General features: G+C 44.8%; 53 protein-coding genes (1 of these 53 running past the window's edge). 24 read left to right on the forward strand and 29 right to left on the reverse strand.

Annotated elements, in window-relative coordinates; genetic code table 11:
- Both ATB76_RS27585 and ATB76_RS24205 read left to right on the forward strand, forming a co-directional pair.
- A partial coding sequence (locus tag ATB76_RS27585; protein ID WP_276306963.1) for a flagellin occupies positions 1–167 on the forward strand: 167 nt, incomplete at its 5' end.
- Between the two features lie 114 nt (positions 168–281).
- Positions 282–1406 (forward strand): flagellin, encoded by a 1125-nt coding sequence (locus ATB76_RS24205; RefSeq protein WP_061036225.1) that lies wholly within the window; start codon positions 282–284, stop codon positions 1404–1406.
- A gap of 100 nt (positions 1407–1506) precedes the next feature.
- Here the strand turns inward: ATB76_RS24205 and crr are convergent, their stop codons facing one another.
- The 5 genes from crr to cysZ all read right to left on the reverse strand — a co-directional run bounded on the left by crr (position 1507) and on the right by cysZ (position 6418).
- Positions 1507–2016, reverse strand: coding sequence for a PTS glucose transporter subunit IIA (gene crr, locus ATB76_RS24210; RefSeq protein ID WP_005425608.1), 510 nt, complete (start codon positions 2014–2016; stop codon positions 1507–1509).
- Between the two features lie 105 nt (positions 2017–2121).
- A complete protein-coding gene (gene ptsI, locus ATB76_RS24215; RefSeq protein ID WP_038877525.1) occupies positions 2122–3846 on the reverse strand; it encodes a phosphoenolpyruvate-protein phosphotransferase PtsI in 1725 nt (574 codons plus the stop codon).
- A gap of 139 nt (positions 3847–3985) precedes the next feature.
- Positions 3986–4243, reverse strand: a complete 258-nt coding sequence (locus ATB76_RS24220) for an HPr family phosphocarrier protein (RefSeq protein ID WP_005436894.1) — start codon at positions 4241–4243, stop codon at positions 3986–3988.
- A gap of 298 nt (positions 4244–4541) precedes the next feature.
- The gene (gene cysK, locus ATB76_RS24225; RefSeq protein WP_038865751.1) at positions 4542–5510 is read right to left on the reverse strand and encodes a cysteine synthase A; all 969 of its coding nucleotides are present in this window, start codon (positions 5508–5510) and stop codon (positions 4542–4544) included.
- A 164-nt stretch (positions 5511–5674) separates the two neighbouring features.
- Complete coding sequence (gene cysZ, locus ATB76_RS24230) at positions 5675–6418, reverse strand: sulfate transporter CysZ (protein ID WP_038865750.1); 744 nt, start codon at positions 6416–6418, stop codon at positions 5675–5677.
- 250 nt (positions 6419–6668) lie between these two features.
- On the opposite strand from cysZ, the gene zipA reads away from it, so the two are divergent.
- The 3 genes from zipA to ATB76_RS24245 all read left to right on the forward strand — a co-directional run bounded on the left by zipA (position 6669) and on the right by ATB76_RS24245 (position 11624).
- Positions 6669–7604: a cell division protein ZipA gene (zipA, locus tag ATB76_RS24235; RefSeq protein ID WP_042604268.1), complete on the forward strand. Its 936-nt coding sequence runs from the start codon at positions 6669–6671 to the stop codon at positions 7602–7604.
- A gap of 90 nt (positions 7605–7694) precedes the next feature.
- On the forward strand, positions 7695–9707 hold the full coding sequence (gene ligA, locus ATB76_RS24240; protein WP_061036226.1) for an NAD-dependent DNA ligase LigA: 2013 nt from the start codon (positions 7695–7697) through the stop codon (positions 9705–9707).
- 510 nt (positions 9708–10217) lie between these two features.
- On the forward strand, positions 10218–11624 hold the full coding sequence (locus tag ATB76_RS24245; RefSeq protein WP_038865747.1) for a porin: 1407 nt from the start codon (positions 10218–10220) through the stop codon (positions 11622–11624).
- 40 nt (positions 11625–11664) lie between these two features.
- Here ATB76_RS24245 and ATB76_RS24250 read toward each other — a convergent pair whose 3' ends face one another.
- The 7 genes from ATB76_RS24250 to bcsE all read right to left on the reverse strand — a co-directional run bounded on the left by ATB76_RS24250 (position 11665) and on the right by bcsE (position 17407).
- Complete coding sequence (locus tag ATB76_RS24250; protein ID WP_038865745.1) at positions 11665–11847, reverse strand: hypothetical protein; 183 nt, start codon at positions 11845–11847, stop codon at positions 11665–11667.
- A 121-nt stretch (positions 11848–11968) separates the two neighbouring features.
- Positions 11969–12151: a hypothetical protein gene (locus ATB76_RS28310; protein ID WP_146109579.1), complete on the reverse strand. Its 183-nt coding sequence runs from the start codon at positions 12149–12151 to the stop codon at positions 11969–11971.
- A 330-nt stretch (positions 12152–12481) separates the two neighbouring features.
- Positions 12482–12943 (reverse strand): NfeD family protein, encoded by a 462-nt coding sequence (locus ATB76_RS24255; RefSeq protein ID WP_038865743.1) that lies wholly within the window; start codon positions 12941–12943, stop codon positions 12482–12484.
- A gap of 3 nt (positions 12944–12946) precedes the next feature.
- Complete coding sequence (locus ATB76_RS24260) at positions 12947–13867, reverse strand: SPFH domain-containing protein (protein ID WP_038865742.1); 921 nt, start codon at positions 13865–13867, stop codon at positions 12947–12949.
- Between the two features lie 161 nt (positions 13868–14028).
- Positions 14029–15651, reverse strand: a complete 1623-nt coding sequence (gene bcsG / locus ATB76_RS24265) for a cellulose biosynthesis protein BcsG (protein WP_045422531.1) — start codon at positions 15649–15651, stop codon at positions 14029–14031.
- Positions 15651–15827, reverse strand: coding sequence for a hypothetical protein (locus ATB76_RS28505; RefSeq protein ID WP_173652484.1), 177 nt, complete (start codon positions 15825–15827; stop codon positions 15651–15653). The genes bcsG and ATB76_RS28505 overlap by 1 nt, the downstream gene beginning before the upstream one ends.
- Positions 15824–17407 carry a cellulose biosynthesis protein BcsE gene (bcsE, locus tag ATB76_RS24270; RefSeq protein WP_038865738.1) on the reverse strand — a complete coding sequence of 528 codons (1584 nt, stop codon included), beginning with the start codon at positions 17405–17407 and terminating at the stop codon, positions 15824–15826. The genes ATB76_RS28505 and bcsE overlap by 4 nt, the downstream gene beginning before the upstream one ends.
- A gap of 478 nt (positions 17408–17885) precedes the next feature.
- Between bcsE and ATB76_RS24275 the strand changes: the two genes are divergently transcribed.
- From ATB76_RS24275 to ATB76_RS24300, 6 genes are read left to right on the forward strand one after another with little or no spacing between them, the layout of a single operon-like run.
- Positions 17886–18083: a hypothetical protein gene (locus tag ATB76_RS24275; RefSeq protein ID WP_038865736.1), complete on the forward strand. Its 198-nt coding sequence runs from the start codon at positions 17886–17888 to the stop codon at positions 18081–18083.
- Positions 18080–18853: a cellulose biosynthesis protein BcsQ gene (bcsQ, locus tag ATB76_RS24280; protein ID WP_042602227.1), complete on the forward strand. Its 774-nt coding sequence runs from the start codon at positions 18080–18082 to the stop codon at positions 18851–18853. Before ATB76_RS24275 ends, bcsQ begins: the two co-directional genes overlap by 4 nt.
- A 3-nt stretch (positions 18854–18856) precedes the next feature.
- Positions 18857–21490, forward strand: a complete 2634-nt coding sequence (gene bcsA, locus ATB76_RS24285) for a UDP-forming cellulose synthase catalytic subunit (RefSeq protein ID WP_061036227.1) — start codon at positions 18857–18859, stop codon at positions 21488–21490.
- Positions 21480–23771 (forward strand): cellulose biosynthesis cyclic di-GMP-binding regulatory protein BcsB, encoded by a 2292-nt coding sequence (gene bcsB, locus ATB76_RS24290; RefSeq protein WP_061036228.1) that lies wholly within the window; start codon positions 21480–21482, stop codon positions 23769–23771. Before bcsA ends, bcsB begins: the two co-directional genes overlap by 11 nt.
- Positions 23768–24874 carry a cellulose synthase complex periplasmic endoglucanase BcsZ gene (gene bcsZ / locus ATB76_RS24295; protein ID WP_061036229.1) on the forward strand — a complete coding sequence of 369 codons (1107 nt, stop codon included), beginning with the start codon at positions 23768–23770 and terminating at the stop codon, positions 24872–24874. Before bcsB ends, bcsZ begins: the two co-directional genes overlap by 4 nt.
- Positions 24865–28632, forward strand: coding sequence for a cellulose synthase subunit BcsC-related outer membrane protein (locus ATB76_RS24300; RefSeq protein ID WP_061036230.1), 3768 nt, complete (start codon positions 24865–24867; stop codon positions 28630–28632). Before bcsZ ends, ATB76_RS24300 begins: the two co-directional genes overlap by 10 nt.
- Positions 28633–28736: 104 nt before the next feature.
- Here the strand turns inward: ATB76_RS24300 and ATB76_RS24305 are convergent, their stop codons facing one another.
- The 3 genes from ATB76_RS24305 to ATB76_RS24315 form a co-directional block, all read right to left on the reverse strand.
- Complete coding sequence (locus tag ATB76_RS24305) at positions 28737–29591, reverse strand: co-chaperone YbbN (protein ID WP_061036231.1); 855 nt, start codon at positions 29589–29591, stop codon at positions 28737–28739.
- Between the two features lie 455 nt (positions 29592–30046).
- Positions 30047–30874, reverse strand: coding sequence for an SDR family oxidoreductase (locus tag ATB76_RS24310; RefSeq protein WP_045409070.1), 828 nt, complete (start codon positions 30872–30874; stop codon positions 30047–30049).
- A gap of 37 nt (positions 30875–30911) precedes the next feature.
- Positions 30912–31829: a TIGR01777 family oxidoreductase gene (locus tag ATB76_RS24315; protein ID WP_042604278.1), complete on the reverse strand. Its 918-nt coding sequence runs from the start codon at positions 31827–31829 to the stop codon at positions 30912–30914.
- A gap of 258 nt (positions 31830–32087) precedes the next feature.
- Between ATB76_RS24315 and ATB76_RS24320 the strand changes: the two genes are divergently transcribed.
- The 6 genes from ATB76_RS24320 (at position 32088) to yfcE (ending at position 35343) form a co-directional block, all read left to right on the forward strand.
- Complete coding sequence (locus ATB76_RS24320; RefSeq protein ID WP_038865727.1) at positions 32088–32822, forward strand: DUF1538 domain-containing protein; 735 nt, start codon at positions 32088–32090, stop codon at positions 32820–32822.
- Positions 32819–33610, forward strand: a complete 792-nt coding sequence (locus ATB76_RS24325; protein WP_038865726.1) for a DUF1538 domain-containing protein — start codon at positions 32819–32821, stop codon at positions 33608–33610. The genes ATB76_RS24320 and ATB76_RS24325 overlap by 4 nt, the downstream gene beginning before the upstream one ends.
- Positions 33600–33950 (forward strand): P-II family nitrogen regulator, encoded by a 351-nt coding sequence (locus ATB76_RS24330; protein ID WP_005436932.1) that lies wholly within the window; start codon positions 33600–33602, stop codon positions 33948–33950. Before ATB76_RS24325 ends, ATB76_RS24330 begins: the two co-directional genes overlap by 11 nt.
- Positions 33947–34354: a CBS domain-containing protein gene (locus ATB76_RS24335; RefSeq protein ID WP_038865724.1), complete on the forward strand. Its 408-nt coding sequence runs from the start codon at positions 33947–33949 to the stop codon at positions 34352–34354. Before ATB76_RS24330 ends, ATB76_RS24335 begins: the two co-directional genes overlap by 4 nt.
- A gap of 163 nt (positions 34355–34517) precedes the next feature.
- The gene (locus ATB76_RS28695) at positions 34518–34727 is read left to right on the forward strand and encodes a hypothetical protein (protein ID WP_080774343.1); all 210 of its coding nucleotides are present in this window, start codon (positions 34518–34520) and stop codon (positions 34725–34727) included.
- Positions 34728–34797: 70 nt separating this feature from the next.
- Positions 34798–35343, forward strand: a complete 546-nt coding sequence (gene yfcE, locus ATB76_RS24340; protein WP_038877557.1) for a phosphodiesterase — start codon at positions 34798–34800, stop codon at positions 35341–35343.
- A 59-nt stretch (positions 35344–35402) separates the two neighbouring features.
- On the opposite strand, the gene ATB76_RS24345 is transcribed toward yfcE, so the two are convergent.
- Genes ATB76_RS24345 through ATB76_RS24360 form a run of 4 tightly spaced genes read right to left on the reverse strand, consistent with a single transcriptional unit; the run spans position 35403 to position 37907 of the window.
- Positions 35403–35681, reverse strand: coding sequence for a SelT/SelW/SelH family protein (locus ATB76_RS24345; RefSeq protein ID WP_005436938.1), 279 nt, complete (start codon positions 35679–35681; stop codon positions 35403–35405).
- Between the two features lie 23 nt (positions 35682–35704).
- The gene (locus tag ATB76_RS24350) at positions 35705–36460 is read right to left on the reverse strand and encodes a sulfite exporter TauE/SafE family protein (protein ID WP_042602238.1); all 756 of its coding nucleotides are present in this window, start codon (positions 36458–36460) and stop codon (positions 35705–35707) included.
- A gap of 47 nt (positions 36461–36507) precedes the next feature.
- Complete coding sequence (gene toxS, locus ATB76_RS24355) at positions 36508–37023, reverse strand: transmembrane regulator ToxS (protein WP_038865718.1); 516 nt, start codon at positions 37021–37023, stop codon at positions 36508–36510.
- A gap of 11 nt (positions 37024–37034) precedes the next feature.
- The gene (locus ATB76_RS24360) at positions 37035–37907 is read right to left on the reverse strand and encodes a transcriptional regulator (protein ID WP_061036232.1); all 873 of its coding nucleotides are present in this window, start codon (positions 37905–37907) and stop codon (positions 37035–37037) included.
- Positions 37908–38178: 271 nt separating this feature from the next.
- Between ATB76_RS24360 and htpG the strand changes: the two genes are divergently transcribed.
- The 3 genes from htpG to hemH all read left to right on the forward strand — a co-directional run bounded on the left by htpG (position 38179) and on the right by hemH (position 42150).
- Entirely contained in the window at positions 38179–40083 is a 1905-nt protein-coding gene (gene htpG / locus ATB76_RS24365; protein WP_061036233.1) for a molecular chaperone HtpG, read from the forward strand.
- Positions 40084–40401: 318 nt separating this feature from the next.
- Positions 40402–41046: an adenylate kinase gene (gene adk, locus ATB76_RS24370; protein ID WP_038865715.1), complete on the forward strand. Its 645-nt coding sequence runs from the start codon at positions 40402–40404 to the stop codon at positions 41044–41046.
- 141 nt (positions 41047–41187) lie between these two features.
- Positions 41188–42150, forward strand: a complete 963-nt coding sequence (gene hemH, locus ATB76_RS24375) for a ferrochelatase (protein WP_042602219.1) — start codon at positions 41188–41190, stop codon at positions 42148–42150.
- Between the two features lie 85 nt (positions 42151–42235).
- Here hemH and ATB76_RS24380 read toward each other — a convergent pair whose 3' ends face one another.
- Positions 42236–43624 (reverse strand): peptide MFS transporter, encoded by a 1389-nt coding sequence (locus ATB76_RS24380; protein ID WP_038865713.1) that lies wholly within the window; start codon positions 43622–43624, stop codon positions 42236–42238.
- 332 nt (positions 43625–43956) lie between these two features.
- Between ATB76_RS24380 and rfaH the strand changes: the two genes are divergently transcribed.
- Entirely contained in the window at positions 43957–44457 is a 501-nt protein-coding gene (gene rfaH, locus ATB76_RS24385) for a transcription/translation regulatory transformer protein RfaH (RefSeq protein WP_038865712.1), read from the forward strand.
- 105 nt (positions 44458–44562) lie between these two features.
- On the opposite strand, the gene asnB is transcribed toward rfaH, so the two are convergent.
- From asnB to nagA, 4 genes are all read right to left on the reverse strand, one after another.
- Positions 44563–46227: an asparagine synthase B gene (gene asnB, locus ATB76_RS24390; RefSeq protein WP_042602216.1), complete on the reverse strand. Its 1665-nt coding sequence runs from the start codon at positions 46225–46227 to the stop codon at positions 44563–44565.
- 229 nt (positions 46228–46456) lie between these two features.
- On the reverse strand, positions 46457–48046 hold the full coding sequence (locus tag ATB76_RS24395) for a cation:proton antiporter family protein (RefSeq protein WP_042602215.1): 1590 nt from the start codon (positions 48044–48046) through the stop codon (positions 46457–46459).
- 81 nt (positions 48047–48127) lie between these two features.
- Entirely contained in the window at positions 48128–49342 is a 1215-nt protein-coding gene (locus tag ATB76_RS24400; protein WP_038865709.1) for an ROK family protein, read from the reverse strand.
- 2 nt (positions 49343–49344) lie between these two features.
- Positions 49345–50481 (reverse strand): N-acetylglucosamine-6-phosphate deacetylase, encoded by a 1137-nt coding sequence (gene nagA, locus ATB76_RS24405; protein WP_038865707.1) that lies wholly within the window; start codon positions 50479–50481, stop codon positions 49345–49347.
- Positions 50482–50970: 489 nt separating this feature from the next.
- Between nagA and nagE the strand changes: the two genes are divergently transcribed.
- On the forward strand, positions 50971–52545 hold the full coding sequence (gene nagE / locus ATB76_RS24410) for an N-acetylglucosamine-specific PTS transporter subunit IIBC (RefSeq protein WP_038865705.1): 1575 nt from the start codon (positions 50971–50973) through the stop codon (positions 52543–52545).
- A 236-nt stretch (positions 52546–52781) separates the two neighbouring features.
- Complete coding sequence (glnS, locus tag ATB76_RS24415) at positions 52782–54452, forward strand: glutamine--tRNA ligase (protein ID WP_061036234.1); 1671 nt, start codon at positions 52782–52784, stop codon at positions 54450–54452.
- Between the two features lie 53 nt (positions 54453–54505).
- On the opposite strand, the gene ATB76_RS24420 is transcribed toward glnS, so the two are convergent.
- Both ATB76_RS24420 and fcrX read right to left on the reverse strand, forming a co-directional pair.
- The gene (locus tag ATB76_RS24420; protein ID WP_042602214.1) at positions 54506–55093 is read right to left on the reverse strand and encodes a type II secretion system protein; all 588 of its coding nucleotides are present in this window, start codon (positions 55091–55093) and stop codon (positions 54506–54508) included.
- 71 nt (positions 55094–55164) lie between these two features.
- On the reverse strand, positions 55165–55614 hold the full coding sequence (gene fcrX / locus ATB76_RS24425; protein ID WP_010643296.1) for a ferric iron uptake transcriptional regulator FcrX: 450 nt from the start codon (positions 55612–55614) through the stop codon (positions 55165–55167).
- A 199-nt stretch (positions 55615–55813) separates the two neighbouring features.
- On the opposite strand from fcrX, the gene ATB76_RS24430 reads away from it, so the two are divergent.
- The gene (locus ATB76_RS24430) at positions 55814–56317 is read left to right on the forward strand and encodes a DUF4442 domain-containing protein (protein ID WP_009707215.1); all 504 of its coding nucleotides are present in this window, start codon (positions 55814–55816) and stop codon (positions 56315–56317) included.
- Between the two features lie 54 nt (positions 56318–56371).
- Here the strand turns inward: ATB76_RS24430 and fldA are convergent, their stop codons facing one another.
- The 3 genes from fldA to ATB76_RS24445 form a co-directional block, all read right to left on the reverse strand.
- Complete coding sequence (gene fldA / locus ATB76_RS24435) at positions 56372–56905, reverse strand: flavodoxin FldA (RefSeq protein ID WP_005436966.1); 534 nt, start codon at positions 56903–56905, stop codon at positions 56372–56374.
- Between the two features lie 48 nt (positions 56906–56953).
- The gene (locus ATB76_RS24440) at positions 56954–57175 is read right to left on the reverse strand and encodes a DUF2788 domain-containing protein (RefSeq protein ID WP_005446406.1); all 222 of its coding nucleotides are present in this window, start codon (positions 57173–57175) and stop codon (positions 56954–56956) included.
- A 112-nt stretch (positions 57176–57287) separates the two neighbouring features.
- Positions 57288–57671, reverse strand: the 3' end of a protein-coding gene (locus ATB76_RS24445; RefSeq protein ID WP_042602213.1) for an alpha/beta fold hydrolase. 384 nt of this gene lie beyond the right edge of the window; the window shows 384 of its 768 coding nt (coding positions 385–768); the start codon falls outside the window, past its right edge — the gene reads right to left on this strand; it ends in the stop codon at positions 57288–57290.

Below are 57671 nucleotides of genomic sequence, written 5' to 3' on the forward strand. Positions count from 1 at the left end.
ATAACATCAACGAGAACGTGAACGCGTCGAAGAGCCGTATCAAAGATACCGACTTCGCAAAAGAAACGACTCAAATGACCAAGTCACAAATTCTATCGCAAGCGTCAAGCTCAATCCTTGCGCAAGCGAAACAAGCGCCAAACTCAGCGCTAAGCCTACTAGGTTAATCAACCTAATACGACGCGATACAAAAGCCAGGCTCACCCCTGGCTTTTTGCTTATTCAAATCACGCATTAGGGACACCGAATAGGACAGGTGACAAGGAGTTCGTATCGATTAGATGGTCTCTTTAAATACCAATGTCACTGCGATGATGACGCAGCGACACCTCAGTCATGCGGCTGAGCAAAACATAGAGTCACAGCGAAATCTCACTTCAGGCTATCGGATTAACTCAGCCAGTGATGATGCTGCTGGTTTGCAAATTTCCAATACTCTTAATGTCCAAACAAGAGGGCTTGATGTTGCCTTAAGAAATGCGCACGACGCGTATTCGGTGGCACAAACTGCGGAAGGGGCTTTGCATGAGAGTAGTGATATATTGCAACGCTTACGTTCTCTGGGGCTTCAAGCTGTGAACGGCAGTAATGATTCAAGTGATCGGCAAAGTATTCAATACGAGGTCGTAGCGCTGCAAGATGAGCTTGATCGTGTCGCGATCACGACGACATTTGCAGATAAGAACCTATTTGATGGATCTTATGGTTCTCAAAGCTTTCATATCGGCGCGAATGCCAACTCAATCTCTTTGACGCTGAAAAATATGCGCAGCCATATCCCAGAGATGGGCGGCCAACATTATATTGGTGATGCCGTTGATAAAGATTGGCGAGTTACGAGTGACAATCAAAGCATCTCATTTGAATATCTTGATAAAGAAGGGCGACACCAGACGGAATCTATCGAATTCAAATTGGGTGACCGCGTTGAACAAGTAGCGACTTATATCAATGCTCAGCAATCGATAGTAAGTGCCTCAGTAACAGAAAACCATGAACTGCAATTCTTTGCTTCAACCTTGAATGCACCAGAAGGTGTAGAGCTGAAGGGGCGTTTAGCGAATGGGCTTGATGTAAGTTCCGGTGAGCTCGTTACTATGGATGATATCGATATGTCGACAGTTGGTGGGGCACAGCTTTCGATTGGGGTGATTGATGCCGCTATTAAGTATGTTGATTCACACAGAAGTGAAATCGGTGGCTTTCAAAACCGTGTCAGTGGCACCATGGATAACCTGAATACGGTGAACCGTAGTGTGACGGAATCCAAAGGACGGATACGAGATACGGACTTTGCTCGTGAGTCGACGGAGATGGTGCGTTCGAAAGTACTGCAAGATGCAACAACTGCATTGTTGGCTCAGGCGAAGCAGAAACCAAGCTCGGCACTTGGGTTGCTCAGTTAAACCAGTTTTAGCGATGAAAGTTGTTTGGAAACAAAAGCTTCAGGTAATAAAAAAACGCTGCCAATGGCAGCGTTTTTTTCGTGTTAGGCTAGGTAAAAAATTACTTAGTTACACGTAGAACTGGAGTTTCACCAACAGTTACAGAACCAGAAAGCTTGTTCAGCTCTTTGATTTCGTCCATGTTAGAGATAACAACTGGAGTTAGCGTTGATTTCGCTTTCTCTTCTAGAAGAGCAAGATCGAATTCAATTACAGTGTCGCCAGCTTTAACAGTTTGACCTTCTTCAGCGATGCGCTTGAAGCCTTCGCCTTTTAGTTCAACAGTATCGATACCGAAGTGAACGAAAAGCTCAACACCGTCGTCAGACTCGATAGAGAATGCGTGGTTTGTTTCGAAGATCTTACCGATAGTACCGTTTACAGGAGCTACCATTTTGTTACCAGCAGGCTTGATAGCAATACCGTCACCAACGATTTTCTCAGCGAAAACAACATCTGGCACATCTTCGATGTTCACGATCTCACCAGAAAGTGGTGCGATGATTTCGATTGCACCTGCGTCAGCGCTGTCGTCAGATACTAGCTTCTTAAGTTTGTCAAACAGACCCATTGTGTCATGCTCCTAACGTTTTATTTAATTCTGTCGAATTATAGTATACCAATCTTACGAGATAGACGACTTTTTTTAACCGCCTATCCTATTGGAATTAGTTGATTATTGAGTTTTCTCTGCAATGAACTTTTCTACAACAGCTTCGATTTCTGCTGCTGTTGGTAGAGAAAGTGCTTCTTCAGCCATTGCTTTCACTTCTGCGAAGTTAGAGTTACGGATAACTTTCTTCACTTTAGGGATAGATATGCCACTCATAGAGAACTCGTCTAGACCCATACCTAGAAGTAGAAGTGTTGCACGCTCATCACCTGCAAGCTCACCACACATACCAGTCCATTTACCTTCAGCGTGAGAAGCGTCGATAACTTGCTTAATCACAGTAAGTACCGCTGGTGATAGTGGGTTGTAAAGATGAGAAATCATCTCGTTACCACGGTCAACCGCTAGTGTGTACTGAGTTAGGTCGTTTGTACCGATAGAGAAGAAAGCAACTTCCTTCGCTAGGTGGTGCGCGATAGCTGCTGCAGCTGGAGTCTCAACCATTACACCGATTTCGATGCTTTCGTCGAATGCATGACCTTCCGCACGAAGTTCCGCTTTGTACTCTTCGATTGCTTTCTTAAGCTCACGGATTTCTTCAACAGAGATGATCATTGGGAACATGATACGTAGCTTGCCGTGTGCAGATGCACGTAGGATACCGCGTAGCTGGTCACGTAGGATTTCACGACGATCCAAGCTGATACGTACTGCACGCCAGCCTAGGAACGGGTTCATCTCTTTTGGTAGATCCATGTATGGAAGATCTTTGTCGCCGCCGATGTCCATAGTACGGATGATCACAGACTCACCGTTCATTGCTTCCGCAACTTCTTTGTAAGCTTGGTATTGCTCTTCTTCAGTAGGAAGTGCATCACGGTCCATGAACAGGAATTCAGTACGGTACAGACCAACGCCTTCACCACCGTTACGGATGATACCGTCACAGTCTTTAACTGTACCGATGTTACCGCAAACTTCTACGCGGTGACCGTCAGTCGTTTCTGCGTGTAGGTCTTTTAGCTTCGCTAGTTCTTCTTTCTCAGCGATGAATGCCGCTTTAACTGCTTTCGCGTCTTCTAATTCAGCTTCAGATGGGTTGATAACGACTTTGTTGTTCATCGCATCAAGAATCAGCATGTCGCCGTTCTTAACTTGCTTAGTGATGTCGTTAGTACCAACGATCGCTGGAAGTTCTAGTGAACGAGCCATGATTGAAGTGTGAGAGGTACGACCGCCGATGTCACAAGCAAAACCAAGAACGTAGTCTAGGTTGATTTGTGCCGTTTCAGATGGCGTTAGGTCGTAAGCCACTAGGATAACTTCTTCATTGATGTCGCTTAGCGAAACAATGTTGATGCCTAGAGCGTTCTTAACGAAACGAGAACCGATGTCACGGATATCAGTTGCACGTTCTTTCAGGTATTCGTCGTCTAGTGACTCAAGAGCACATGCTTGCTCTTCGATAACTGAATGAATAGCGTGGTCCGCAGACATTTTGTCGTTTTTGATAAGTGCTAGGATTTCTTCTTCTAGCTCTTCGTCTTCAAGAAGCATGATGTGACCTTCAAAGATCGCTTCTTTTTCTTCGCCAAACGTTTCAAGCGCTTTTTGCTTGATAGTTTCTAGTTGAGCAGAAGATTTGTTACGAGCGTCAAAGAAACGTGCAACTTCTGCTTCTACTTGATCATCAGAAATAGTGTTTGTGTTTAGGACAATTTCATCTTCTTGAAGTAGTAGTGCTTTACCGATTGCAATACCAGGAGATGCTAGGATGCCTGAAATCATAGCCTTACCTTAAGTTGGTCAACTTTATAAAACGGGAGAATAATGGGTGCGCTAACGAATAGTATTAGCTTAGTTTTGAGCCTATTTCCAACGAAGCCATTTTGCTTTCACAAAATGGCTTCTAAAATAGGAGACCGAATTAGTGTAGTTGGTCCATTAGAGCAACTAGGTGGTCTACTGCTTGCTGAGCTTGTGGGCCTTCAGCAGAGATAGTTACTAGAGTACCTTTTACTAGGCCTAGTGTTTGCAGCTTGAATAGGCTCTTAGCGCTAGCGCTTTTACCGTTAGAAGTCACAGTGATGTCCGCGTCGAATGCTTTAGCTTCTTTAACGAACTGTGCAGCTGGACGAGTGTGAAGACCGTTTTCTGCTGTGATTTCTACTTGCTTCTCGTACATGTGATATACCCCAATAAATGTATTTTTTTGTTAGTTTGTGACTGAGTTTTAGCTTAACTGCTTTACTTCTTGTGCGCTAGCACGGGAGAGTTCAAAGCGTGTCAGAACTGATACTAGTCAAAAGTTTGGTAATTACGCAACTGTTTGCGTGCACAATTACTTAGAAAACTTTTTGGTTTAGATTCTTTATTTTGAACCTAAAAATAAAACACCCTGATATTACCAAAGGTGGGGCAGGGATCAACAAAAAAGCCCCTGACCGGGGCTTTTTTAAACGAAAAATTGATTTGACCACATATTACTGTTGGTTCTCTTTCTCAGTAAAGATACCGGCAAATAGTGCCGTACTTAGGTAGCGTTCACCTGAGCTTGGAAGTACAGTTACAATTGTTTTTCCTTCAAATTCAGGAAGTTCCGCAAGGCGGTTTGCTGCCACTACTGCTGCACCCGATGAGATGCCAGCCAGAATGCCTTCCTCTTCCATAAGGCGCTGAGCCATCTCAATTGCCTCTTCAGAAGTCACTTGCTCAACACGGTCCAAAAGCTCTAAATCTAGGTTGCCTGGGATGAAACCAGCGCCAATACCTTGGATTTTGTGTGGTGCTGGTTGGATTTCTTCACCTGCTAGTGCTTGTGCGATAACCGGTGATTCTGCTGGCTCAACAGCGACAGAAGTGATTGCTTTGCCTTTTTCACCTTTGATGTAACGGCTTGTACCAGTGATAGTACCGCCCGTACCAACACCTGCTACGAATACGTCGATTTCACCGTCTGTTGCTTCCCAAATTTCAGGACCCGTTGTCTTCTCATGAATCTCTGGGTTTGCAGGGTTGTTGAACTGTTGTAGAAGTAGGTATTTATCTGGGTTGCTTGCTACGATTTCTTCGGCTTTCGCAATCGCACCTTTCATGCCTTTTGCTGCTTCAGTTAGCTCCAGATTTGCACCGAGTGCTTTTAGCAGTTTACGACGCTCAAGACTCATTGACTCTGGCATAGTTAGCGTTAGCTTGTAACCACGAGCTGCTGCTACGAATGCAAGCGCAACACCTGTGTTACCACTGGTTGGCTCTACTAGCTCAACGCCTGGCTTGAGCGTGCCTGCTTTTTCCGCTTCCCAAATCATGTTGGCACCAATACGGCACTTAACGCTGAAGCTTGGGTTACGTGCTTCAATTTTCGCCAAAACTTTACCTTTGCTCACTTTATTCAAGCGAACAAGAGGCGTATTACCAATAGTAAGAGAGTTGTCTTCGTAGATCTTGCTCATAGTGATGTTCCTTCATTACACGATTTGTGAATATGATTAGAAGAATATGCGGTATGAAAAAAAGGGAAAAGGATTAAAAAGTTATATCTTATGAGGTTGGTCGAGAATTGAACAAAATAACAGAGGAGGCTTATTCGGCCTCCTCTGATTGATTCAAAACTGCGCTATTGCTGGTGTTTAAACTCAGCTACCCACATTGCAGTTGCACCACATACAGCAACAGGCATAACAATGAGGTTGAGAATTGGAATGGTGGTAAATACGGAAACCAAAACACCAAACCCATAAGCTTTACCTTGCTTTTGTTTCAATTTGTAACGCATGTCATTGAACGGCACTTTATGGTTATCAAATGGATAGTCGCAGTATTGGATCGCCAACATCCAGGCTGTGAAGAAGAACCATAAGAAAGGTCCAACCGTTTGACCCAGAGCAGGAATCAACAACAACAGGAATAAACCAATCGCTTTTGGCAATACATACAGCAGTTTTCGCCATTCACGAGCCATAACACGAGGTACATCTTTGACCAATGCTGCAAACCCATCGTCATTGACTTTCTGACCAGTCAGCGACTCTTCTACTTTTTCAGCAAGCAATCCGTTGAATGGTGCGGCGATAAAGTTCGCTAAGGTGCTGAAAAAATATGAAAAGGTGGCGAGAATCGTTAGGACGAGAATTGGCCACAAGAGGTAAGTCAACCAAGACAGAAACTCAGGGAGTTGCCCAATCCAGCCTTCAATCCAAGCGTCTAAGTGAGAGAAAAGATAGAAGATAGCACCACCAACTAGCAATATATTCGCCAGCAGAGGGAGAACGACAAAACGTCTGATCTCTGGAGAGAGCGCCAATTGAATTCCGTATAGGAAATAACCAAAACCGGTTCTTTGTTGAATGTTCGACTTCATATCTATTTTATTTCTTGTGAGTGAAAACTCATTGTACCTGTCGATACTTTTCTTTCAATGCCCTAACAAATGAGGTCTTGTAAAGTGGAATCGTGGCAAGAATCACAACAAAAAACAGAACTTCTTGCATTAAGTTGTTCTAAACCTGCATATAGTTTTGGTAAAGTAAACGCATCATTCAGATTTATTGCACTTGGGTTACTGCTCAAGGATGTGCGAGTAGTAAGAACAGGTAGATTGAGAGTAAATAATGCAGGAATTGCGATTCGTACTCATTGTTGTTGGCGCATTAGCCATCGCCGCATTGCTTTTTCATGGCCTATGGACAAGCAAAAAAGAAGGCAAAGCGAAGTTTGGTAACAAACCACTTGGTAAGTTGGATGTTGACCAAGAAGAAAAAGAACCTCAAGAACAAGAGCGAGATTTTGCTCCTGCTCCAGAAGATGATTTCGAGATTATCCGTAAAGATCGCAAAGAGCCAGACTTTGGGATGGAAAGCTCGTTTGACAACAAGTTCGCCTCAGACCCTCTGATTGATGATGTTCTTGATGTAAAAGAGAAAGAGCATAAAGAAGAACCTGAGATCCCTGCTTTTGTTGCAACTAAAGCGGAACAAGAGCCTGAGCCAGAAATTGTTGAGCCTGTTCAAGCGACGTTCGAAGAAGAGATTATCGAGCCAGTGTTCGAAGCACCTGAAGTTGTCGAACCAGAAATCGATGTTGCACCAGTTGTTGTAGAACAACCTGAAGAGCCAAAACCAGAACCTGAAATGCAAGTCATTGTGTTGAACGTTCACTGCGCTGGCGATGAGCCGTTCATCGGTACTAAGTTGTTCGATAGCATGCAGCAAAATGGATTGATTTACGGTGAGATGAATATCTTCCATCGTCATGTTGATTTGTCTGGTAACGGTAAAGTGCTCTTTAGTGTCGCCAACATGATGCAACCGGGCACATTAGAACATGGTGACCCTGCTGAATTCTCTACCAAAGGTATCTCGTTCTTTATGACATTACCTTGCTACGGTGAAGCAGATCAAAACTTCAACCTAATGCTGCGTATTGCACAACAAATTGCAGACGATATGGGTGGTAATGTCCTTGATGACCAACGAAACCTAATGACGCCGGACCGATTGGCATCTTATCGTCGTCAAATAGTTGAGTTTACTGCCGCTAGCGCATAATCTTAACACCAAATAAAGAGAGGGCTCCGTTAGGAGCCCTTTTTCATAGAATTCTCAACCTCATTTATTGAATACACACGGGGCTTTAATATGTCTGAACCAGTACTTCAGCGACTAGAAGAACTCAAAGAATCGTTGCATTACCACGCTGTTCGTTACTACGTGGAAGATAACCCTGAGATTCCAGATGCAGAATACGATCGTATGATGCGCGAGCTTATGGATATTGAAGCCGAACACCCAGATCTTGTTACAGTGGATTCTCCAAGCCAGCGTGTAGGTGGTCAGCCGTTATCTGAGTTCAGCCAAGTGACGCACGAAGTTCCAATGCTGTCTTTAGACAATGCTTTCGACGATGGTGAACTGGATAGCTTTCATAAGCGCGCTCAAGATCGTGTTCCTGACCAAACTATCAAGCAGTATTGCTGTGAACCTAAGTTAGATGGATTAGCTGTAAGCTTGCTGTACGAGAACGGTGTACTTGTACAAGCAGCAACGCGTGGTGATGGTGCGACAGGTGAAAATATTACTGAAAACGTACGTACTATCAGCGCAATTCCACTTAAGTTGCAAGGCAAAGACTGGCCTGCTCGTCTTGAAGTTCGTGGCGAAGTATTCATGCCGAAAACCGGTTTTGACAAACTTAACGAGACTGCTCGCAAAAAAGGCGAGAAAGTGTTTGTGAACCCACGCAATGCAGCTGCGGGAAGCCTGCGTCAATTAGATTCGCGCATTACTGCTTCACGCCCATTGAGCTTCTACGCGTACAGTGTTGGTGTTGTGGAAGGCGCAACGTTAGCATCAAGCCATTACGAGCGATTCCTTCAAATCAAATCTTGGGGTTTGCCAATGTGCCCTGAAACCAAGCGAGTCGATAGCTTGGAAGAAGTGAAAGCCTACTATCAAGATATTCTGACTCGTCGTGAAGCATTAGCTTATGAAATCGACGGTGTCGTAATAAAAGCTGATGACATTGCTATTCAAGAGCGATTGGGCTTTGTTGCTCGAGCACCTCGTTGGGCTATCGCATACAAATTTCCGGCTCAGGAAGAAATTACAACGTTAAACGAAGTCGAGTTCCAAGTGGGTCGTACCGGTGCGATTACTCCAGTTGCGAAGCTTGAGCCTGTCTTCGTTGGCGGTGTAACCGTCAGTAATGCAACCCTACACAATGCAGACGAAATTGAACGTTTAGAGGTAATGGTTGGCGATGAAGTTGTGATTCGTCGTGCTGGTGATGTTATCCCACAAGTTGTTTCGGTGATCAAAGAGCGTCGTCCTGAAACTGCGCGAGAAATTATTTTCCCTGAAGCGTGTCCTGTATGTGGCTCTCATGTTGAACGTATTGAAGGGGAAGCGGTAACACGTTGTACTGGTGGATTAGTGTGCCAAGCACAACGTAAAGAAGCACTAAAACATTTTGTTTCTCGTAAAGCCCTTGATGTTGATGGTCTTGGCGACAAAGTGATTGAACAGCTCGTTGACCGAGAAATGGTTGAGACACCAGCAGATCTGTTTAAGTTGTCGGCCGGAGTGTTGACAGTCCTAGAGCGCATGGGCCCTAAATCGGCAACCAACGTAGTTAATGCTCTTGAGAAATCAAAATTGACAACATTACCGCGTTTCTTGTACTCGCTAGGTATTCGTGAGGTAGGGGAGGCGACGGCTGCCAACCTAGCGCAACACTTCAGGTCATTGGATTTGATTCAGGCAGCGACAGAAGAACAGTTAATTGAAGTTCAAGATATTGGCGTTATTGTTGCCAAACACATCACGACCTTCTTTGGTGAAGAGAAAAACCAGGTTGTTGTACAGGATTTGTTGAATCAAGGTATTAATTGGCCTGAGATTGCCGCTCCGCAACAAGGTGTTGAGTTACCGTTAGAAGGCAAAGTTGTTGTATTGACGGGCACGCTTTCTCAGCTGGGACGTTCCGAAGCGAAAGAAGCGCTGCAGAATCTAGGTGCAAAAGTGACGGGTAGCGTTTCAAAGAAAACCGATATTCTTTTTGCTGGAGAGAATGCTGGCTCTAAGCTAGCGAAAGCTCAAGAGTTGGGTGTTGAGGTTAAAACCGAACAAGACTTGCTCAATTTGATGAAATAACTTCCATCAAAAAAGATAAAAAATAACTAAAAGCCCTAAATGACAGTCATTTGGGGCTTTTTCTTGCCAATTAAAAAGTGACAAAATTAGCGCTATTTTCCTATTGAAATCATTTCAGTGATCAAGATCTCTCCTTTAATTTTTCCTCGTATCTAGCAGTAACTCTGCGATCAACTTCAAATTGACGTTTCCGTATTAGCTATAAGTTATTGATAAATAGCATCTTTGTGTCACTCTGTAGTTTGGGTGTTAAAAATAAGATCTGGATCAACAAGTTATATGGAACTTTGGCGTTGGTCATATTTTTTTAGAAAAAAAATAAGTTCCGTTTGGATGTTTTTAGATGCGAAGTTAGTCTTAGAAGCGTGGATACACGGTGTGTATGCAGGAACTAAAAAGAACCAATTTAGAAATATTGAGGTTCACTCAGGAATTTACTTCTCTCCTTCGGCGGCCAACTTAAGGTGAGATAGAAAAATACAGCTATATCCATTTTTAGGAGTTTTTTCCATGGACAAATTTTTCAAGGTTTCAGCACTAACCGCAGCAATGTTTGGTGCAGTAGCGGTAGCTCCAGCTACGGCTTCTACTGAAAGTGCTGCTGGTGGTGAGTATGTAGAGAAAGTTAACGAGTTTATGAGCGACTCATCATTGAACGCAATGTTCGTTGTTGATACTCGTTCTCGTACACGTACTAGCGGTAAGCCTGGTGGTGAAAATGGCGATCGTTGGAGTCGTCTAAACTACTCATCTTACAATGCAATTATTGACTTCACTTCTGGCTACCATGACGGTTGGTTAGGTGCTGACGTCGCTGCTTACTACTCTGGTGACCTATACAATGATAGCTTGAAAGGCGCGGACGGCTACCTATGTAACGAAATCTCTACGTGTACTAACCTAGACTGGGGTGCAGGTGACGGTGATCAGCTTAAAGTTTACAAAGCGGCTCTGAAATTTAAGACTGGCGAAAACTTTAACGCTCGCGTCGGTATGCTACAAGCTGGTGGCAACGGTACAATCGGTAACGTTTGGAGTTTTGTACCTGGTACGTACCGTGGTTTCGAGCTAAACGCGAAACTTGGTGATTTCAACCTAAGCTACTTCGGTGCAGACCAATTCACAGCACCTTGGTTACTACATGAAGATGATTACGCGCCAGCACTATGGTCAGACACTTCATGGAGCTACCTACACTCTCTAGGCTTGAACGGTAACATCACTGACGCTCTATTCTTCCAAGTTGGTCTTGGTCAAGCGACAGGCGTTAAATACGCGAACGGTATCGATTGGGGTGCAGGTCAAGTAACTAGCTACCATGACGACACTGATAACACATCATACAAAGCTTACTTGAAGTACACAGTAAGTGACCGCACTACTCTTGCATTCGACTTCTACGGTGTTGATGATGATGTGAAATACGATGGTCTAGGTTTCCATACTGGTCTATCTCTAAACCAATCTTTCGGCAAGCTATCTTGGATGTCTGAGCTACGCTACACAGATACAGACAACCGTTCAGATTTCGTTCCACGTACTATCCATACTTACGGTATGAACAACGGTACTTGGTCACAATGGTGGGATGCACTATCTGACTGGAACAAAGCTGGTGAGCTAGCTTGGTACAACCGTCTTTCTTACAACCAAGGTAACGGTTGGAACTACTACCTAGGCTTGGGCTACGGTTCTGGTGCAGATTCTGCAGCGAGTGGCGCATCAGGTGACTGGGATTACGAGAGCGAGTACGCAGTTAACGCAACGGTTTCTTACTCTCTACAAAGTGGTTCTCTTAAAGGTACAACCGTTCGTCTACACGGTACTATCCTAGAGCGTGACGAGTTTGCTGGTGCAGCAGACGCGGACGAGACAGATCTACGTCTACAAGTTCTTATCCCATACAGCTTCCACTAATATTCAGAAGCTAAGAAAAAGGAGCCATTCGGCTCCTTTTTTATTTCACTTTTTTTCCGTCATACATTTTGCAATAGAGTGGCGGCAGCATGTGTACGTTGCCATTAGGCAGTTCACATTTTATTTCTGGTGCTAATGTTCTACCACCTGAAGCTCCATTTGCTAGCGAAGTCAAAGGCATTAATGCTGCAATCGCGATTAACAATCCAGTTACCAGTTTCATATTATTTACCTTGTAATCTAGAACGTATTTTGCTTTTTAAACTCAATTTAATTAATTGGAATATGTCTACAAACTAAAAGTAATTAGAGCAGAGAGTTTTACTCGTTTTCATGCCCTGATTTTAGTTGTCCCATGATCCACCTTGAAAGCGGCACATCTCGCTAGGAATATGGGAAATATCTCCACTTGGTAGAGTACACTCAACAATAGGCCCCAGGTTGGTGGTGCCTCCATTCCCGTTGTTATAGGCGAATGAAGAAAACGCAAATATGCTGCACGCTAAAAATAAAAAAAACTTCTTCATAGTACTTCCTCTTACTTACCTTAAAAAAATATAAGCACTTAATAGACATGCTTATGCGTTAAGTATGTATAGAGACCTAGAAAGATCAAAATTAAATTCAACAAGGTTTTATTTTTTAAAATAAATTTAGATTTTGAAAAAGTAATTATATTTCGCTATGTGTTTGAATTATTAAAATTGAAAATTTAACAATAGGTAGAAAAGAGAGGATATTGATAATATTTCTATCACTTAATTCACATAATTAATTTAAATAAGTGGATGAAATAAAAGAGGTAGTGGGATTAGGAATGGAATAGGGCGCATAGCACCCTATTATTTTGACAAACATCATCGAGAAATAGGTTTTATCTTAAGAATTATGCCATCAACAGCAATAATTTCGACTCGAGTTCCTGCTGGTAAATCGTGTTCTGACTCAGCAGACCAAGTAGTATCTGCCACTCGTAAGCGGTTCATCCCCACCGTGAAGTCTTCATCTAACGTCACGATACTGCCGACTAATTGCTTCTGTTTTTGGTTAAGATCGCGCGCACTGTCGCTCTTGCGATCTTTCGACCATTGTTTTCGCCACCATAGCCAAGTTGTCACCAAGCTGAATGCCGCAAAGGCTAACCACTGCATTTGCCAGCCGATTGGTAGCACAGATAAAATCGCACCTACGATCAATGCAGAGATGCCAAGCCATAGGAAGTAGCCTGCTGTGCCGAGTAACTCAACAGCTAACAATGCGAGGCCGAAAGCAATCCAATGCCAGAAAGTGATGCCTTCTAATAAACTAAATAAGTCCATAGGCTAGCCTTTGTCTTTGCTTTGTTGGAACATTTCAGCAATACCAGCAACAGAGCCCATTAAACCAGTTGCTTCGATTGGTAGCATGATGATTTTCCCATTTTCTGCTTGGCCAATACTCTTCAATGCGTCGGTATAGCCTTGAGCAATAAAGTAGTTCACCGCTTGAACGTCACCTTTAGCGATGGCTTCTGACACCATGTAAGTCGCTTTTGCTTCCGCTTGCGCCGCACGTTCGCGGGCTTCTGCGTGTAAGATCGCAGACTGCTTTTCACCTTCCGCTTTTAAGATCTCTGATTGTTTTTGACCTTCTGCTCGTAAGATTTCTGCTTGGCGCACACCTTCAGCTTCTAAGATCTCTGCACGTTTATTACGTTCTGCTTTCATCTGAGCATTCATTGCAGCAGTCAGATCTGCTGGTGGTTGAACGTCTTTAATCTCAATACGTGTCACTTTGACACCCCAAGGGTTAGTAGCTTGGTCAACAATAGAGAGAAGCTTGGTGTTGATCATGTCACGCTGGCTGAGCATTTCGTCCAGCTCCATTGAACCAAGTACGGTACGGATGTTGGTTAATGTGAGGTTACGAATAGCATGTTCTAGATCGTTGACTTCATAAGCCGCTTTGGCTGCGTCTATAACTTGAACAAAGCCGACTGCGTCGATGACGACATTCGCATTATCTTTAGAAATAACCTCTTGAGCTGGAATGTCGAGAACGCGTTCCATCATATTGATCTTCTGACCAATTCTATCAATAAACGGAATAATTAAGTTCAGGCCCGGTTTAAGTGTGTGGGTATAACGTCCAAAGCGTTCAACTGTCCAGTTGTTCCCTTGAGGTACAGTCTTAATCGCAGAGGCAAGAATAATAACGGCTAGAGCAACGAAAATACCGATGGTGATTAATGAGTCAATTGGCATGTGCTATTCCCTTAAGTGCATAATGTTTAATCCATTCTTACTTATTTATGCGTATTAAACAATCGTAGAAATGAGAGCTTGGATAGATAACAGGCAGAATAAAGGCCGGAATACACCAGCCTTTATTGTTGCTAAAAATTCATGCCGTTAACATGTGAATGCTATTTAGTTGGGTATTCAATCCAACTGGTACCATCTAGTGAGACGTAGTACTTACCATTTACCTCAATTACGGTTGAGCCAGAGTTTTGAGCGACCACACGGGTTTCTGGTAAGTTGCCAGCCAATTCGCTCGGGTTGAATGATTCCTTGTCATAAATGTTTTGTTCAAGAATATTCGATACCAGTTGTGATAGGGCTAAGTAGCTTGAAGGCGCTTTAACGTGCTTCGTATTGCCTTGGCGTTGAATTCCTTCACCGAAGACTTTAATCCCAACCGGTGTGTGAACGATGGTCGGCGCTGGAATTTCACGCATACCAGAGATCTGCATTCTATCACCTCGCATACCGGCGCCATGTTCTGGCACTAATGCAACAACAATATTACGGTTGGAGGCTTTTAGCTCTTGGAAGAACGAGTAAAGATCATCAAGAAGATTCTTTAGGCGTTTCTTGTAACTCACCATAGACGTTGTCGAATTGGCATTGATGATGCGGTTACCATCATGCAATGAAATGGTGTTATACAACGCAACCACTTTCTCATCATCACTTTTGATTCGTTGTTGCCACCAATCATCAAGCACCTGTTTATCACGGAAGATAGAGGAGCCATCGAACGACTTTTGGTAAGGCTTGAACCCTTCTTGAGACATCAGGTTCGTTTTTAGATCGCCATCTTTTTTGATCAGTTCTAAGAAGCTATCGAACACACCATTGTGGTTCATCAACAGATTTTCTTTGAAGCCGAGATCTTTCAGGTTATCGAACAAGTAACATTGCTTTGGAGCAGGCTCGAACAGTTTACTGTGTTCTTGCTGGCCACAACTTGCTCTCAGCAGCCTTACAACGGCTGGTCCGCTGTAGGATGTTGCCGCGCTGAAGTTATCAAACATGACATCAAATTCTTTGAACAACGGGTGATCGGCCAAACCAGCAATCTCGATGTCATCCCAAGCGACGGAACAGATACTCAAGAACAGCAAATCAAACGGAGCATCTTGTGCACTATCAGGGCTGAACGAGACACGTCGTGACGCTTCTTTCGCAAAAAAATCTGCTGTCATACTGTTTAGCGACTCATCGTTGATTTCTGTGACTTGAGGTTGTGCCGTTTCCGCCACTTCCGTAGTTGCTGGTGGCGCAGGTTGAGTTGTCTCAACGGTGACTGAATTCTGTGGCGTTTTTGGAATGCTGATGTAAATCATCGCGATGACAACGAATACAGAAACACGTAAAAACTTACTCAGAATGAAATACGCTGCGCACAAAGCAAACAACCCAAGCAATGCTTGAACAGAGATGAAGCGTCCCATGAGTTCGACAAGATAGCTAAACTCAAACTGCATCAACTGACCCGCCTGAGCCCATAATCGCTCTAGCGGAGGTAAGAAAGAGTCATAATGCAGTAGCCATGCAGCGATGATCACTGCGATAACATGTCGCAGGACATTCAATGCTTTGATTGGCACTGGTAACAGAATAAAGAGCAAGAGCGCAAAGTTTTCTAGCGGATGGAAATCGATGGTCCCTTGGAGGAAAAGGGCTACTTTGGCAATAAAATAAATGTTCCACCAACCCAATCCAATTGTGAACTGAGCAGGCTGTTTAGAGTGTGAAGTCATCACTTAAGCTTCTTGTTTTTGTTTACAGAAAGATCTTGCTCAAAGTACTGAGCGCGTTTTAAGTATCTATCGTAGAATCGCTTTATCGCGCTTACTGCATCACGCAGAAAGTAGCCTAGGATTAATCCGATGCAAAGGCTAATGCCTACGGTGAGCATAAAGTCATCAATGTTCATTCCTGCTCCTTAATGTTGATGGCTTTCTTTACTGCGAACAAAGCAGGTACCTCGCTCATCGGCTTTTTAGTTACCGCGAAAATCTGCTTCTCAGTGGTCAAGCTTGATACCTCCTCAGAGATGCTGACTTCATCCTCTAGGATGTATTTTAGTTCAGCTTCGATGTCATAATGGGTATCGAAGGTGCGCGTTGAGTGAAACAGATCTCGAGGTGGAAACTCGAAAATATTATTAAGAGCAACATCGATGTCGTTATGACGAATAGCACTGAACAAAACATAAAGTGCTTTGTTACACGCGGTGACGACATCACCATCTCGTCGGATGTGGCACAAACGAAGACATTCTTCAGGGCTCATTCCCGGCAGCAAATTCAACTTAATCAGAGCAAAGTTGACGTTAGAACGGCTCGAACTGGCGATCACATCCGTACAGTATTGACTGAAGTCTCTGTTATGCAGGTAACCTTTGCTGCCAAATTTAACGTCGTACTTTAGTAAGGCCTCTAAGCTTTGAGGTAACGCACGCGTCAGCATTTGTCCTTGTATGGCCTCTACCTGAGTCATAAAGCGCATCTGAGGCACCTGCACCGGTGAAATCAGGTTTACACCAGCACGAAGCAGAAACTTTTCGTCCGCATATCGTAAACATTGTTGTGTTTCTCTGATCACGAGCTTGAGTTGTCTGCCCGCTTTCGTGCGCAGTCGGTAGCAATCCAATGCCAACTGTTGTACTTCGCTTTGGCTTGAGCAGTTGAAAACAATGGTTGATGCTCTTGGGCTGTCTAACATCTCTAATAGCTGTTGGTTATTTTCTGCTAGGTGCATTCCTTTCGGAACTTTTGTGCTATCACCTAAGGCTTCTTTCGTAATGTAAAGTCGTTCGCTATCGGCTTTGTCTTCTGTAACGTCGTTCGTTTGCAACTTCTCATAAGGTGTCGCGAGCAAGTGGCCGTCATCATCAAAAGATAGGATGTATTCTTCTTCTGATTTCACCCCATGCTTGTTGGACCAAAAGTCGACAAAGTAACTGTATCGTGTTTCATCTAATGCGCTCATCGTCGCGAGACCGGCGAGGTATTGATTATTCGTCAACAACTTAGGCTTAAGTATCGATGTCGCCAAATGACCATAGATACATATATTGATCATGAGCGATTTTTTATGAGCGAATTCATTAATTGTTTTTAGGAATATGCCTACATCTTTGTCGCTGCAGTGAGATAAAATCGAGTCGGGAATAAACAAAATATAGTTAGAGTTCTTAATGATATTTATTTTGTGAATGTCTTTGGCGAGAATAATTGGGTTTAACTTCTTTTTATGGTTTTTATTACTTACAAAGTAGACCTTATCAAGATAACTATCAGATAAGTCATTGAATTTTTGTGATGCTTTGCGATTTAGGCCGGATAGGAAGGTTTCTTTATTGGTGAAACTTGTAAGCGAAGTGTTGTGACTTTGGTCTGATGCACTAGTTAAGAATTCAATTGTCATGTGTTTGTGAGAAAATAAATTGACGTATACCGATTTACTTGCTCGATCACTGGTAATTGCGGACAGACCGTTTATTAATGACATCAAAATAGCCTTTTAATCAGATGGTTATGTTCAATCTTGGTTGTCTTTATCGTTGTGCTGTATGTAAAACGTTACAGAAAAAAATGCCAGTGTGACAATAAAATGACGCGAAGATATTAAACGAAATTGATCAAAAATAAAATTAGATATAGCATTATCTGCCTTGATGTTTATAAGTTTAAAATTAGGCATTTGCAAATCAATATATTTAAAGTTCGCCTATAGTTTTATCTTATATGTCGTAAACGGATAATTACAACTCATCTTCATAATCTCAGTTTCTGAAGCCTAACATCGTATAGGAATTTAATAATCATGTGATCAATGACTTAGGTTGTTCACATTTTTTCTCATTCTATAAATATGTGATGCACGGGTTAGGTGCGTCAAATTTTCATCATCGTATTTGATAAAAATTTAAGCAAGATAGGAATGTCTTAGCGCTTTATCAGATCCGTGGATAACGTGGAAAGATGTCGTGACAGAGCCAGCAAAAGACATTAATTCGATCTACTCTTCATATGACTTAACTCAGCATCAATATGTTGAGACGACAGAAAACGAGTCGTATCTCAATGTGAAAAGTAAATGGTTGGTTTTTCAATCTCAATCGACCAAAGACAGTGGCGTTGGGATCAAAAACAAACAAGCAGGTATTGAAACGGAAGCGATATGAAGCGCCTTCTTTTTGTTAGCCTGAGAGGCGGATGTGGATCAACCACGGTAACCGCAAACTTGGCTCAAGCTTTAGTCAAAATTAACAAGCAGGTTCTAGCTATCGACGCAGTGCCTGAGAATCTGTTACGCCTTCATCTTGGCCTTCCTTATGAAGAGCAAGACGGTTGGGCAGCACGTGTGTTGTCTGGCGATGCTTGGGTAGAGGCCGGGTATCAAAGCCCGCAAGGCGCTCTGTTGCTACCATTTGGCGAATTGGATGCCGATCAAAAGGGGCTGTTCGCTCAATCTTATCAATTCCTTCAAGCGCTTGGTCGCTCAACGTTGCAAGTCACAGATGCAGAGCAATGGCAGTTGTTCCATGGTGATATGTCTTACCTCATGACTCCAGAAATGAACGCGTTTGTTGAGTCTATGGACATGGTGTTTGTGGTTATTAACGCTGACGCAATGAACTACGCAGCGTTACAAACGGCGCTTAGTCACTCGTCTCAAATCAGCAACCTGCTTGAGTCTGGTAAGCTGCGTTACATTCTCAATCAATATCAGCCTGAGACTGAGATTGGTCGAGATTTCATGCTGGTGTTTAAGAAGGAACTGCAAGCGTCGTTAGTGCCTGTTCTTATGCACCGTGATACGGCATTGGCTGAATGCGCAGCCAACTTGACGACCGTTCAGCATTACTCTCCGACGAGCCAAGCTGCGAAAGATTACCAATCTTTGGCATTTTGGTGCGTTTCAACGCTTGCCGCTGCAACTTCTCAGGGCTAGTGCATGCGTAGCCTTAACCTTATCTTCCAAAGCTGGATAGTCGACCAATTTCAGTCGCACAAGCAGGCGTATGAGCAAGCTTGGGAGTGCAAAACCAATTGGTTGGGCAACATTGTGCTTTCTGTTTGGTTTTCATTGAGCTTTGTTTTCCTAAAACCAGTGGTTGCTGGTGTTCCCTCTTGGAAACTGCCGCTGATCTATTTCCCACAAGTTAACTATGCCGCTCCTCGCTTATTTGACCCGATTCGATTTGTTGTCCAGAGCATTTGGCTATTGTGCTTTAAGCAAAGTGTCGCGTCTGCTTGGTCTCATCAAGTCAGTGGTGTCGTGATGCATCTTGCTGAGAAAATCCGCAATGCTTTCTACTTGCCGTTTGAGCTGGTGGCGAAAAGTGTTCGTTGGTTAGAACAAACGGCCAACCAAGTTAAAGATCCTGAAGTTCGTGAACGCATGAAAGCCAGCAAGTCTGCGATGGTATTGAACTATGCATTGCTGTTCCTCGTGGTGTTGCTCGCGTTGCTCTGCTTTACCGTGCCATTCGGTTATCAGGCACAGACTGTATTTGTGCTTTTATTGTGGGCACTTGCCATGATGGTGCGACGCATGCCGGGACGCTTTCCGACCATGTTACTCATCATTCTTTCGGTGACAGCATCTTGCCGTTATCTCTGGTGGCGTTACTCATCAACCTTAAACTGGGACGATCCTATTGCACTGATCTTAGGGGGTATTTTGCTTTTGGCAGAAACCTATTCTTGGATCGTGTTGATGCTGGGTTACTTCCAGAATATATGGCCGCTTAACCGAAAGCCGGTTTCGATGCCACAAGATCAATCGACTTGGCCAACCATCGACTTGATGATTCCGACTTACAACGAAGATCTCGATGTGGTTAAAGCGACGGTGTACGCCTCAATGGGTGTGGACTGGCCAAAAGACAAATTGAAAATTCACATTCTCGATGATGGTAAACGAGACAGCTTCCGTGACTTCGCAAAGAGTGTAGGGGTTAACTACATTCGCAGGCCAACTAACGAGCACGCCAAAGCCGGTAACATCAACTATGCGTTAAAGCAGACGGATGGTGAGTTTGTGGCGATCTTCGACTGTGACCACATTCCAACTCGAGCATTCTTCCAGCTCACCATGGGCATGTTCCTCAAAGATCCGAAGCTGGCGCTGATTCAAACTCCGCACCACTTTTTCTCTCCGGATCCGTTTGAACGTAACTTATCGAACTTCCGCAATGTGCCTAATGAAGGCAACTTGTTTTATGGGTTAATTCAAGATGGTAACGATTTATGGGACGCGACTTTCTTCTGTGGATCGTGCGCCATTTTGCGCCGTGAACCGCTTGAAGAAGTGGGTGGTATTGCAGTTGAAACCGTAACGGAAGACGCACATACGTCACTGCGCATGCACCGATTGGGCTATCGCTCTGCTTACCTTAAGCAGCCGATATCAGCGGGTTTAGCGACAGAAACCTTATCGGCACACGTAGGACAACGTATTCGCTGGGCGAGGGGCATGGCGCAGATCTTCAGGGTCGACAACCCGCTCACCGGTAAAGGGCTGAAGTTGTCGCAGCGGCTTTGTTACGTCAATGCCATGCTGCATTTCTTATCCGGTATACCGCGTATTGTGTTTTTGATTGCACCTCTGGCGTTTTTACTGCTGCACTCTTACGTCATTTACGCACCAGCATTGGCGATCATTTTGTACGTTTTGCCGCATATGATCCACGCCAGTATGACCAACTCACGCATGCAGGGTGACTATCGTTACTCCTTCTGGGGAGAAGTGTATGAAACCGTGCTTGCTTGGTACATCGCAAGACCAACCACCGTCGCTTTGTTTGCGCCTCATAAAGGGACATTCAATGTAACGGCGAAAGGGGGCTTAGTTGAAAAATCGCATTACGACTGGGTGATCTCTCGACCGTATTTGGTGCTCGTGGCACTGAATATTCTTGGTTTTGCCGTGGGTCTGTATCGAATGGGGTGGGGGCCCCAAGATGAGGTCGGCACTGTCATCGTGAACTTAGTATGGACGATGTACAACTTGCTGATCTTAGGTGCAGCGGTCGCGGTTGCGGTAGAAGCGAAACAGGTACGAAAAGATCACCGCGTAGAGGTGGCAATTCCTGTTGCGGTGAGATTGCACTCTGGGCATTTGATTCAAGCTCAGATGAAAGACTTTTCATTGGGTGGCGTCCGCATAGAAATCGATGGCGTTGACGAACAAACTTGCCAGTACTTACTCGGTCAGTCACTCGAAGTGATTCTGAATCGTGGTGGACAAGAATTCGTGTTCCCGATGACGGTTGCCTATGCTCATAAAGGCATGTTCGGTATGCAACTCAATGAATTTTCGCATCAACAACAAATCCAATACGTCCAATGTACATTTGCACGAGCAGATACATGGGCGAAATGGCAACAAGGCTATCAAGCAGATAAGCCACTATCGAGTATGCAAGCCGTTCTACAAGTCGGCTTTAATGGATACAAGCGCTTGCTACAACACTGCCCGAAATTAGTCGTGGTCAGTGTGGATGCACTTTTATTTTGTATCGAATTTATTTGGTCACTTCGACCTCGTTATGTCCCAATCAGGACCACAAGTCATGCTAAATAATAAAAAACTAACAGCGTTGACGACGGCAATCACTCTGATGTGTATGTCGGGCAGTCTCGCGGCACAAGAAGTAAAACAGCAATTGTCGGAACCCCAAGCTCAGCAACAAGACGCGGAAAATGCCACCGTCTTTAAGCGAGTTGTTCCATTTACTCAATTGGGCTACAGCGGCTCAATTGCAATTCAAGGCAGTGAAGCGAACGCTTATGTTGGCTTTGGCTCTCGCCTTGATGAGGTGGTTTCAAAAGCCACGTTGTACTTTGATATTACGCCTTCGCCAGCATTACTTGCCTTGGTTTCACACGTCAAAGTGTACTTGAACAACGAGTTGATGGGCGTGGCGTCTATCGTTGATGGACAGCAGGGTAAAAAGCTCAGTCTTTCTATGCCATTGGATACGCGTTACTTCAGTAACTACAACCAAATTCGTTTTGAGCTGATTGGTAATACTCAAAAAGACTGTGCCAACCCGAATGATTCCAGTATTTGGGCCGAGATCAGCCAAAGCAGCCGCATCGAAATGTTTGTGCAAAAAACGCAGCTAGAAAGCGATTTGAGCTTATTGCCAGCGCCTTTCTTTGATGTTCGTGACTTTAGCCAACTCAATCTGCCTGTCGTAATGGGCGATAAATATGACTTAGACGAAGTGAAAGCCGCTGGTGTTTTGAGTTCCTACTTTGGCTCTTTAGCGGCTTGGCGCGGTGCGCAGTTTCCTCTGAGTTTCGACACTTTGCCAGAGCGCAACGCCGTGGTGTTTATCACCAACGACAACAAACCTGAATTCCTAAAAGACTTCCCAGATACGGATGGCCCGCGTGTACAGGTGATTACTCACCCAACCGACCCATACGTGAAGTTATTGCTGGTGATTGGTCGTGATAGTGCTGACCTAAACACCGCAGTACGTGGCTTGGCATTGGGTAACCAGATTCTTACCGGACCCATTGCCAAGATCAACGAGGTGAAGCAAATCAAACCTCGCGTGCCTTACGATGCGCCAAATTGGGTGAGTACAGATCGCCCGGTTGCGTTGTCTGAATTGGTTGAGCAAAAGAGCATGCTGCAAGTGGAAGGCCGCACACCACCACCTATCAGCGTGAGCTTACGTTTGCCGCCAGATCTGTTTACTTGGCAGAGCCGTGGTATTCCAATGGATCTGAACTACCGTTACTCACCGCCGACGGAAGACCATTCTGGCTCCCGTCTGACGTTGAGCATTAACGACCAGTTCATCGAAGCCTTTAACTTGACCACTGCGGGTCAAGGTGGCGACTCTAACCGCGTTCGTGTGCCATTGTTGGATGACAGCATTCTGAGCAGCGACGACCGTGTCCGTATTCCTGCATTCAAAGTGGGCAGCAAAAACCAGATTGATTTTGAATTTGGCTTTGCCTCTGTCACTGATGGTTTGTGTCAGGTGACTCAACCAAGCAAGCAATATGCCGTGGTTGATGGCGACTCTACGCTCGACTTTAGCGGCTTCCCGCATTACATCGAAATGCCAAACATGCGTGCGTTCGCAACATCTGGCTTCCCGTACACACGCATGGCGGATCTGTCTGAAACTGCTGTTGTGGTGCCAAAAAACGCACCAAAAGAAGCACTGCAAACCTTCTTGAATGTGATGGGCTCTTTGGGCGGTGATTCTGGCTACCCAGGTATCCAAGTATTATTGACCGATAAGTGGGATGCACAAGCGCTAAAAGACAAAGATATCTTGAGTATTGGTGTGGTGCGTTCATTAGAAGAAGCGGCGAACGACCCAGACCAAGTGAATCTGGTGGTTGAAGCAGGCGAGCGCCAAATTCGTCTACCGAGCAAGAATGAACAGCAACTTGGTATGAACTGGATGAACCCAAGCGATGCTAACCAAGTGCCAGCTGATTATGTTTCAGTGGAAGCAAGCGGCTCCTTTGCTGCGATTTATGGTATGGAATCACCTTACACAAATAATCGCAGTTTAGTGTCTATTATGGCTGCTCATCCTGCTGATTTTGCTACGGTTGATGAAGCACTTTCGGATTCGGGCAAAGTGGAGCATATGTTTGGCTCTGTAGTGACGCTTAGAAACGATGAAGTCGCGAGCTATAACGTTGGTTCTCACTACTTTGTGGGTGAGCTGCCAGTGTGGCAATTAGTTTGGTTCCACTTCTCAAATCATCCAATCATCGTGGCATGCTTCGCTGCGCTATTGATGGTGATCGTGACTATTGTGCTTTGGCGTGTTCTGCGTCAGGTTGCTGCAAAACGTCTAGAGAAAACTGAGGAGGAAGAGGAATGAAAAAGCTGATTGCACTTATCATGCTACTGACTTCTCCTCAGCTGTGGGCAAACACGTGTGACTGGCCACAATGGGACACATTTAAGTCGGTTTACATCGAACAAGGTCGAGTCGTGGATGGCAGCGATGAACGCATGATCACCACATCGGAAGGCCAGTCCTATGCGTTGTTCTTTGCTTTGGTTGCCAATGATCAAAAAGCCTTTGCCGAGGTATTAAACTGGACTCAATTACATTTAGCTGGTGGTGACCTTACGGCAAGATTGCCAGCTTGGTTATGGGGCCGAAAAGCGAACGGCAGTTTTGGTGTGTTAGATACCAATGCTGCATCGGATTCCGACCTTTGGATTACTTACGCTTTGGTGGAAGCGGGTCGACTGTGGGATAACTATTATTACCAATCGCTTGGTCATCTGCTTGCTAGTCGTATTCTACGAGAAGAGACTGTGACCATTGACGGTTTGGGCACCGTGTTACTGCCTGCACCAACAGGGTTTGAGTTTGGTGATCGCTACCGTGTGAACCCGAGCTATGTGCCGTTACAGTTGATTGCACGAATGGAAGCTCTGTATCCGCAATATTCATGGGACGGCATGTATAAAGCAAGCGCGCAAATGCTAATGCAAACCATGCCAAAAGGTTTCAGTCCTGATTGGGCAACGCTCAGCCAAGGTCAGTACAGTGCTGACTCGGTGACTGGGCCAATTGGCAGTTACAACGCCATTCGTACCTACTTATGGGCGGGTATGCTTGATGACCAAGTTGCAGAAAAAGCTCATCTGATTCAGCAAATACAGCCCTTTGTCGCAGCGACTAAAGCGCTCGGCGCACCACCACGAGAAGTGAATACAGAAACGGGTGAGTACACTCAAGTTGGCAGTGCAGGGTTTTCTGCTGCTGCATTGCCTTTGTTGGCGGCGTCTGGTGAGTCTGAGCTGCTCAAAGCACAAGCAAGCCGAGCGCAGCAAGAACTAATCTCGGACAGAAACGACCATTACTACGACAATGTTTTGAGCTTGTTTGGCCTAGGCTGGCATCAGGCACGCTACCGCTTTGGCAAACAAGGTGAACTGTTGCCGGCATGGAGCGAGCAATGCCAATAGCAAGACGTGCTTCGTGGTTGATCTCGCTGGCCATGATGGCGAGCGGGATTGCTCCTGTTTATGCACAAAGTTTTAGCTCAAAGCCGCTTAGCAAAGCGCAGTTAGCCGCGGTTTATCAACCGATCGAAACGGTTCAGTTCTTGACGTCTCTTGCTCGGGTAAACTCGGTGGAGTGGCTGGTTGAACAGCTGAAACTGGCAGATGCAATAGGACGCGACGACATTGTTGAAAGTACGTTAGAGCGTTTGTTTGCGATTGAGGAAGGCAACCCGATTGGCTTGTATTACCAAGCCAATATGTACTTAAAGCGTAAGCAACCTGAGTTGGCGAAGCAGACGTTTCAGCGTTTAACCAAACAATCGCCAAATTCTCCACAAGCCAAAGACTTGGCTGCCATCATGTCTCTTCAAGGAGATAAGAAAGGCGATTACCAACGAGCTAAGTTGCTAGCTAAATCTGGCCGTTACGAAGAAGCCATCCAAGCGTATAAAGTCATTTTTCCAAACGGCATGCCTTCTGCTGCATTGCAGTTAGAGTTTCTTCAGCTGCAAAGCAATCTTGATGGAAGTTGGCAGACAGTAAAACAAGGTTTAGAGCGCTTAAATGCAGATTACCCGGGTGTGCCTCAGTTTCAACTCGCATTGGCGAATCATATCCGCAAAGATAATCCAGCTGACCCATGGATTTTGGATACCTACAAAAAGCTCGCTTTAGCGCCAGTCATTGGCAGCAGTGCAGCGACATCTTGGCTGCGTGCTCTCGATCAACTGCCTATCTCAGAACAAGTGGTTCAACAATACGCGATTCTTGCGAGTTACTATCCATCAGATCTTGAGATTCAACGCGCCAACCAAGGCGCAAAGAAGCGCTGGGAAACCGAGCAAGATCTACGTAAGGACCCAACCTATCTTGCCAAATTGAAAGGTCTCAAACTGCTGGATGAAGACAAAACCTTGCAAGCTGAGAAGCAGTTGCGTTATGCGATGACGACGCGTCCGAACGACCCAGAAATATTGGGTGGTATGGGCAAGGTCTATCTGCGTAAAGGTCAGCAACAAAAGGCGCTTGAGTATTTTGAACGTGCACAGCAGTTAGATAAAGACCCGGATAGTGCCTCGAAATGGGCCACTCTGATTGAAACCTCGCAATATTGGGCTTATTTGGATCAAGGTGATGCACTGGCTGAGAAAGGGCAGTTTAAACAAGCTGAAAGCCTTTACCGTAAAGCCATTCAGTCTGATAAAACACAGCCTTATGCTTTTACCTCTTTAGGGGCGCTTTACTTAGCACAAAAGAACTATGCCGCGGCAGATAAAGCTTATATCCAAGCACTAAAACTTGAAGCGCTGAACGGATCTGCCTTACGTGGACGACTCGATGTTCGTATTGAGCAGCAGGACTGGGCGGGCGCGGCTTCGCTTGCACAGCGCTTTTCTCCAGCGCAAAAACAGGTGGTGTCTGAGAAAATCAATGGCATTCAATCTGAGATCATTCTGGCGAGATTGCGCATTGCGATAGCGAAAGATGACCAAGCAGGTATGCAATCTGCAGTGGAGGAACTGATTGAGCTAAAACCAACATCGCCGTGGTTGAGGCTAGATATTGCCGATGTGGTTCGCTCTATGGGGGATAAACGTCGTGCCGACAAACTGATGTCTGAATGGGCGACGAACAGCACTGATCCGGAAATGAAGTTCGCGTATGCCTTGTATCTCGCTCAAGATTTTAAAGTCGATGCGGCGATTTCTGAGTTAGAGAGTGTGCCGAAGCGCGAGGTTACCCCAGCCATGGAGCGTAACCTCACACGCTTAAAGCTCAATGCCGATTTACAAGATTTACCCGCGCGTTATCAGGCTTCACCGAAGACGGTTACTACCATGTTGACGTCGCTTGAGTCTCAATATGCTGGGCAAGTTCAACCTCTAGCGAGGCTTGTAAGTGCTTGGGTAGAGATTGAAAAGGTCAATGAAGCGCAGCGTATTTATCAAAGTATTCGCCCCTCAAGCAAATGGTCTACCGACGAAAAACTCGCTTACGGCAGTATGATGGTGAGCCTGAATCAGTTTGACGATTTCGACCAATGGTACGAAGGCTTGGCGTTGAGTAAAGACCAGCAAGCAGTCAGTGCCTCTGAAGCGCTGCAATTTGATGAACTCAAAACACGTCGTACTTTAGCGCAAGCGGATTTGTTACTCGCGAATCAACGACCAGAGCAAGCAATGGCTTTGTATGAACGTATCTCATCAAAACCTGCACCATTCAAGACGCAAGCTCAGGTGGGGTTGCTGCAAGCCAGCGCCCAGAGTGGGGATGAGGCAACCTATCACGACTTGCATCTGATCTTGAATAAGAAGCGTGACAGGCTGAATGCTGCTCAGTTGATGACGGTTGCTTCAGTATTCAATCAACTCGGTTACCGCAATGATGCGAACACCCTGAACCGCTTGCTCGATGATACACAGGACGCTGACGCTCTGGCGTATCGAAACAGCATGTCTATTGCGATGGACAATCAGCAGTGGACGTTAGCAGAAGAGCGCGGACGTCAGGCTCTGAACAGTGATCGAATTGAAAAAAGTACAAAACCAGATGAAGCAAGTCTAGAGACGCTTACTTTGCGTGAGTTGTATGACACAGCAGATGACTACTGGCTAACGCGAAATGTTAAGTCGGACATCGATACGCTCCATGACCGCAGTGATGGTCATGTACTTATTGGTTGGGATTACAGTGCGCGTGATGGGCGTAACTCATCCAACCAAGTGCCAATCGAAGCGCGTATTCCGATTGAATCACTCGATGGGCATCTGCTGCTGAGAGCGGATTACGTATCTATCGATTCGGGTAAGTTAGATTACTACGAGAAGGATCCTAAAAACTTCCCAACCACAACAACGGTTCAAAATGATGCATCAGGTATGGCGCTTGGTGTGGGTTGGCAAGCCAAAGATTGGCAAGTGGATATCGGCACTACACCGATTGGTTTTGACCATACTACTTGGGTAGGCGGGGTCAGTGTGGATGGTGATCTCGGGGACTTCGGATGGACAGCAGAAGCGTCTCGCAGACCTGAAACCAGCAGCACACTCTCTTACGCTGGAATGACAGTACCGAGTGGAACCAGTGATCCTCAAGGCAAAAAATGGGGTGGTGTAGTTCGGACCGGCGTTAAGCTCAATTCGAGCTGGGATATAGGTGGCCCTTACGGTTTTTGGAGCAGCCTACAATACCATGCACTGACGGGTGAAAACGTTGAAGACAATACTCGTCTCGGTGTGCTTGGTGGGGCTTACTACAAACTGATCGCCACGGGTGATCAGCGCCTGAGCATTGGCACCAACTTGATGTACCTCGACTATGACAAAAACTTGGGTGAATACACTCTTGGGCATGGTGGCTACTACAGCCCGCAAAGTTATTTCTCTGTGTCATTGCCAGTCAACTATTACGGTCGCTACGACAGCACATGGTCGTATCAATTGAGTGCTTCCATTTCTAACTCATGGACAGAAGAAGATGCGCCTTATTTATCTTCTGGTGATAGTTCTGAGCGTGGTGGCGGCTTTGGTGCTTCGCTGCAAGCAGCCGTTGAGAAGCGAGTGAGTAAACGTTGGTATATCGGTGCGCTGGTGGATCTACAGCGTTCAGAGTTTTACACGCCAAACCATTTCATGCTGTACGGAAAATACACCTTCAATGACCGCTGGCAGCCGATTGAATACCCACCTGCAGTACCTACGCTGTACAGTGATTTTTAGTACCAGTCTCTCTCGCAACGAGTATTGCAGGAATGGTAGAAACAACAAAGGCCGGAGTTTTCCGGCCTTTTCTATTTGAGCTGTCCTGCTTTAAATCGATTCGCTTAGTACAAAATCGAGTAAAGTTGACGGCGGTACTTACTTGCCAGAGCGTTGCCTTGGCCAAGTGCACTCAAGATGTCCATAAAGACTTTCTTCACTTCACCATCTTGTGCGCCTAGGTTGGTCTTAAGAATGTTCCAAAGTAGCTCTAACGCTTCTTCATCGCGACCTACTTGGTTGTACTGAACGGCAAGTTCACACGCCAATTCAATGTTATCAGGGTTTGTTGCTAGCTCTTGCTCAAGGCGCTGAAGCTCTGGGCTTTCTGCTGCTTGAATATGCAGGTCTAACTTCGCGATCAAACCTTTGTAGTAGTTGTCTTGGTATTCCAGCGGAATCGCGCTTAACAGCGTTTGTGCCAATTCAAACTGTTTGGTTTCCAGCAAGCAATCTGCCATCGCCAGTTTCACGTCGCCGCGGTTTTGAAGCTCTTCCGATAGCGTTTGAAGAATCGCTAATGCTTGAGCGTGCTCACCTTGTTGGAGCAATTCATTTGCTTGCTTCAACTGCATCTCATCTTGGCTTGGTAGATGCTTTTGCAGCATTGCTGTAATCGCATCAATAGTCTGAGGGCCACCCATACCATCGACAGCTTGACCATTCATGAACAATGCGATGGTCGGTAGCACTTGCACGCCAAATTGAGAAGCAAGGGCCGGTTGCTGTTCACAGTTCAATAGAGCAAGGGTAAATGCGCCGTTGTATTGCTGAGTCAGCATTTGTAATTCAGGAATCACTTGTGCGCTTTCTGGTTGAGCGCCCGCCCAAAAGTGAATCAATACAGGCGTGTTCATTGATCCTTCAAGCGTTTCACGGAAGTTTTGTTCTGTTAACTCAACGATAAATGGGGATTGCATCAGAGTATCCTTGCTTTTTGTTTCTTGTCGTTGATTGTAGATATGGAGTTGATATTTGGGAAATTCAAGCGATAGAAAGGAAAAACGCTGCCGAAGCAGCGTATTCCTGATAGCAAGCGAAAGTGCTATTAAATTTGGCTAGTCCAGCACGCTTTAGAAAGTCTTGTTAGACGTTATAGTGGTGTGCTGGGTGTGGTATCAAAATAGGATGAACATGGTCAACACTACACCCACACTAAGCCAGTTAAGCTGATTTAATGTCATTATTGTCTCGCGAAAATACAAAACAGAAAGGGTGGCGATACCAAATCTAAAGTGAGTATCCACATCGCGTTCAGGCACGATGGATGAAGATACTAACCTAGAAATTGATTCGAACATTGAGGCTTTCTTAACCTACATGCTCATAATGACATCACATTGTTACGGTAAAATTACATCGTGATAAAAATTTTTTATGCTGCTTGTCGCAAAATCTTATCAAGAATACGAGTTGGTAACAGGCGCTTCAATACCGCAAAAACTTTGGTCGGTGTGGTGATTCGGTAACGGATTTTGGGTTTATCACTGGTGAGTGCGTGAAGCACTGGCTCAATACAAGACTCAGCTGGAAGGACAAATTTGTTGTTCGACTTGTCGTTATCCAAACGCTGCTTTTGTCCTTCGTAAGCCGCTCTGTGGGCACTGTTTTCCACATCAATCCACTGCTCAAAAGCTTTTAAGGCATTTTGTCTAAACTGGGTTTCTATTGGGCCGGGTTCGATCAGTGCAACTTTGATGTTGGTGTCCATCAATTCCAAACGTAGCGTGTCTGTCCAGCCTTCAAGAGCGAACTTAGAGGCGTTATAGGCACCACGATATTTCATCGCGGCGAATCCTAGCACAGAGCTGTTTTGGATGATTCTTCCTTCACCCTGTTTGCGCATGTGTGGCAACACTTCTCTTACGAGTTGGTGCCAGCCAAAAAAGTTGGTCTGAAATTGTGCTTGAAGTGCTTCTGTCGGTAGATCTTCTAATGCGCCAGGTTGTCCGTAAGCGCCATTGTTAAACACGGCATAGAGTGTCCCCTCGGCCAGTTCCAGAGCTGTTGAAACTCCAGCAGAAATACTTTGAGGATCATTAAGATCTAACTGAATGCAGATTAAGCCTTCGCTGGTTAAGCGTTGAACGTCTTGCTCGTTGCGACACGAGGCAATAACGTGAAAGCCCTCTTTTTGTAAAGCGTGGGCACACACGTAACCGATGCCTGTAGAGCATCCGGTGATTAAAACTGACTTTTTCATAGTAAGGGGCTCACTGGGAGGTAGTGAGCCTTATGATTCAACAACTTCTGTCTTGAAGCAAGTTCTTGAGTGCGGGTTCAACTCTTGAGTAGCTGAACTTGAAACCAAGCTCGGTCAGTTTCTTAGGCTTAGCGCGAATGCTATCGAACAGTAAGCACGATGACTCTCCCATCGCCATGTTCATCACCCATTTAGGAGTAAACAGGATATGCGGTCGCTTGAGGGTTTTCGCCAGTGTACCGCTAAAAATTCGGTTGCTGACAGGGTGGGGGGCGCACAAGTTGAACTCACCATGAGCATGTGGGGTTTCAAGTAGGTACATGATAGCGCGAACCATATCCAGAATATGAATCCAAGGCATGTACTGTTTACCGCTTCCCATCGGCCCACCTACACCTAGTTTGTAGGGCATCAGCATTTTTGCCAACGCACCTCCATTTTGACCGAGGACAACACCAGTACGAATTAAACACACTCGTGTTTGTTCAGATTCTGCACGCTTGGCAATTTGCTCCCAACGAGCACACACAGAATGAGCGAAAGCATCGCTATTCACGTGTAAGCACTCATCAAACGGGTGGTCTTGCTGGTCACCGTAATAACCTACGGCAGAACCACTAATGAACACCGACGGTGGCTCAGTACTCGCATGAATCAATTCAACGATCCGCTCGGTCACTTTCCACCGACTGTTACAAATGACCTCTTTCTGCTCCTTGCTCCAGCGTTTATCTGCAATCGGTTCGCCGGCAAGGTTAATCACCGCGTCGACGTCATTGAGATCTTCAATCGAATCTAGGGAGTCGAGGTATTCTATATTACCGACATCAGCATGCTGTAGGCGTTGCTTCGCCTGCTCTGGGGTGCGAGTAAGTAGCATGACTTGATGCGTGGTAAGCAGTTTAAGTAACTCAGAGCCAATAAAGCCTGTACCACCGGTCAGTAATATCTTCATGTTATCCCTTTGATTGTAAAACTATTCAAACATTATAGTCGTTAACGGCCTAGCATGATCATTTCAATGACTTGCGTTGTCGATTTTATTATTAGTTCCTAAGCAGTTAGAAGCGTTTTGTTGTGAAGCGATGTGAAGCTCACAATTTGAATAAATGTAACAAGATGTTATTAATCATCGAGTGCGGCTCACACTTAGTTGCAGGAAACTGTGTCATGCTGACTTTAAAGGAAGATGACATTAGGGTAGGAGGCGTATATGGAAGCATTTTTTGCTCTGTTTCGAGCCTTACTCAGCAGTGCTCGCGACCTACTACCTATCGTTCTTGTTATTACCTTTTTTCAGCTCGTTGTTTTGCAAGAGCCACTCCCTAATCTTGTCTCCATTCTATTTGGCCTTCTTTTGGTTATTCTCGGCTTGACCTTCTTTATCTTTGGTTTGGAGCTTGGGTTATTCCCGATTGGCGAAAACATGGCGCAAGCTTTTGCCAGTAAAGGCAGCGTGTTTTGGCTGCTGATTTTCGCATTCTGCTTAGGCTTCGGTACAACCATTGCTGAACCAGCATTGACTGCTGTAGCGGAAGAAGCTTCGGAGGTGGCGGCTGAGGGAGGGATGATTGCCAATACTGAGCAATCAATGGAGGAATACGCAGATGGCTTGCGCTTAACGGTTGCTTTGTCGGTGGGCGTGGCGATTGTATTAGGCGTACTTCGGATTCTAAAAGGTTGGCCGATTCAGTACATGATCATCGGAGGCTACATCGGCGTTGTGATACTGACGGGATTTGCGCCGGAATCTATCATAGGTGTGGCTTACGATTCTGGCGGTGTGACGACTTCTACCATCACGGTGCCTCTGGTTACTGCTCTTGGGGTTGGGCTCGCATCGGCGATCAAAGGACGCAATCCCATGATTGATGGGTTTGGACTTATCGCTTTTGCCTCCTTGTTACCGATGATGTTTGTGATGGTTTATGGGATGGTGGTGGCATGATTTCCTTTGCGCATTTCATCGATACTTTTATCTCAACCATCACTGATGTGGTTCCTATCGCGACCATTATCTTCGGTTTTCAGTTGGCAGTGCTGCGCCGTCCAGTTTCAAACTTACCCAAAGTAATACTTGGCTTTGGTTACGTTATTTTAGGGTTATCGTTATTTTTGCTTGGTTTGGAAATGGCGCTGTTTCCACTTGGTGAAACCATGGCGACTCAATTGACTGCTCCAGCTTTCTTGCTGGAGTTTAAAGTCTCAATCGGCCAAGCCTTGAGTTGGGTTGATTATTACTGGGTGTACATCTTCGCTTTCTTTATCGGTTTTAGTACCACCATAGCGGAGCCTTCTCTTATCGCGGTGGCCATTAAAGCTAATCAAGTGTCTGGTGGCAGCATCAGTGTGAACGGGTTACGTGTTGCTGTTGCCTTAGGTGTCGCGGTTGGCATTGCGTTGGGCAGTTACCGAATCGTAGTGGGCGATCCGATTCACTATTACATCATTGCAGGTTATATCGTGGTGGTGATTCAAACCTTTTACGCGCCAAAGCTAATCGTTCCTTTGGCTTACGATTCGGGTGGCGTGACGACGTCTACGGTCACAGTGCCTTTGGTGACTGCACTTGGCTTGGGGTTGGCATCGACGGTTCCGGGACGAAACCCCATGATAGATGGCTTTGGTTTGATCGCCTTTGCCAGTTTATTCCCAATAATTTCTGTCATGGGTTATGCCCAAATCACCCAGTGGTTAAACAAAGAGACTGCGGAGGAAAAAGAGAATGCGCTTTAAACTAATACTGGCCTTTGTAGAGGATAGCAAGACCGACAAAGTGCTGGATGCGGCTCGTGATGCAGGGGCAACGGGTGCTACGGTGATTAACAACGCTCGAGGGCAAGGTTTAAACCAAAAACGCACCTTCTTTGGATTGACTTTAGAAGTGCAAAAAGACGTGTTGTTGTTTGTTGTTGAAGAGCATTTATCCAGACACATACTAGAGACAATCAGCGAGGTCGGAGAGTTCGACCAAGAGTCAGGCCAAGGCATTGCCGTACAAATTGATGTCGAGGATGCGGTTGGCGTCGCGCACCAAGTAGAAAAACTGACCAAAGTGGTAGAGGACGAATTATGAGTAATCACGAGTTAATTCGAGTCAGAGACGTGATGGCTGCAACGTATATTATTGTAGATGGGTTAATCACGGTTCATGAAGGTATTACGTTAGCGAAAAGGAGTGAAGTTAAAGCGCTGGTGATTAATAAGCGTGATAGCGATGATGAATATGGCATTGTTCTGATGAACGATATCGCTAAAAAAGTTCTGGCAAAAAATCGTTCTCCGCAACGAACCAATCTTTATGAAATCATGACTAAACCAGCACTGTCCGTCGATCCCAACATGAATGTGAAATATTGCGCACGCTTATTTGAACGATTTGGTATTAGTCGCGCACCAGTGATTGAAAATGGTGAGGTCATTGGCATGGTGAGTTACAACAACATTGTGATTAATGGTATGGCGAGAGAAGAGGTATAGGCGGCTCTTTTCGTTAATGGCTCAATAGAGGGTAAGAACGGAAACATTCTCATCACAGCGACAAATAGCAAACCGAGTAATAATTACTTATTTGTGCCATTGCATATCCGTAAACTGAGGCTTATTCTTTGAGAATTAAAGAAATAATTGAGGATGTCATGTCATGCCGCTAGTTGCTTGCCCTGTGTGCGAGAAGCAAATATCAAAACGAGCTCACACCTGTCCAGGATGTGGAGAGCCAGACCCACTAAACCACCTAGCCAAGTCTAAGTTTTTATCGATGATATTTTGGGCTGTAATCCTTGTGGGGGCCGGTTATTTTGCTTGGTTCTACTTGGTGCCAATGTTGGTTGAAATGCTTCGTAATCACTAGTTTTGTACTTTGGTTGAGCTTCTATAAGAATGCCGTAGAATACCCTCATACATTTTGAGGAGACGATGTCGTGAAACTATTTTTTGCCTCAGACTTGCATGGCTCTTTGCCGGCAACCGAAGAAACTATCCAGCTTTATTTGGCCTCTGGTGCTGACCATCTCATCTTATTGGGTGATACGTTAAACCACGGGCCAAGAAATCCAATCCCAGAAGGTTACAACCCGCCACAAGTCGCAGAGTTACTTAATCAATATAGTGAGCAGATCATCTCTGTTCGTGGTAATTGTGACAGTGAAGTTGACCAAATGCTGTTGAACTTCCCAATGATGACGGAATACGCATGGCTGCTATTGGAGTCGGGTAAGCGTATGTTCCTCACTCATGGTCATTTATACAACAGTACAAAACGCCCGCCATTGCGTGAAGGCGACATCATTGCTCATGGTCATACTCATGTTCCAGTGGCAGAGATGCAAGAAGGTGCGATCATCTTTAATCCGGGATCAATGACCTTCCCAAGAAATGGCTTGTCACGTAGCTATGGTTTGATGGAAGGCAACACACTAACGGTGCAAACGCCAGAAGGTGAAGTGTTAGCACAGACCACGATTTAATTTTCGTGTCATCGAATAAATCGGTAATTAGATAAGTAATCAAGGGGGCCATTGGCTCCCTATTTTGTATCTGAATGACCTAAATCGCGTTCTGGATCGATGATATCTCTTACGCGTTGCTTTAGGATTTTGGCTTCAGGGAAACCCCCGTCTTTTTTACGTTCCCAAATCTGGACGCCATTGCAAAAAATCTCAAAACGGCCACCCGTATCAGGATGTAAGCTGACGGTTTCAATCTCTTCACTGAATGTATGAAGCAATTCTTGCGATAGCCAAGTTGAACGCAACATCCAATTGCACTGACGACAGTAGTGAATGTCTATGATGGCTTTATCCATTTCTAATTTCCTTTCTTTAAATACTAAAGCAACAGCTTGATGCCGACTGCAAAGGTGAGGATTTCAAACGCGATTTTGATAACTCGATTGCTGTACTTTGTCGCCGCCCATGCACCTAAGCTGCCGCCTAAAAATGAACTCACTAATAAAACCGGTAACCAGGCCCAATGAATTGGCGCTCCGGCTTGTACCACTGCGACGCCACCGATACCATTCCAAAACAGACCGACACAAATCATTGTATAGGCCACCGCTTGCTTGTAGTCGTAACCAAACCAACGCACAAGGAAAAGGGTAACAAGCAAGCCAGAGCCGGCAGTCAACGAGCCATTCACTATACCAATGAACATCAAACCTAACCCGCCGACTATCCAGCCAAAGGTATCGCGATGAGTTGGTATCTCTGTCTGCCCCAACTGTTTCTTGAAGCGAGAGTAAATTCCAAGAGCTAGGATCATCGAGCCAAGCATTTTCTCTGCGATGTTATCAGGAATTTGGACAATCAAATTTGCACCAATTACAACGCCAATGCTGCCAACTAGAATCAGGTAAAGCGCAATTTTAGGCTTTATTGTTCCGGCTTTGAGGTGGGTACTCGCTGCGCCTAACCCAAGAGCCACTGATGCTACTTTATGTGTACCGAGTGCTACAGAGAAAGGCAAACCGAGAAAGATCAATAACGGAAATTGCAGCAAGCCCGCGCCTCCGCCAGAAAGCGAAGCAAGCGTATTTGCAATGAGGGAACCAAAGAAGAGGGTAAGGGTATCTAGCCAGTCCATGTCCAAAATAAAAGGGGGCATCTTGCCCCCTTATCATCGAATCAAAATTAGTTTCTAAACAGTACCGTAGAACCGTGGTTCAGGCTAGTCAGTAGTAACGTTTTTTCGTTCACGACATCAATGCGACGGCTCTGCTCGGCATCTAGCTTAAAGATTTGAGTAATGAGACGAAGTTGCGATTCAGAGAAGTCTTTGGACTGAGAGGCCGAAATATCTTTGAACTCCGCAGGCGATACCAACAAATAATTGTCGCTCACTTCCCATCGACCTTTTTCCGAAATGTTGATGGTTGACTCCGCCGTTGAGTCTTGCGCAAACAATCGAATATTTGCTACACGGATGTAGTCACCGTTTGGTAAATACTTCACGTTCGATTCTACATTGACTTTGCGTAGTGGACCTACAGTATCGTCTGGCAAGTTATCAGTGATCAGTGTGACCATGGTAGATTGCCATTCGTTTGCTGTCAGTACTTGTTCTACTTTTAGGTCACTGCCCCAATATAACCAGCCACTAAAAAGGATAGATACGGCTAAAACCGCAGATGCTATTTTAATCTTCATTTCAGCCTCCTTTAGTTGCAGATGTCTGTTGGGTCATTACGACCAGCGAAGATTCGCAGCGTCACATTCTCGTATGAATGGTCGCTATCATGAATATAGTTAAGTATCAGTTGATTGTTCTGGCCGCCAGTGGCGATAACTTCGACTGGCGAAGACTCTTCCGCATGATGCTCCACATAACGTTTGATGCACTGCTCAATGGATGGCAGCCAATCGTTCAATTGTGGGTGATTAATGGGTGTCATAACGGGGACGTTATGGTACTCACCAACTTGACGGAATTGAGACTCTGCAGGATTAGTTAGTAACAATACGCACACTGGCAATAGCAGAGCGACAATAACAAGCACGCGCGCGATCCAGTGGTTTGTTTTTGGTGCTGGTGTTGTTTTTGGTGTTTCTAATGACGCTTCAAGTTCAACAGGTGCTTCAGCAATTGTTTCCGTCGAAGATTCTGTGAATTGCTCTAAATCTACGACAGGCGCTTCGTTTTCATTCTCTGGATCATCAAGTTCAGGGAAAGAATCAGAAGACAACGGGCTTAAACGTTCAACAGAACAAATCAATTGGTAACCGCGTTTAGGGACTGTTTTTACGAATTCTGGCGATTTAGTTGAATCCTTCAACATTTTTCGCAGGGTAGAAATTGCTTGAGTTAGGCTTGAGTCATCCACCTCGAAGCCTTGTTCGCGCCAAACAAACTCATGCAACTCGTTACGTGTTAATACTTCGTTAGGTCTCTCTGCCAACAACAGGAGTATACGGCTTTCGTTGCTTCCTAATCGTACAACTTCGTTGCCACTTTGTTGGTCAGCGAGCGAATTACTATTTGGGTCAAAGACAAATCTTTGAGCAAGCAGAAATTTGGTGCCGATGTTAGTCATTTAGTTCTTCTTAGATGGATGATTCTGAAATTATAGTGATTTGCGTCACAAAAAATGGCGTACGCAAAAGGACATGTGCTCGTTTTAGATGCTTTTAGACAAATAGGATAATTAAAATTTTCTAAAAAAACACCGTTTTTAGCAATATTGACCTTGAATTTACATTTGTCAGCCACATGTTAAATGACATCGTGGTAAAGCTGTTTTTATAAGGCAGCGGTTAGGACTTTGTCATTTAAAGTCTTTTTAATTTAGAAGTTATGGAGCAAACATGAGCGACACCGTATCCCCAAACAAAGAAACTCGTGGCTTTCAATCAGAAGTAAAGCAGTTACTTCACCTGATGATCCATTCTCTTTATTCAAACAAAGAGATTTTCCTACGCGAGTTGATCTCAAATGCATCTGATGCATCAGATAAATTACGCTTCCAAGCGCTATCTAACCCAGATTTATATGAAGGGAATGCCGACCTTGGTGTAAAGCTTGCGTTTGATGAAAAGGCTAACACACTTACGATCTCTGATAACGGCATCGGCATGACGCGTGACGACGTGATTGAGCATTTAGGTACTATCGCGAAATCTGGCACGGCAGAATTCTTTTCGAAGCTGTCTGATGATCAAAGTAAAGACTCGCAACTGATTGGTCAGTTTGGTGTTGGCTTTTATTCAGCGTTCATCGTTGCTGACGCGGTGACTGTGCGCACTCGTGCTGCGGGTACTGCTGCTGACGAAGCGGTTCAATGGCAATCTGCGGGTGAAGGTGAGTACACCATTGAAACCATTACGAAAGACTCTCGTGGTACCGATATTGTTCTTCATATGCGTGAAGAAGGTAAAGAATTCCTAAATGAATGGCGTCTGCGTGATGTCATCAGTAAATATTCTGATCACATTGGTATTCCAGTTGCAATTCAAACCACTGTTCGTGATGACGAAGGTAATGAAACGGGTGAGAAGAAGTGGGAACAAATCAACAAAGCTCAGGCACTTTGGACCCGCAGCAAGTCGGATATCTCTGAAGAGGAGTATCAAGAGTTTTACAAACACGTTTCTAACGATTTCGCCGATCCGCTTACGTGGAGTCATAACCGTGTAGAAGGTAAGAACGATTATACCAGCCTGCTTTACATCCCAGCGAAAGCGCCATGGGATATGATGAACCGCGACCATAAGTCGGGTCTAAAGTTGTACGTGCAGCGCGTATTCATCATGGATGACGCTGAGCAGTTTATGCCATCTTACTTGCGTTTCATCCGTGGTTTGATTGACTCGAATGATCTGCCATTGAACGTGTCTCGTGAAATTCTTCAAGATAACAAGGTCACTCAGTCACTTCGCAACGCATGTACCAAGCGTGTACTTACTATGCTTGAGCGTATGGCGAAGAATGATGAAGAGAAATACCAATCATTCTGGAAAGAGTTCGGCCTTGTCATGAAGGAAGGCGTTGCAGAAGACATGGCAAATAAAGAGAAAGTTGCTGGTCTATTGCGCTTTGCGTCTACTGAAGTGGACTCTGCTGAACAAACCGTTGGTTTGGCTTCTTACATTGAACGCATGAAAGAAGGCCAAGATAAGATTTACTACCTAACGGCAGACAGCTACGCAGCCGCGAAGAACAGCCCGCACCTAGAGCAGTTCAAAGCGAAAGGCATCGAAGTTATCTTGATGTTCGATCGCATTGATGAGTGGCTTATGAACTATCTAACCGAGTTTGATGGTAAGCAGTTCCAATCGATCACTAAAGCAGGCTTAGACCTAAGTAATTTTGAAGACGAAGCAGAAAAAGAAAAGCAGAAAGAAACGGAAGAAGAGTTTAAGTCTGTAGTTGAGCGAACTCAGTCATACCTTGGTGACCGCGTAAAAGAAGTTCGTACGACTTTCAAGCTTGCTACTACGCCTGCAGTTGTCGTGACTGACGATTTCGAAATGGGTACACAGATGGCGAAGCTTCTTGAAGCTGCAGGTCAAGCAGTACCAGACGTGAAGTACATCTTCGAAATCAACCCAGAGCACGCACTTGTTAAGCGTATGGCAGATGAAGCCGATGAAGAAGCATTTGGTCGCTGGGTGGAAGTGTTGTTGGGCCAAGCGATGCTGGCTGAACGAGGTTCGATGGAAGATCCGACGCAATTTGTCGGTGCCATCAACAAGCTTTTGACTAAGGTTTAATAACCAAACATCAATGAAAAGCTCGCGAAATGCGAGCTTTTTGTTTGTAAACGCATAGATTCACACTTTGAGTGTTGAGTTAGTAATCAATAAAACTCGAAAGCAGGCATCGCTAACATTCTTTAGTCTTAATCTGCTCATTGCTTAGTGAACCTGTGTTAGAATCTCGAACTTGAATGTGAGTAATAAGGCGTGTATTTTGGCTCGCCTAAACGTTATACCGAAACTTATCGTTGCGACTGCCTCGACGGGTTGCGGCCCAAGAAGCCAGCTATTGTGAGCTTCGGTATAAATCTTAAATATTAAAGAGGATAAATCATGCGCATCATTCTTCTAGGTGCTCCAGGTGCTGGTAAAGGCACACAAGCAAACTTCATCATGGATAAATACGGTATTCCACAAATCTCTACTGGTGATATGCTTCGTGCTGCTATCAAAGCAGGTACAGAGCTTGGCAAACAAGCTAAAGCTGTTATCGACGCTGGTCAGCTAGTTTCTGATGAAATCATCCTTGGCCTTATCAAAGAGCGTATTGCTCAAGACGATTGCGCAAAAGGGTTCCTACTAGATGGTTTCCCTCGTACTATCCCTCAAGCTGATGGTCTAAAAGCAATGGGTGTTGATGTCGATTACGTAATCGAATTCGACGTTGCTGACAGCGTAATCGTTGAGCGTATGGCTGGTCGTCGTGCACACCTTCCATCAGGTCGTACTTACCACGTTGTTTACAACCCACCAAAAGTGGAAGGTAAAGATGACGTAACTGGCGAAGATCTTGTTGTACGTGATGACGACAAAGAAGAAACAGTACGCGCACGTCTGGGTGTTTACCACGAGCAAACTGCACCACTTATCGAGTACTACGGTAAAGAAGCAGAAGCAGGTAACACTAAGTACCTTAAGTTTGACGGCACTAAGCAAGTTGCAGAAGTAAGTGCAGATATTGAGAAAGCACTAGCATAATTTGCTAGCGGCAAAATTTAATATTTTGATATATTTAAAAGCGACCTTAGGGTCGCTTTTTTTTATTCAGCTTGTTTGAACGGTGAACCAATTTCTTATACTCATCGTACAACCAACGCCGTTTACCATGAATAGGATGTTATGAAAAACAATAATAAGCAAGGGGTGTTACTGGTTAACCTTGGCACTCCCGATGAGCCGACCGCACCGGCAGTAAAGCGTTTTCTCAGTCAGTTCCTTCATGATCACCGTGTTGTCGATATGACTCGTTGGCTGTGGTGCCCAATCCTTCACGGTATTATTTTGCCAGTACGCGCGCCGAAAGTTGCAAAACTCTACCAATCTGTATGGATGGAAGAAGGCTCGCCTTTGATGGTGCACTCTAAGCGACAAGCAGAGAAGCTCGCAGTCGCGTTAGACATGCCTGTGGAATTAGGAATGACTTATGGTACCCCAAGTCTTCTAAGTGGTTTTGAAGCCCTGCAAGCGCAAGGTGTCGAAGAAGTGGTCGTGTTGCCGCTATATCCGCAGTATTCGGGGACGACGACAGCTGCAGTCTCTGATGGCATGACGAAAGCGTTCAAAAAAATGCCAGTGATGCCAGAATTTAGCTTTATTCGTGATTATTACAACCACCCCAAGTACATCGCAGCATTAGCGCAATCAGTACGTGAACATTGGGAAGAGCATGGGAAAGGGGATTACCTGCTGTGTTCTTACCATGGTATTCCAAAGCGCTATGCCAACAATGGTGATATCTACCCTAAACATTGTGAAGAAACGACGCGATTGTTAGGTGAAGCATTAGGGTTAACTGATGACCAGTTCGGTATGACGTACCAGTCTCGATTTGGCCGTGAAGAGTGGTTACAACCTTACACCGATAAAACGTTAGAAGTATTACCAAGCCAAGGTAAGAAGAAGTTAAGTATTCTAACGCCTGCATTCTCGTCAGATTGTTTGGAAACGTTGGAAGAGATTTCAGAAGAGTGCCGTGAGATTTACCTTGAAGCAGGCGGGGAGAGCTTTAGCTACATCCCTTGTTTAAACGACAATGATATGCACATTGATATGATGGTCGATTTGGTGCGTTCTAAGCTTTAATCTTTCATGCCTTCGAGCTTCTGTTTTGTTTACAGAGAATAAAAAGGGTCGCGATTGCGACCCTTTGTTTTATTTGTACTTTATATTAAGCAACTTGAGTTTGTTGCTCTTCAATTTGTTCTGCTGTGCTGTGTGTATTTTCTGCACCGTGCATCCAACGAACTAGCGTGTTAGAGAACAACAGTAGAATTACACCAGAGATAGTCGCTGTTACTGCAATACCACTGAAGATTGCTAGTGCACCTAGCTCACCTACGTGAGAGCCAACATAACCTGCAACGTAGTTTGCGATCGCGTTACAGCCAAACCATGCACCCATCATAAGTGATGCAAGACGTAGCGGAGCTAGCTTAGTTACTAGAGATAGACCAATAGGAGATAGGCACAGTTCACCCAACGTATGGAAGAAGAATGCACCTACTAGCCATAGCATTGATGTTTTAACCGCAGTATCACCACCTTGCTCCATAACGGCACCAACCATACATAGGAAGCCTAGTGCTAGGAAGAACATTGCGAAGGCAAACTTCATTGGCGAGTTAGGTTCACGTTTACCCAGCTTCACCCATAGAACGGCTAATACAGGTGCAAGAGTAATAATGAAGAATGGGTTTAGTGATTGGAACCACGCAGCAGGCACTTCAAAACCACCGATCATACGATCTGTGTATTGTTGTGTGTAGATGTTCATTAGACCGCCGGCTTGTTCGAAGCCCGCCCAGAAAACGATAGTGAACAAGCTCATCACAAGGATAACTTTGATTCGGTCGACTTCTTCTTTAGTTAGAGGCTCTTTCTTCGCAGATTTTTTAATTGCTAGGTCACGTTTTGCTGCTGGTACACGGCCAATATCACCTAACCAAGATTGAGCCATGGTCATTTGCATCACAAGGCTGACAATCATACCAACACCAGCGGCAACGAAACCGGCTTTCCAACCAAATTCATTGGTTACTGAGCCAGATACCACGCCTGCAAGTAGTGCACCTAGGTTAATACCCATGTAGAAGATAGTGAATGCGCCGTCACGACGGTTATCACCTTCGTTGTAAAGGTCACCAACCATTGTTGAGATGTTTGGCTTAAATAGACCGTTACCACAAATAAGCAGAGCAAGACCTAGGTAGAAAGTGTGTAGAGAGCCAAGACCGAGCGCATCAGCTGGCATTGCTAGCGTAAATTGGCCGATAGCCATTAATGCACCACCAATGAGGATCGAACGGCGTTGACCTAGATAGTTATCCGCAAGGTAGCCACCAATAAGCGGAGTGATGTAGACAAGTCCAGTATAGATGCCGTAAAGGTCTAGGGCATCTTTAGTCGACCAGCCAAGGCCACCGTTCATGGTTGTGTCAGTGAGATAAAGTACTAGAATGGCGCGCATTGCGTAGTAAGAAAAGCGTTCCCATAGTTCTGTACCGAACAATAAGAACAAGCCACGTGGGTGACCAAAGTATTGATGTTGGTTTGACATAAGCTCTTCTAATAGTAGTTATTACATTTTTTAACGAAATCTACGTATACATGGCAATTTTATGTCTGACAAACAATAAAATTTTATGTGACGATTCATTTACCTTATGAAATGACTGCTTAGTGTTGAAATGGCGGGGTTTTTGTCGGTGATTTGGTCGTGTTACAAACTTACTTTTCATTTTTGCCTATAGACTTATTTTCTTAAGCTGATGAAAAGGTGTAAGTTGTATGTGCAATATAAAGTGGCTTATTGATAGGTTACTTGAATATCCATGACTCATCTTGGGCTTAATGCTAGGATGAGAGAAAAATATAATTGGCTAGTAAAAAATGAAACGTTGGTATTTACTTTATTGTAAACGTGGAGAACAAGTTAGGGCAAAACAGCACCTAGAAAATCAGGGTGTAGAGTGTTTTTACCCAACTGTTGAGGTCGAAAAGATCTTACGGGGTAAGCGACAGAAAGTCGAAGAGCCATTGTTCCCGTGTTATGTATTTGCTCGATTTGATTATGAAAAAGGCCCTAATTTCACCTCAGTACGTTCTACACGTGGTGTTGTGGATTTTGTGCGTTTTGGTGCGCAGCCTAAAGAAATCCAAGGTGATCTGGTTTTTGAGCTTAAACAGCTGGAAACCTGCACAGACGATCATTCTGATTCTGAATGTATGCCACAGCCTGGTGATGAGGTTCGAGTTAAAAGCGGGCAGTTTGCGGGTATAGATGCCATCTTCCAAGAGCAAGATGGTGAGAAGCGCTCAATCATGTTAGTGCAGATGATCACTAAGCGAGTGCCGGTAAGCATAGACAATAATGACCTCGATTTAAAATAACCAACAGTCATTCTGGTATAAAAAAAAGAGGTGCTTTTGCACCTCTTTTTGATCTTTGTTCCTAAAGACTGAAAGGCAGCTGGTGGAGCCAGTCCTACCTTAGAATCAATATGCGTCGTTATGAACGGCTTGCACAGCGCGTCCTGATGGGTCTACACAGTTTTGGAAAGACTCATCCCATTCAATCGCTTTCGCTGAAGAACACGCTACTGAAGGGCCTCCAGGAACACATTCAGCTGCAGAAGGTAGCGGGAACAGCTCTTCAAAGATCTCGCGGTACACATAACCTTCTTTTGTGGTTGGTGTGTTGTAAGGGAAACGGAACTGCGCTGTTTCCATTTGCTGGTCAGTCACTTTCTGCTCAGCCACTTCTTTTAGAGTATCGATCCAGCTATAGCCTACACCATCAGAAAACTGTTCTTTTTGACGCCATGCAATTGACTCTGGTAGGTAGTGCTCGAAACACTCACGTAGAATGTGTTTTTCCATTTTACCGTTGCCACACATCTTGTCTGCTGGGTTCAGGCGCATTGCAACGTCAATAAACTCTTTATCTAGGAATGGAACACGGCCTTCTACACCCCACGCTGCTAGTGATTTGTTAGCACGTGCGCAGTCAAACATGTTTAGAGCGAGAAGCTTACGTACCGTCTCTTCGTGGAACTCTTGAGCGTTTGGTGCTTTGTGGAAGTATAAGTAACCACCGAAAATCTCATCCGCACCTTCGCCAGACAGTACCATCTTGATGCCCATTGCTTTGATCTTACGACCCATAAGGAACATCGGAGTAGAAGCTCGAATCGTTGTTACGTCATACGTCTCAATGTGGTAAATCACGTCACGAATGGCATCCAAACCTTCTTGGATGGTGTATGTCATTTCATGGTGAACCGTACCAATTTGGTCAGCAACTTCACGAGCAGCTTTCAGATCGGGCGCACCTTCTAGGCCGACAGCGAAAGAGTGCAGTTGTGGCCACCAAGCTTCAGACTTCTCATCATCTTCAATACGCATCGCTGCAAAGCGTTTCGCTACCGCAGACGTAATAGAAGAATCTAGACCACCTGAAAGAAGTACACCGTAAGGCACGTCAGTCATTAGTTGGCGCTTGACCGCTGCTTCTAGAGCTTCAGTCAATTCTTCTTTGCTAGTGCTGTTACCTTGTACGGCTGCGTATTCATTCCAGTCGCGAGTGTAGTAGCGTTGAGGCTCTGCATCTGCACTGCCGTAGTGACAACCTGGAGGGAACTCGCTCACGGTCTTACATACTGGTATTAGTGCTTTCATTTCTGAAGCAACATAGTAGTTGCCGTGCTCATCGTAACCTTGGTAAAGCGGGATGATACCGATGTGGTCACGGCCCACTAAGTATTCGTCCTTTTCTTCATCGTAAAGTACGAATGCGAAAATACCGTTTAGTTCTTCAAGAAGGTCTGCGCCCATGTCTTGGTATAGCGCTAGGATAACTTCACAATCTGAATCGGTTTGGAATTCGTATTTGCCTTCGTAGCGAGCACGAATCTCTTTGTGGTTGTAGATTTCACCGTTTACAGCAAGGATGAGTTTTTTGTCTGGGCTGTACAGTGGTTGAGCACCACTATTTAGACCAACGATCGCTAGACGCTCATGCGCAAGAATTGCGCGTTCTGATGAGTAGATTCCAGACCAGTCTGGACCGCGATGACGAAGCTTTTTCGACATCTCAAGTGCGATAGGGCGCAATGCTGCTGCATCACTCTTAATGTCTAAAATGCCAAATACTGAACACATACAACATCCTTTTTAAACTAAACAATTTTTAATCGGTATGGCTTCAATTTGCCATTGTGAGTAAAAAAAGCAACGTTTTATGATTAAAAAAATGATAAAAAGGCTTGTCTATTAGATGGTGTTTAAAATAAGTCTTGTTTTGATGAATGAGATTAAGGTTTGGTATAAAAAACACACAAAAAAGCCCTCTTGTTGTTAGAGGGCTCAATAAAAATATTGTTTTTGATGCTTATTTCATCGGGGTGAACTGAGGTTGAAGTTGCTCGCAAACATGACGCGCAAAACCGCTACCGGCTTCACTATAAATGTTCAGCGCCGCATCAACACCACTTTCTAGTAATCCTTCTAGCTGATCGGGATATTCAGCAATCGCTGCAATTTGGCCTTTATATTTTCGGCTTTGTAGTTGCTCTAATGCGGTTTGGTTTCCTTGGTGATGTGGCATCGCCAGTAAGACCAACTTTACATTGGCTGTGTCTAAAATTCGTTCCCAGAAATCGGGGTCGGTCGCGTCGCCAGAAATTACATTGCGTCCTTCAGAACGGTGTTTATGCGCTGCTTCTTCACGGACTTCTACACCAAGAGAAATCTTGCCATAGCGAGAACGCAACTCATCGTAGGCACCAGTGCCAATTCGGCCCATACCTAAAATCAGGACTTGAGCATGGCCCGGGTTGATAAGTTGGTCGCGTTGATTGAGCTTTTCGGCTGCTGTTTCTTGTAGCCATTTCCCAGAATGCTGGTAGATCTGGTGACCCAAGCGGTTCAATGGTGCAGAGATAATGAAAGAAATGGAGACGGCAACTGCAATCGCAGCAAGCATATCACTTGGCATCCAACCCATTTTGTAGGCCAATCCACCGACGATCAAACCAAATTCACTGTAGTTGAATAATGATAGTGATGTCAGCAGTGAGGTACGTACGCGGAATTTGAAATAGTTGATGGTTAGGAAGTAAAGCAGACCTTTAATTGGCAGTAGTAAAATAAACAGCAACGCCAAACCAATGCCTGTGAAGCTCAGAGATGCCGACAAACCAATATTCAAGAAGAAGCAGACTAAGAATAGTTCTTTCATATTGAATAGAGATTTGGATAATTCAGATGCTTTACGGTGTCCTGCCAAGAGCATACCGAGGATAAGAGCACCGAGGTCAGGCTTCATACCTACAAGCTCAAATAGGCCTGCGCCAACGACTAACGCAAAGAAGATACCGAAGAGAACCAGCATCTCGCCATGGCCTACCTTGTCTAAGAGTTTATAGAACAATGGACGAAGAAGAGGCAATGCAAACAAACCTATCGCATACCACTCCGGAATTTTACCTGTTGAAGCGGTAAGGAAAACCACGGCAAAAATATCCTGCATAACCAGAATACCAATAGCTAGGGTCCCGTAGGTCGCGTTCATCTCACCTTTTTCTTGCAGTGTTTTAACGGCAAATACAGTACTGGAAAATGATAAAGCAAAAGCGAGAAGTAGAATTTGCGAGCTATCCATGCTTCTCAATGAGGATAAGCCGAGCAGTTTTAGTCCAATAAAAACAAGCGCAAAGAAAAGAGTTGAAAGAACGTTGTGCGCCGTGGCTCCTCCCCAAATTTCTTTAGAGAGTAGGGTTTTGACATCTAGCTTTAAGCCAATTGTAAAGAGGAGAAGCGTAACACCAAGATCTGCAAGGGTAACAATGACGTCATTACTTTGGTAACCAAACGCGTGCAAGCCAAAGCCGGCAAGTAGAAAGCCAACCAATGGAGGGAGGTGGCATTTGAGCGCAATAAAACCGGCGATGAAGGCCGTTGTAATTAGAATAATTTCCATACTGTTGAGCTATATTCCTGATATACAAAAACGGGCTGTGAAATCACAGCCCGAGATTGTAACTCAATTGGTTGTATAAACTTAGTCTTCTAGTAACTTTTGTAACAAAACTCCGTTCAACATGGCGCGTTTAATCATCGCAAATGCGCCCATTGTTGGGTGTTTATCAATATGAGAAGCAACAATTGGAAGTTCGTTATGGAAGGTCTTCAAAGATTGGTTTTCTACGTTTCGCTGAATCGCTGGGAAAACAATTTCTTCAGCGGCAGTAATGTCACCAGCAATGACAATTTTTTGTGGGTTGAATAAGTTGATGGTAATTGCAATCGCTTTACCAAGTTGATTACCCACACGAACCAGACTTTGTTTCGCCAGTTCATCACCATTCATTGCGTGGTTACAAACATCTTCAATCGTGATGTGTTCAAGCTGAGTTAAACTAGATTCGTAACCTTGTGCAATCAGTTTTTTCACACGTTGAATGATTGCTGGATTTGCCGCTACGGTCTCTAAGCAACCAAAGTTACCGCATTGGCATTGCTCACCGAGTGGGTCAATTTGGATGTGGCCGATTTCACCTACGTTGCGGTTAAAGCCCAAGAAAACTTGACCATTTACGATGATGCCCGCACCAGTACCGCGGTGAACACTGACCAGAATTGAGTCTTGGCAATCTTGGCTTGCACCAAAGTAGTGTTCAGCCAGAGCCATACCACGTACATCGTTACCAACGAAACACGCAGTATTGAACTTCTCACGGATGATTTCGCCAAGCGCTAAGTTATCGATATCTGTGTTTGGCATGTATTCAACAACACCTGTGGTTGGGTTTACCAAGCCAGGTAGGGTGATGCCGATAGCAATAAGTTGGTCGATTTTATCTTGGCAGCGATTTACGAAGTCTTTCAACAGATCAATCAAACCAGCGATCAAGTCAGCCTGATTGGTGTAGTGAAGTTCGTGTTGGTCTTCTGCCAACGCCGTGCCACCTAGATCGTACAAACTAAATTGCACGTAGTCTCGGCCTAATCGCACAGCGATAGAGTGGAAGGGTTTTACCTCAGTGGTCAACGATATCGCTCGGCGACCACCGGTAGATGCTTGTTGCGCGACCTCTTTAATTAAGCCGCGCTCTAAGAGTTGGCGGGTTATTTTGGTAACACTCGCAGGGGCGAGCTGACTAACATCCGCGACTTGAATACGGGAAATTGGACCTTGTTGGTCAATCAGCCTGTATACCGCAGCGCTGTTAAGCTGTTTTACTAAATCTACATTACCAATCTGTCCGCCATTCATGCTTAATTTTGCTCGTATTGTCCGTTAACAACCGTCGCTTTTACATTGAAGTCACGATCGAAAATAGTCAGGTTTGCCACCATTCCTTTTCGAACTCGGCCAAGACGTTCCTCAACACCGATTGCGGTTGCTGGGTACAGTGTAGCCATTCGTAGAGCTTCGTCTAAAGCGATGCCTGCGTGCTCAACTGTATTCTGAACTGCTTCTATCATAGTCAGAGCTGAGCCGCCTAATGTGCCATTTTCATCAACACATTTACCATCTCGGTAATATACTTTCTTACCAACAAAAATAAAGTGATCCATGTTAGCACCTGCTGGAGCTGTGGCATCCGTCACCAAAACAAGCTTTTCACCCTTGATTTTATGAGCAATTCGGATGTTTGCGTAGTCTACGTGAAAACCGTCAGCAATGATGCCGGCGTATACTTCCGGAGTGTCATAAATCGCACCAACAACACCAGGTTCACGGCCAACCATTGGCGTCATTGCGTTGAATAGGTGAGTAGCAAAGGTGATACCTGCTTCAAAACCTTCACGCGCTTCTGCGTAAGTCGCATTTGTATGGCCGATTGATACGACGATACCTGCCGCTTTAAGACGTGCTATGTGCTCAGGATCATTCTGCTCTGGTGCTAGTGTTACTTTTGCTACGAGATCTGCATTCGCACAAATAAGGTCAATCATGCCATCGTCAGAAGGGCGGATGAAGTCCACGCTGTGGATGCCTTTCTTCGCAACGTTAAGGTAAGGACCTTCAAGATGAAGACCTAACGATTGGTTTTGGTATTTGTTGTGGTATTCACGAGCCGCAGCAATCGAAGCACGCATGTCTTCGTCTGAAGACGTGATAAGAGTTGGTAGGAAGCTAGTACAACCCGACTTTAGGTTGGCTTCGTGCATGATTTGCATGGTTTCAGGTGTGATTTCGTCGTTTAGCATCACACCGCCACAGCCGTTTAGCTGAAGGTCAATAAAACCAGGGCTTAGATTTGCACCGTCCAGATCTTTGATCTCAATACCTTCTGGTAATTGAGTTACTGGCACAACTGATTGAATCTGGTCATTGTCGATGATGACCGCATGATCGGTAAGAACATCACTACCGGTATAGATTTTACAGTTACTTAGCGCGTACATAGTCAGCTAGTCCTTATAGATGAGAATTCATTTTCTGTCCCGTTATCTAACTGGTGACTGCATGAGTCATGCTGGTACTTAGTTTGTATCACTGAATTAGATAACGAGTCACATACAGCAAGTCGCGTTTTATCGATGTCATTATCAGAGTAACTAACTGAAAAATAATAAATGAATTAGTTTTTATGATTGTTTTCCAGAGCGAAGTTACTGCGAATCATCTGTAGAGATACCAAAATAACACTGATTCTGTCTTGCATAAAGTGCGAGAATCTTATCTCTAAAACGCCATTTTTTCGTATAATAAAATAAGTTTTATGATCTCGCTAGCAAAAACCTTCCCAAAGGGCTGTTTCTGGTGATTATGATCACAAACAATGAGCTTTTAATTTGCGGAGCAAAATTAATATCATAAACTGGTAGCGACTAAATTGAACGACTGAAATAAGTCATTCGACAAAACATAAAATCCTATAGGGGGAACTTAAGGTGAATATTCTTGGATACGCGCAGAAGTTAGGTAAAGCTCTTATGCTTCCTATCGCAACGCTTCCAGTTGCAGCGCTTTTACTACGTTTGGGTCAACCTGACCTTTTAGACATTGCGTTTATGGCATCAGCTGGTAATGCAATCTTTAGTCAACTACCACTACTATTCGGTCTAGGTATCGCGATCGGTCTTTCTAAAGACGGTCAAGGTGCTGCTGGTCTAGCAGGTGCAGTTGCTTACTTCGTGCTAACTGCTACTGCAGCGACAATTGATGCAAGTGTTAACATGTCATTCTTCGGCGGTATCATTGCAGGTATCATCGCTGGTCACTCTTACAACGCTTTCCATGCTACTCGTCTTCCTGAGTGGTTGGCATTCTTCTCTGGCAAACGTCTAGTACCAATCATGGCGGGTCTATTCTCGCTTGTAGCTGGTGCTCTTGCTGGTGTTGTATGGCCAACAATTCAAGGCGGTCTTGACGCGCTAGCGCACGCAGTTTCTACTTCTGGTGCTATCGGTCAGTTCGTTTACGGCACGCTTAACCGCGCACTTATCCCTGTAGGTCTACACCACGTACTAAACTCGTACTTCTGGTTCGGTATGGGTACGTGTCAAGAAGTTCTAGTATCTGGCGCAACTGCTGCTGGTCAAGCACTTCCTGCTCTACAACAGCTTTGTGTTGACCCAGCTCTAGCTAAGACTCTTGTTGCTGGTCAAACTCACACATTCGAATTCGCTAACTCTGTAACTCCAGAAATCACAGCAACGGTTAAAGAAGTAACTGAAACGCTTAAATCTGGTGACCTACACCGCTTCTTCGGCGGCGATAAGAGCGCTGGTGTATTCATGAACGGCTTCTTCCCTGTAATGATGTTCGGTCTACCAGGTGCGGCACTAGCTATGTACCTAGCAGCACCAGTTGAGAAACGCAGCCAAGTTGGTGGCGCACTATTCTCAGTAGCGTTCTGTTCATTCCTAACAGGTATTACAGAGCCTCTAGAGTTCATGTTTGTGTTCCTTGCTCCTGCTCTATACGCAATGCACGCCGTGTTTACTGGTCTATCTCTAGTACTTGCAAACATGCTTGGCACGCTACATGGCTTTGGTTTCTCTGCGGGTCTAATCGACTTCGTACTGAACTACGGTCTAGCTACTAAGCCTCTAGTGCTTCTTGCTCTAGGTCTAAGCTTCGGTGCTCTATACTTCTTCACATTCAGCTTCGCAATCCGCGCATTCAACCTGAAATCGCCAGGTCGTGAAGATGACGATGAAGATGCATCTGCTGCTCCAGCTGGTGATGCACCAAAAGGTGACCTAGCTCGTCAATACCTGAAAGCACTAGGTGGTCACGACAACCTAACTTCAATTGACGCATGTATCACTCGTTTACGTCTTACTCTTAAAGACCGCTCAGTCGCTGACGAAGCTGTTCTTAAGAAACTTGGTGCGAAGGGTGTGGTTAAGCTAGGTGAAAACAACCTACAAGTTATCCTTGGTCCTCTTGCAGAAATCGTTGCTGGTGAAATGAAAGCAATCGGTGCAGGTGAAGACCTATCAGATGTAAAACTTCCTTAGTAACATCTTAAAGACTCTCTATAAAAGACCTCCTTCGGGAGGTCTTTTTTTGTTTCAAGCGTTTCAATATGCTTTGGTTTCCACCTAAGTAGAGAAATATTGCCTTTTTAACGACGGTTCTTGTTGTCTAATCGCTAAGAATTGTGGATCATTAGGAACAATGCACTCTGCAAATCCAACCTTGGTTGTGGAGTTCTGTTTTCTCTGACAATACTAATATTTTTGAGGTGCTATAGATGAGTGAAGCTGATGCTCGTCCATCAAACTTTATTCGCCAGATTATTGATAAAGATCTAGCGGATGGTAAACACACTAGCGTGCATACTCGATTCCCGCCGGAGCCGAACGGTTACCTGCATATCGGTCATGCTAAGTCTATCTGTTTGAACTTCGGTATTGCTCAGGACTACCAGGGTCAATGTAACTTGCGTTTTGACGATACAAACCCTGAAAAAGAAGACATCGAATACGTTGAGTCTATCAAGAAAGATGTAAACTGGTTGGGCTTCGAGTGGGATGGTGAAGTATGTTACTCATCAAACTACTTCGACAAGCTTTACGAATATGCAATTGAATTGATTAATAAAGGCTTAGCGTATGTTGATGAGCTAAGTCCTGAGCAGATTCGTGAATACCGCGGTACGCTAACGGCTCCGGGTAAACCAAGCCCATACCGTGATCGCCCAATCGAAGAAAACCTAGCGCTATTTGAAAAAATGCGCGCAGGTGAATTCGAAGAAGGTAAAGCGTGTCTACGTGCGAAGATCGACATGGGTTCTTCATTCATGGTAATGCGTGACCCAGTTATTTACCGTGTACGTTTCGCGACTCACCACCAGACTGGTGATAAGTGGTGCATTTACCCGATGTACGACTTCACACACTGTATCTCTGATGCGCTAGAGGGCATTACGCACTCTATCTGTACTCTAGAGTTCATGGATAACCGTCGTCTGTACGACTGGGTTCTAGACAACATCACGATTGATTGTCGTCCACACCAGTACGAATTCAGCCGCCTAAACCTTGAATACACAGTGATGTCTAAGCGTAAGCTAAACCAACTAGTGACTGAGAAATTGGTTGATGGTTGGGATGACCCACGTATGCCAACAGTCTCTGGTCTGCGTCGTCGTGGCTTTACATCAGCATCTATTCGTGAATTCTGTAAGCGTATTGGCGTAACGAAGCAAGAGAACATGATTGAGTTCGGTTCACTAGAATCTTGTATTCGTGACGATCTAAACGAAAACGCACCACGTGCGATGGCCGTTCTAGATCCAGTTAAGATCGTTATCGAGAACTTCGAAGAAGGCGCGGTAGAGACGCTGACAGTTGCTAACCATCCAAACAAACCTGAGATGGGTGAGCGTGAAGTGCCATTTACTCGTGAAGTTTGGATCGAACGTGAAGACTTCCGTGAAGAAGCAAACAAGAAATACAAGCGTCTTGTTCTAGGTAAAGAAGTTCGTCTACGTGGCGCATACGTGATCAAGGCTGAACGCATCGAGAAAGACGCGGAAGGCAACATCACAACAATCTTCTGTACTTACGATGCTGAAACGCTAGGTAAGAACCCGGCAGATGGCCGTAAAGTGAAAGGCGTAATTCACTGGGTATCAGCAGACAAAGCATTGCCTGCAGAAATCCGCATGTACGATCGTTTGTTCACAGTACCAAACCCAGCTGCTGCGGATGACTTTGCTACGACAATCAATCCTGAATCACTAGTGGTTCTAAACGGTTTTGTTGAGCCAAGCCTAGCAACTGCAGAAGCGGAAACAGGTTACCAGTTTGAGCGTATGGGTTACTTCTGTGCTGATTCAAAAGATTCTTCAGCAGATAACCTAGTATTCAACCGTACGGTTGGTCTACGTGATACTTGGGCGAAAATCGAGAACCAATAATCTCTATTCTTCGCTAATAAAAATGCCAGCATCACTGCTGGCATTTTTTATGATTAATCTAATCGTGTCGGTTTGGATGTTGTGACACTACCAGTTTTTGAGTCGTACCATATGACAAAGCTTGAGTTCTCGGGAGTTCGTTCGTAACCTTTTTTTGTATACGTGTAATAGCAAACGGATTGGTGGGAGTCATTGTCTCTGATACGGCGCGTTATAAAATCAAACCTATCGTTCGCATTCCGATTATTCGATAGCGAGTATTCATCACCTAATAGAGCTTGCCATACGGCAATACATCCTGCGTTCCCTTGCCCTATATTGTGGGGATTGCCAATTACACCATTTCGGTTCCCTTTGTCAGTGCCAAGTGGAAAGCCAAACTCATTTACATCCAATTCTCCACCACCATAACCGTCAATGTTTTGCTGTGCTTCAGGTGTGCCACCATTCACTAGCCATTGACTTTGTGTAAACCGAACTGCGGTTTCAAATTGGTCTGCGATCGCTTCCATTTTTGCTTCGTAGGCGTCATCCTGAAGGTTTAGGAATCGCGGTGCGGCTACAACAGCAAGTATCCCAAGAATAACAATAGCAATAATCAGTTCGAGTAAGGTAAAGCCACAAGAATTCCTTTTCTTCATCGCTTGTCTCCATAAAAAAACGCCAGCCGAAGCTGACGTTTAGAGTCTTTATTAATAAAAAGCGTTACTTTTTATTTTGCAGGCTTGTGCGCGTCAGGATTCGTCTTACAAGAACCATCGCTACATTTACCGTATAGGTACAAGCTGTGGTTAGTAAGCGTAACATTGTACTTAGCTGCGATTTCTTTTTGACGTTCTTCAATCACGTCATCTGAAAACTCAATTACTTCACCACAGTCTAAACACACTAGGTGATCGTGGTGATGTTGAGTAGACAGTTCAAATACTGACTTACCACCTTCGAAGTGGTGGCGAGTTACAATACCAGCATCATCGAACTGGTTTAGTACACGATAAACGGTTGCTAGACCGATCTCTTCACCTAGATCAATCAGCTTTTTGTACAAATCTTCAGCACTGATGTGCTGGCAGTCTGGCTGCTGAAGTACTTCTAGAATTTTTAGCCTTGGAAGGGTTACTTTTAAACCCGCATCCTTCAGCGCCTGATTATTATCTGACATATACTTTCCCGTTGGATCATCTGCAGCGATTTAACAGAATTCAATATTCCTACCATTATAGGCGAAGCGTACTGAACATTAAACCACGAACTTCAAAGGGTTAATAGATTCTTTTTGTAAATTGGAAACAGGTCGATTATATTACAGATCAGACCAGTTACAAATTGATAACATTAGAACGCAAAGACTACGGATAGTTATGAATAAGCGACTTGCCAAGATATATAAACCGGGATTTGTGAAGTTTGCGCTCAATATTTGGCCGCCATTTTGGGGCGCAGGTATCAAAATCTTACATATTTCTGAAGATTTTCGAACGGTTAAAGTCCGCTTGAAGCTTCGTTGGTGGAACAAAAACGCCAATCGAACCCAATATGGTGGCAGCATTTTCTCGTTGACCGACCCGATCTACTCACTGATGTTGATGGGGATTCTGCGTGAGGAATATTACGTCTGGGACAAAGAAGCCAGCATCAATTTCATTAAACCTGGACAGAGTGATTTGTTTGCCGAGTTTGAAGTAACCGAAGGCATGTTAGACGATATTTACCAAATGACTCGTAATGGTGAAAAGTGCTTTCCGGAGTTTATTACTCACGTGAAAGACAAAGACGGCAATGTAGTGTCCGAAGTGCAGCGCAAGTTGTATGTGAGGAAGAAACCTCAATACAGAGAGGAAGAGGTAGCAACGGAAGCTTCCTGATAGGCAGATACAAAAAGACCTCCAATTAGGAGGTCTTTTTTAATGAATGCGTTATTAGCCTTCAAGCTCAGCTAGGCACATCTCTTCGTAGATTTGCTTAACCCAGTTTTCAACGCGCTCGTCAGTCAATTCTGGTTGGCGGTCTTCGTCAATACATAGACCAACAAACTGGCTATCGTCACCTTCTACGAGAGCTTTAGACGCTTCGAACTCGTAACCTTCAGTTGAAGTGTGGCCCAAGATAGTGCCGCCTTTTGCTTCAACGATGTCACGTACTGTGCCCATTGCGTCACAGAAGTACTCTGCGTAATCTTCTTGGTCACCACAACCGAAGATCGCAACAAGCTTCGTTGAGAAGTCTACTTGCTCAAGCTCTGGGAAGAAATCGTCCCAATCACATTGTGCTTCACCGTAGTACCAAGTTGGGATACCTAGAAGTAGAAGATCAAAGTTATCAATGTCTTCTTTGCTGCTTTTTGCGATGTCTTGAACGTGAACTAGTTGTTTACCTAGTTGCTTTTGAATCATCTTTGCAACGGCTTCAGTATTACCTGTGTCGCTACCGAAGAAGATACCTACACTTGCCATAGAGTCTATACCTTTACATTGTTTGTTACTGGCGATGGGGAGAGGAGCTTAACCTAGCCCTGTGCCTTCCCAACTGAGCTGAATCAGGCCTTTAGCGATGAAACCAGCGCAGCCTAGGAAAAGAACTAACCATACAATACGACGACCAAAAACAGGTACATTGCCTTGCTTTAGTACATCTTTTATCGCCATCCCGATGAAAAAGAAGATAGCAGCAAAAAGAAGATCGAGCCCGATCGACTCGAGCATGTCCATATAGTCGTATAGCATTGTCGTCCTTCATGCCAAAAATTCTTGGGCGCACTATACCACTGTTAAACGGTAAAGTTAATGCACAACAAGAAGGGTTATTTCAATAATCTAGCGTTGTTTTTCGAATTTGTTAACTCGAAATATATTTCCTGATCACCCGCATGACTTCTGCTGGTTTTTCAGCGTGTAGCCAGTGTCCTGTATTAGCAATAATGTGCGCTTTTGCATTGTTAAACTGTCGCTTAACGGCTGGCTGGTGCTCAGGCATCAAGTAATCAGAACCACCACCTTTGACAAATAAAGTTGGGATGTCTGTTGGTGTAATTTCTTGCCAACCAATGATGTTGTCGTAGTTGTTGAGCAAGCTAGCAACGTTGAAGCGCCAATCCATTTTATCGCCGTTTTTGTATAACGACTTCGATAAGAATTGTCTTACACCATCCATTTCAATATGTTGAGCAAGAATGTCCATGGTTTGTTGGCGGTTAGTTGGTTGCTCTTTTACTACGGCTTG

Origin of the sequence: Vibrio sp. MOR3 (assembly GCF_001557775.1) — a bacterium.
Lineage (GTDB): Bacteria > Pseudomonadota > Gammaproteobacteria > Enterobacterales > Vibrionaceae > Vibrio > Vibrio jasicida.

Coding starts and splice junctions, on each gene's coding strand:
- ATB76_RS24205 (WP_061036225.1), top strand. CDS start 282: ATGGTCTCTTTAAATACCAATGTCACTGCGATGATGACGCAGCGACAC.
- crr (WP_005425608.1), bottom strand. CDS start 2,016: ATGGGTCTGTTTGACAAACTTAAGAAGCTAGTATCTGACGACAGCGCT.
- ptsI (WP_038877525.1), bottom strand. CDS start 3,846: ATGATTTCAGGCATCCTAGCATCTCCTGGTATTGCAATCGGTAAAGCA.
- ATB76_RS24220 (WP_005436894.1), bottom strand. CDS start 4,243: ATGTACGAGAAGCAAGTAGAAATCACAGCAGAAAACGGTCTTCACACT.
- cysK (WP_038865751.1), bottom strand. CDS start 5,510: ATGAGCAAGATCTACGAAGACAACTCTCTTACTATTGGTAATACGCCT.
- cysZ (WP_038865750.1), bottom strand. CDS start 6,418: ATGAAGTCGAACATTCAACAAAGAACCGGTTTTGGTTATTTCCTATAC.
- zipA (WP_042604268.1), top strand. CDS start 6,669: ATGCAGGAATTGCGATTCGTACTCATTGTTGTTGGCGCATTAGCCATC.
- ligA (WP_061036226.1), top strand. CDS start 7,695: ATGTCTGAACCAGTACTTCAGCGACTAGAAGAACTCAAAGAATCGTTG.
- ATB76_RS24245 (WP_038865747.1), top strand. CDS start 10,218: ATGGACAAATTTTTCAAGGTTTCAGCACTAACCGCAGCAATGTTTGGT.
- ATB76_RS24250 (WP_038865745.1), bottom strand. CDS start 11,847: ATGAAACTGGTAACTGGATTGTTAATCGCGATTGCAGCATTAATGCCT.
- ATB76_RS28310 (WP_146109579.1), bottom strand. CDS start 12,151: ATGAAGAAGTTTTTTTTATTTTTAGCGTGCAGCATATTTGCGTTTTCT.
- ATB76_RS24255 (WP_038865743.1), bottom strand. CDS start 12,943: ATGGACTTATTTAGTTTATTAGAAGGCATCACTTTCTGGCATTGGATT.
- ATB76_RS24260 (WP_038865742.1), bottom strand. CDS start 13,867: ATGCCAATTGACTCATTAATCACCATCGGTATTTTCGTTGCTCTAGCC.
- bcsG (WP_045422531.1), bottom strand. CDS start 15,651: ATGACTTCACACTCTAAACAGCCTGCTCAGTTCACAATTGGATTGGGT.
- ATB76_RS28505 (WP_173652484.1), bottom strand. CDS start 15,827: ATGAACATTGATGACTTTATGCTCACCGTAGGCATTAGCCTTTGCATC.
- bcsE (WP_038865738.1), bottom strand. CDS start 17,407: ATGTCATTAATAAACGGTCTGTCCGCAATTACCAGTGATCGAGCAAGT.
- bcsQ (WP_042602227.1), top strand. CDS start 18,080: ATGAAGCGCCTTCTTTTTGTTAGCCTGAGAGGCGGATGTGGATCAACC.
- bcsA (WP_061036227.1), top strand. CDS start 18,857: ATGCGTAGCCTTAACCTTATCTTCCAAAGCTGGATAGTCGACCAATTT.
- bcsB (WP_061036228.1), top strand. CDS start 21,480: ATGCTAAATAATAAAAAACTAACAGCGTTGACGACGGCAATCACTCTG.
- bcsZ (WP_061036229.1), top strand. CDS start 23,768: ATGAAAAAGCTGATTGCACTTATCATGCTACTGACTTCTCCTCAGCTG.
- ATB76_RS24300 (WP_061036230.1), top strand. CDS start 24,865: ATGCCAATAGCAAGACGTGCTTCGTGGTTGATCTCGCTGGCCATGATG.
- ATB76_RS24305 (WP_061036231.1), bottom strand. CDS start 29,591: ATGCAATCCCCATTTATCGTTGAGTTAACAGAACAAAACTTCCGTGAA.
- ATB76_RS24310 (WP_045409070.1), bottom strand. CDS start 30,874: ATGAAAAAGTCAGTTTTAATCACCGGATGCTCTACAGGCATCGGTTAC.
- ATB76_RS24315 (WP_042604278.1), bottom strand. CDS start 31,829: ATGAAGATATTACTGACCGGTGGTACAGGCTTTATTGGCTCTGAGTTA.
- ATB76_RS24320 (WP_038865727.1), top strand. CDS start 32,088: ATGGAAGCATTTTTTGCTCTGTTTCGAGCCTTACTCAGCAGTGCTCGC.
- ATB76_RS24325 (WP_038865726.1), top strand. CDS start 32,819: ATGATTTCCTTTGCGCATTTCATCGATACTTTTATCTCAACCATCACT.
- ATB76_RS24330 (WP_005436932.1), top strand. CDS start 33,600: ATGCGCTTTAAACTAATACTGGCCTTTGTAGAGGATAGCAAGACCGAC.
- ATB76_RS24335 (WP_038865724.1), top strand. CDS start 33,947: ATGAGTAATCACGAGTTAATTCGAGTCAGAGACGTGATGGCTGCAACG.
- ATB76_RS28695 (WP_080774343.1), top strand. CDS start 34,518: ATGCCGCTAGTTGCTTGCCCTGTGTGCGAGAAGCAAATATCAAAACGA.
- ATB76_RS24345 (WP_005436938.1), bottom strand. CDS start 35,681: ATGGATAAAGCCATCATAGACATTCACTACTGTCGTCAGTGCAATTGG.
- ATB76_RS24350 (WP_042602238.1), bottom strand. CDS start 36,460: ATGGACTGGCTAGATACCCTTACCCTCTTCTTTGGTTCCCTCATTGCA.
- toxS (WP_038865718.1), bottom strand. CDS start 37,023: ATGAAGATTAAAATAGCATCTGCGGTTTTAGCCGTATCTATCCTTTTT.
- ATB76_RS24360 (WP_061036232.1), bottom strand. CDS start 37,907: ATGACTAACATCGGCACCAAATTTCTGCTTGCTCAAAGATTTGTCTTT.
- htpG (WP_061036233.1), top strand. CDS start 38,179: ATGAGCGACACCGTATCCCCAAACAAAGAAACTCGTGGCTTTCAATCA.
- adk (WP_038865715.1), top strand. CDS start 40,402: ATGCGCATCATTCTTCTAGGTGCTCCAGGTGCTGGTAAAGGCACACAA.
- hemH (WP_042602219.1), top strand. CDS start 41,188: ATGAAAAACAATAATAAGCAAGGGGTGTTACTGGTTAACCTTGGCACT.
- ATB76_RS24380 (WP_038865713.1), bottom strand. CDS start 43,624: ATGTCAAACCAACATCAATACTTTGGTCACCCACGTGGCTTGTTCTTA.
- rfaH (WP_038865712.1), top strand. CDS start 43,957: ATGAAACGTTGGTATTTACTTTATTGTAAACGTGGAGAACAAGTTAGG.
- asnB (WP_042602216.1), bottom strand. CDS start 46,227: ATGTGTTCAGTATTTGGCATTTTAGACATTAAGAGTGATGCAGCAGCA.
- ATB76_RS24395 (WP_042602215.1), bottom strand. CDS start 48,046: ATGGAAATTATTCTAATTACAACGGCCTTCATCGCCGGTTTTATTGCG.
- ATB76_RS24400 (WP_038865709.1), bottom strand. CDS start 49,342: ATGAATGGCGGACAGATTGGTAATGTAGATTTAGTAAAACAGCTTAAC.
- nagA (WP_038865707.1), bottom strand. CDS start 50,481: ATGTACGCGCTAAGTAACTGTAAAATCTATACCGGTAGTGATGTTCTT.
- glnS (WP_061036234.1), top strand. CDS start 52,782: ATGAGTGAAGCTGATGCTCGTCCATCAAACTTTATTCGCCAGATTATT.
- ATB76_RS24420 (WP_042602214.1), bottom strand. CDS start 55,093: ATGAAGAAAAGGAATTCTTGTGGCTTTACCTTACTCGAACTGATTATT.
- fcrX (WP_010643296.1), bottom strand. CDS start 55,614: ATGTCAGATAATAATCAGGCGCTGAAGGATGCGGGTTTAAAAGTAACC.
- ATB76_RS24430 (WP_009707215.1), top strand. CDS start 55,814: ATGAATAAGCGACTTGCCAAGATATATAAACCGGGATTTGTGAAGTTT.
- fldA (WP_005436966.1), bottom strand. CDS start 56,905: ATGGCAAGTGTAGGTATCTTCTTCGGTAGCGACACAGGTAATACTGAA.
- ATB76_RS24440 (WP_005446406.1), bottom strand. CDS start 57,175: ATGCTATACGACTATATGGACATGCTCGAGTCGATCGGGCTCGATCTT.